The organism is Arthrobacter sp. B055-34, from assembly GCF_059090425.1.
This window is the reverse complement of the sequence record NZ_JBNHFQ010000008.1, coordinates 1-56,389: the sequence shown is the minus strand read 5'-3', so window position 1 is coordinate 56,389 and position 56,389 is coordinate 1. Positions and strand designations below refer to the sequence as shown.

Here is a 56,389-nt window from a genome sequence, read left to right as displayed (position 1 = left end):
CTCCGCTGACGTCGAGCTCCCGGTGGCCCTGCTGGAAGACGGCGCGGATGTCGAATACGGCATCGGGGTCCGCTCCCTCAGGTGTGAAGCGGCGGACCGGCGAGTCCGCCGACTCGGCTAGGAACCGGAACAGCCCGGCGAAGCGGGACTCCGGATCCTGCGGAGCGGCGGAGTCCGCGAAGGCATAGATCCGCCAGCGGCCGTCGGCCTGCGCCACGTGACCCAGCCCCAGCGGTTTGGCATCCGCCAGCCTGATGACGGGGGCCGAGTGGAACCGCTCGCCGATCGGGAAGCCCTTGGCCAGGTACTCGTAGGAGTCCTCGCCGGTGATCATCGACGGCTGGTAGTCGGTGGCGAACCCGGCGGTGAAGCGGCCGCCCTCCGTGAAGATCCGCTGCACCTCGGCCGGGTCCATCCCCTGGTCGTCGGGGTTGTCCGGATCCTTCGGCTTCGCGCCCATGGCCGAGGACCACAGCAGGTCGAAATCGATGAGTTCCTGCGCAACGGCCTGGCGCTCCTCGGTGTAGGTGTCCAGCAGCGACTCCGGGCTGCGCCCTTCAAGGACCGCGGCAAGCTTCCAGCCCAGGTTGAAGCCGTCCTGCATGGAGACATTCATGCCCTGGCCGGCCTTGGCGCTGTGCGTGTGGCAGGCGTCCCCGGCGATGAAGACCCGCGGGCTGCGGGTTCCGCGCTCCTCCGGCAGCACATCGTCGAACCGGTCCGCGATGCGCTGGCCCACCTCATACACGGACCACCACGCGGTGTCCTTCACCTCCAGCGTGTAGGGGTGCAGGACATTCTGCGCGGTCTCGATGATCTTTTCCTGAGTGAAGCGCTTGCGGGCCTCGCGGTCCCCCGGCTCCAGATCGCCCAGGTCCACATACAGCCGGACCAGATAGCCGCCCTCGCGCGGGATCAGCAGGATGTTGCCGCCGCTGGCCGACTGGATGGCAGCCTTGAACCGGACATCGGGAAAGTCTGTGAGCGCGAGGACGTCCATGACGCCCCACGCGTGGTTGCGTGCATCGCCCTTGAGCTCCACGCCGATCGACTTCCGCACGGCACTGCGCGCGCCGTCGCAGCCAACCACGTATTTGGCGCGGACCGTGACCTTCTGGGTCCCGCCGTCGTTGTTAGTCCGAAGCATCGTCGCCTGCACCGGGTACTCACCGTCAGGACTAACGACGACGTCGGTCACCTCCAAGCCGTAGTGCGGTTCCAGCCGGCTGGGCGACTTGGCCATGTGCTCAAGCAGGTAGTCCTGCATGCGGGCCTGGTTGACGATGACGTGCGGGTACTCGGAGAGCCCGTCGGCCACATCCTGCACCCGGCCGCTGCGGACAATCCGGCTCCGGTCCTGCTCGCCGGGCCGCCAGAACACCGTTTCATTGACCCAGTACGCCTCGCGGACCAGTTTCTCGGCCAGGCCGAACGCGTTGAACATTTCCACCGTCCGGCAGGCAACGCCGTCGGCCTGCCCGAGCTCGAGCGGACCGCCGCGGCGCTCGACCACCAGTGTCTTGACACCCGGGAACTCCGACAGTTGGGCGGCCAGCACGGCTCCGGCCGGACCGGTTCCGACCACCAAAACGTCCACTTCCTCCGGCAGTTGGCCGCTGCGGCCTTCATTGCCTGGGGCCGCTGGGCGAAATTCAGGGTCGCCGGGACAGTAGCCGTCTAGGTAAAACTGCATTGTTCTCCTGCTTCGTCGTCAAGGTAATTGCCTCCCCCGAACCTAAGACGCACACCATGGCCGGGCCCAGTAATTTCTGCCCTGCAGAATGCCGCGACCGCCTCCCCAGACGTACTCGCCGGGCCAGGCGAGTCGCGAACATACCCCACGTTCCCCCTTCCGGCGAAACAGTAGTTGTTACCTGCGTCATGTTTGCCTTACAGTATTTACACCGAAAGCTATTCGATTATCGAGCGCTACGTTCTATTATCGAACACGAACCAGGCCGACAACGGCACAACGAAGTGAGGAAAGCCCGTGCAGTTCCACCACCACGGTTACGTTTCAGGTGACCCGAAAGTCCAGCCGGCTGCCGGCGTCGGCATCGATCGCCCCGCCGAACTCCCCGACGAGGTCGACGTCCTCATCGTGGGTTCCGGGCCGGCAGGCATGCTCGCCGCCGCCCAGCTCGCCCAGTTCCCGAACATCAACACGCGCCTGGTCGAACGCCGCGGCGGACGGCTGAAGCTCGGCCAGGCGGACGGTATCCAGGCCCGCAGCGTCGAGACTTTCCAGGCCTTCGGCTTCGCCGAAGAGATCACCGCCGAGGCTTTCTGGCTCACGGAGATGAACTTCTGGCGCCCGGACACCGAGAACCCCAAGCACATCGTCCGCGGCGGCCGCGCCCTCGACGACGAGCATGGCGTCAGCGAATTCCGGCACCTGATCGTCAACCAGGCCCGCGTGCTGGACTACTTCGCCGAGTTTGCCCACAACTCCCCGGCACGCCTGAAGCCCGACTTCGGCTGGGAGTTCAGCACCCTGGAGGTCACCGAGGAGGGCGACTACCCCGTCAAGGTCACCCTGGTACGCAGCGCCGGACCGGATGAAGGCCAGGAGCGCGTTGTGCACGCCAAGTACGTTGTCGGCTGCGACGGCGCCCGCAGCAAAGTCCGCGCCTCCATCGGCTGCACCCTCGCCGGAGACGCGGCCAACCATGCCTGGGGCGTCATGGACGTTCTGGCCAACACGGACTTCCCGGACATCCGCACCAAGTGCGCCATCCAGTCGCACGACGGCGGTTCCATCCTGCTGATCCCGCGCGAAGGCGGCTACCTCTTCCGCATGTACGTCGACCTCGGCGTCGTGCCCGAGAATGACAAGGGTGCGGTCCGCAAGACCTCCATCGAGCAGATCATCGCGAAGGCCAACGAGATCATGACGCCCTACACCGTCGATGTGAAGAACGTCGCCTGGCACAGCGTCTACGAAGTGGGCCACCGCCTCACCGACAGGTTCGACGACGTGCACCTTGAGGACCTCGGCACCCGGACCCCGCGCGTTTTCATCACCGGCGACGCCTGCCACACCCACAGCGCCAAGGCCGGCCAGGGCATGAACGTCTCCATGCAGGACGGCTTCAACCTCGCATGGAAGCTCGGGCATGTACTCGAAGGCCGCGCTCCGGAGAGGCTGCTGTCCACCTACTCGGCCGAGCGCCAGGTTGTGGCGAAGAACCTCATCGACTTCGACAAGGAATGGTCGACGTTGATGGCGAAGAAGCCCGAAGAGTTCAGCTCCCCCTCCGAGCTGGAGGACTTCTATGTCCGCACCGCCGAGTTCCCCGCGGGCTTCATGACCGAGTACGCGCCCTCGATCCTCACGGGCGAGAACGCGTACCAGGACCTCGCCACCGGGTTCCCCCTCGGCAAGCGCTTCAAGTCCGCCAAGGTCTCGCGCGTCTGCGACACCAACCCGCTCCACCTCGGACACCTGGCTACCGCCGACGGACGCTGGCGCATCTACGTCTTCGCCGACCAGGCGCAGGCCGGCGCTGCCTCCCCGGTCGCCGACTTTGCCGAGTGGCTGAAGAACGCCCCGGACTCGCCGCTCGCAGCCACCCCGGAGGGCGCAGACCTCGACGCGTGGTTCGACGTGAAGGTCATCTACCAGCAGAAGCACGAAAACGTCGACATCAATGCGGTGCCCGACGTGTTCAAGCCCGAGGTTGGACCGTTCCAGCTGACCAACCTCGAGAAGGTCTTCGGCGTTGCCAAGGATGAGGACATCTTCGAAGCGCGCGGCCTCGACCGCGGCGGCGTTGTCGTGGTGGTCCGCCCGGATCAGTACGTGGCCAACATCCTGCCGCTGACGGCGACTGCGGAGTTGGCCGAGTTCTTCGCCCCGCTCCTGCGGGCCCGCCAGCTCAAGAAGGCCTAGGCCGGGGCGAGCCTTTCACCTAGCGCAAAAAGACGCCGGCCGTTCGGTTCCGTAAGTACGGAACTGACCGGCCGGCGTCGTGCGTTGGAAAGAGTTCTGGCGGGACTAGCCCACCAGGACCTGCGCGGCCCCGTCCATGTGGGAGTAGATCGTTTGGTCGGCCTTGGCCGCGTCCCCGGTCTCGATAGCATCGACGATGTCGCCGTGCCGCTTGACGTCCATGTTCCTCACGGCGCGCTCCACGCCAGCGAACATGATGGACATCCGGATGTTGCCCTCCAACGATTGCCACGAATGCAGAAGCGTCTCGTTTCCGGTGAGCCGGCACATGGTCCGGTGGAAGTTAAGGTCTGTTTCGGTCCTCTCCTCCAGCCCATCCTCGGCAGCCGCTGCCATGGCATCGACCGCCTTGCGCAACTCCTTGAGGACCGAGGCCCGGTCCTCTAGCGAGCAGAGTTCGCGGGCGGCCAGAGACTCGAGCGCGGCCCGCACAGAGAAGATGTCGCGGATCTCCTTGGCATCGAGGTGGCGGACCGAGAGCCGCCCCCGGGCGCCGGCGGAGATCAGACCTTCCTGCTGAAGTTGGCGCATGGCCTCGCGGAGCGTGCCCCGGCTGATCTGCAGCATCTCGGATAGCTCGGTCTCCACCAGATGAGTACCCGGCGCGAGCTCTCCGGTGGTAATAGCCCGGCGCAGTGCGGCCAGGGCCTGCTGGCGTAGGCTGGTCTTTTCCAGTCCCAGCAGCGACATCGGTTCTGCGGCCATCGTCTTCAACATCCTCGGGGTAGGAGTGGGAAACACTGTTGACAGTTCTCCTGTTAACAGTCGATCTTACCGCCGACCCGGGGCGGCGGCAGTCATCACACTTCTAGTTCGGCGAGGACCTTGGAGATGATGCTGTCCACGGAGAGTCCGTAACGCTCATGGAGCGTGGGCAGGGCGCCAGCGTGAAGGAACTCGTCAGGCAGCGCAACGGGGACAATGCGCTTGCCGAGTCCCGCCCTAACCACCTCGGAGGCGACCGTTTCGAACAGTCCGCCGATGACGGTGTGGTTCTCGAGCGTGACGACCAGCCGGTCGGTGTTGACTTCTGCCAGGACGGTTTCGGCGTCGAACGGCTTGATGGTCGGGGTATGCACCACAGCCACATCCACGTTATGAGCGACCAGGGCTTTGGCAGCCTGCAGCGCGCGCATTGTCATCAGTCCGCTGGAAACGAAGACGACGTCGGCGCCCCCGCGAAGGACCTTGGCCTTGCCCAGTTCGAAGGTGTAGCCGTACTCGTCCAGCACGGTGGGCACGTTGCCGCGCAGCAGCCGCAGGTAGGTGGGGCCCTCGCTGGCCGCCAACTGTGGCACGGCCTGCTCGATGTCCACGGAGTCGCAAGGGTCCACGATGGTCAGGTTGGGCATCCCACGGAAGATCGCCATGTCCTCGGTGGCCTGGTGCGACGGGCCGTAACCGGTGGTCAGGCCGGGCAAGCCGCCCACGATGTTCACGTTCAGGTTCGGTTCGGCCGCATCCAGGCAGAGGAAGTCGTAGGCCCTGCGCGCGGCGAAGACCGAATAGGTGGATGCGAACGGGATCAGCCCGGTCTGGGCCATGCCGGCGGCGGCACCGAAGAGCAGCTGCTCGGCCATGCCCATCTGGAAGAATCGTTCCGGGTAGGCCTGCGCGAAGATGTGCATGTCCGTGTACTTGCCCAGATCGGCGGTCAGGCCAACGATCTTGTCGTTCTCCTGCGCGGCCTTCACCAGCGCGTGGCCAAACGGGGCGGGCGCGGTCTTCTGGCCGGGGTCGGCGAAGGAGGCGATCATCGCCGAGGTCTTCAGGCGCGGCTTGGCGGGGGTTGCGGCGGTGGTGCTCACTTGGTTTCTCCTTCGTACCCGGCGGTCAACTGCTCGCGGCAGAGCTGCCATTCGTGTTCCTCGATGCGCATGAAGTGCGCCTTTTCGCGGTTCTCCAGCAGCGGGACGCCGCGGCCGACCTTGGTGTCGCACAGGATGACCGACGGCCTGCCCTCGGGCGCGGCCTGGGCGGCAGCGGCGTCGAGAGCTGCCAGCAGGGCACCCATGTCGTTGCCGTCCACCCGCTGCACAAACCACCCGGACGCGGCCCACTTGTCTGCCACCGGTTCGGTCCGCATCACGCTGTCGGTCTTGCCGTCCGCCTGCAGCGCGTTGATGTCCACCATTGCCGTCAGGTTGCCCAGCTGGTGGTGGTGGGCGCCCATCGCGGCTTCCCAGGTGGAGCCCTCGTCCAGTTCGCCGTCGGAAAGGAAGTTGAACACGCGAGCTTCGGATCCTTGGTAGCGCAGGCCCAAGGCCGTACCGACGGCGATCGTAAGGCCGTGTCCGAGCGATCCGCCCGAGATCTCCATACCGGGTGTGTAGGTGGACATGCCGGACATCGGCAGCCGCGAATCGTCCGATCCGTAAGTGTCCAGTTCCTCGACCGGAACGACCCCGGCTTCGGCCAGCGCCGCGTAGTGGCCGATTGCGTAGTGCCCGGTGGAGAGCAGGAACCGGTCACGGCCCTCCCACTCCGGGTCCTCGGGGCGGTGGCGCAGCTGGTCCGCGTACACGGCGGCGAACATGTCGGCGGCACCCAGGGCCTGGCCTACGTAGCCCTGGCCCTGCACCTCCCCCATGTTCAGGGCGTAGTGCCGGATCCGGTAGGCGGCGGCCTCGACCCGCTCCTTGCGGGAGGCCGTGGCCTCCGGACTGTGGATATTTGATGTGAGTGTCAACGTGGATTCCTTACGTGAGAGTACGACGACGTGAGATACGAGAGGGAACGCTGGGTGGGGCAACGCGCCCCACCCAGGAGCCGCTTCGAGTGAAATCAGACGGTTACTTTTGCCCGGCCGGCAGGGGCTGCGGCCTCGTCGGCCAACTGGCGCTCCCGCTTGCCCCAGGTCTCCCTGGTGGCCAGGGCGGCCCAGAGCCCGATGGCTCCGTACGCGCTGAATAGCAGTGCCGGTCCCATCCAACCGAGGGCTACGAACAGCAGCGTGGTGATGAACGGAGTGAAGCCTGAGACCATGGCCGAGAACTGGTAGGCCAGCGAAGCGCCGGAGGAGCGGGTCTTGGCCTGGAAGAGCTCGGGGAACCAAGCGCCCTGGGCGCCGGCCAGAGAGTTCTGGCAGACGGCATAGGCGATCACAACGGTGGCGATGACGAACAGGAACATCCCCGTGTTGACCATCAGGAACATCGGGATACCGAACACGACGGCGAAGGCGCAGGAAATAATGTAGACGGGACGGCGTCCCACCCGGTCCGTGAGCCGGCCCCATGCCATGGTTGCGAAGATACCGATGGCGGAGGCGATGCACAGGGCGGTCAGTGTCTCGGTGTTGTTCGCCAGTTCCGCGGTGTGCAGGTAGGAAATCATGTAGGTGACAGAAACGGCGTAGCCGGCGGTTTCGGCAATGCGCAGGCCGAAGCCGCGCACAATGTTGCGCCAGTCAGTGCGGATGACCTCCACGATGGGGGATTTGACGATGTCGCCCTTGTCCTTGACGTCTTCGAAAACCGGTGACTCGGGAACCTTGGAACGGATAATCAGGCCGACAGCCACCAGCACAATGCTCGCCAGGAACGGCACGCGCCAGGCCCACTCGTTGCCCAAATGCACACTGAAGAGGAAGACCAAGTTAGCCAACAGCAGTCCGACGGGGAAACCAGCCTGGACAATGCCCGTGTACTTTCCCTTTTGCTTCCAAGGTGCGTGCTCGTAGCTCATCAGGATGGCCCCGCCCCACTCGGCGCCGAAAGCCAGGCCCTGGATGACGCGTACAGCCACGAGCAGGGCCGGAGCCAGCAGGCCGACCTGTGCGTACGTGGGCAGCAAGCCGATGGCGAAGGTAGCCAGGCCCATGAGGATCAGCGAAGTCACGAGTACGGGTTTGCGGCCCAGCTTATCGCCGAGGTGTCCGCCGATAATCCCGCCCAGGGGCCTTGCCGCAAAGCCAACGCCAAGAGTGGCGAAAGCGGCCAGCGTTCCCGTCAGCGGGTCGGCGCTGGGAAAGAAGGCCGTGCCGAAGTAGAGGGCCGCGGCGGTGCCGAAGCCGATGAAGTCATAGGTCTCGATGACAGCGCCGACACCTGAACCGATAGCGACGCGCTTGGCGTCTTTGGTTCCGTGAACGGGTCCGCGCATTGTCAGAGCTTCGTTGCCCATGGATTTACCTTTCGAAGCGATGCCGGGAGCGGGGGGACCGCCGCCGTTGCTGTTGACAGTCAACAGCACTACGTCAACCAGTGTGACTCCGACCACTCGCCTCTGTCAACAGTCAACAGCAGATATTTATAGTAGTTGACTGTTAACAGTTGACTACTCTACCGTGGTTCACATCACAACTCTTCTGTGTGTCGGCACTATCTCCATCCGTCGGCTTCCCCGAAGAGGTTCCGATTTTCGTAAGGGACCACGAATGACGTTCCATCCCCGTCTGGGCTGCTCCAGCATCAGCTTTCGACATATGGATCTGCCCGCTGCGTTGGATACCATCGCCGGACTCGGATTCACAGAGATTGATCTCGGCGCCCTCCCCGGCGTTTGCGATCATGTCCCATACATTCTCGACGAGCCGGCGGTTGCTGCTGTCGCCAAGAGTGTGGCGGCCTCCGGACTGCGGGTGCGCTCGATCAATGGCGACATCGGCGACCTCAACCGGCCGCTGAATCTGCAGGAGCGGACGGAGCGAACACGACACCTGGACATGTTGCTCTTGCTCGCGGCACAAACCGCCGCGCAGGCCCTGGTACTGCCCTGTGGCGCGTTGGACCATAAGCCCGTCATGGGCCTTGAGCAGGACCTGGACCTGGTGGCCACAGAATTAACCGCAACTGCCGCACGTGCCGCGGACGCCGGCGTCGACATCTGGACCGAATCCCTGCACTTCTTCCGGCTGTGCTTCATTACCGAACGCGCGCAACAGCTGGCGGACCGGCTGGTCGGCACGGACGTGCGGCTGGTAATGGACTTCAGCCACATCGTCGCGTCAGGCGGCCGCCCGACGGACTTTGTCGACCGCTTCCATGCGCGGATCGCCCACGTCCATCTGCGCGATGCCGTGCCCGGGGACATCAACCTCGGCATCGGAAACGGTCAGGCTGACTTCGCCGCGGGCCTGAAGGCACTGGCAGACAAGGGTTACACCGGCCACTTTTCACTGGAACTCGAAACCCGCGACGTCACCAACGAGGAACGCCCCGCCGCCGCAGCCCACGCCGCTAGCTTCATCACCAACCTCATCTAACCCTGCACCAACAATCAAGGAGATACTATGACCACCATCCAGCGCACCGCCGTCATCACCGGAGCCACCTCGGAGCGCGGCATCGGCGTGGCCACAGCCCGCCGCTACGCCCGCGAGGGCTGGGCCGTTGTGATCCTGGACCTCGACGGCGAGAAGTCCTCGAAGGTAGCCAGCGAAGTTCGCAACGAGTTCAACGTGCCGGCCTTCGGCCACGAGATCGACGTGACCAGCGAAGACTCCGTCGCCGCGGCACAAGCTGCCGTCGAGGCCGAGGTCCGCGCGGGCAACCTGCCGGTTGTTGGCGCGCTCGCCAACATCGCTGGCATCACCTCCCCCGCGCCTTTCCTGGAGACCACCCTTGACCTGTGGAACAAGGTCATGGCTGTCAACGCAACCGGCACCTACCTTGTCACCAAGGCCTTCCTACCTGGGATGCTGGAGAACAAGTGGGGCCGGATTGTGAACATGTCCTCGGTCTCCGCCCAGCGCGGCGGCGGCGTCTTCGGCAAGGTTCCCTACTCCTCGGCCAAGGCGGCCATCCTCGGCTTCACCAAGGCCCTGGCCCGCGAGCTCGGCGATAGCGGCGTGACGATCAACGCGGTCACCCCCGGAGCCGTGGACACCAACATCCGTGTCGGCACCACCCCCGAACTGGAAGCCGCGATCGCCCGGGACATCCCGATGGGACGCACCGGCAGCACCGAGGAAGTCGCCGCAGTCATCACCTTCCTCTCCAGCGAGGATGCCTCCTATCTGACCGGCTCCACCTTCGACATCAACGGCGGAAGCCACATGTACTAAGCCGCGCGCCGGCCGCAGCACAGGTACCAGCTCTTATCCGTCCTGCTCTGAGGAAACAAAGAGGAGTAGCTTATGAGTACCAGCGCCACCGCCCCATTCACCGAAGACGTCCGCGTCCGGGACTGGACGGCCCTCCGCCCCGGCGACCGGGTCCTAATCCAGGAGCTATCCGGCCACCGGCAAGCGGGGGTCGTCGACGAGGTATCGGACGCAGGCGACGTTCTCTGGATTCGGTATTCCGGGCTGAATTCGAGAAGGCTGGTCCATGCGGCAGAAATAGCCGGAATCACATGCCGAGCGGCCCAGATCGAACCGCCTAGACTAGCCGCACTGCTCGATGCTCCAATGATTCATCGCGTGCGGAGCCGTCGCCTAATGGCCTCCGCGTAAACGGAGCATTCCCCACCAGAGGGTTTTTGTCCATCTGCGCCCTACCAGTGAGGGGCTGACGATCGAACGAGATCGTCCAGCCCCTCACTCGCGAGCCGGTCCATGTTGTGCACGACGACGGTGTCCCCGTCGCGGGGAAACCGGAGCGGATCGGCCCGCCGTGGCAGGCAAGAGCCATATCGGTGTACACCCGGCCCAAAAGTCAGGTTTTCACGCTGGCTGCTCGTTTAGGTCCAGCGCACTAGCCGCGCGCTTACCCCCACATACCCCTCGGAATCGAGGGATGACTATAAGAGCCGTCAGCGTTAGTGTGAGTCACAACACAGCCGCTGTCGCCGGCGACCGCGCTTCGCCAGGTGGATCAGGACACGAGGTGAACACTCATGGAATCGACCGCTGAACGTGCCGCAGTTGACCGCGAACGACTGCGAGGAATCAAAGAAGCCGCCTACCGCATCCGGACCAACTCGCTGATCCAGGCCGAGGTGCAGGGGCAGGGCTATATCGGCCAGGCGTTGGATCTGGCCGATGTATTGGCGGTCCTGTACACCGATCAACTCAAACTCGACCCTGCGGACCCACACTGGGAGGGCAGGGACCGCTGCCTGCTCTCGATAGGGCACTATGCGATCGCCCTCTATGCCGCCTTGGCTGAGGCAAACTTCTTTCCCCATGAGGAACTGAATACCTACGCGACTGATGATTCACGCCTGCCAATGTCTGCCATGGCCTCCTACACGCCCGGTGTAGAGATTTCCGGCGGATCCCTGGGGGCACGGTCTCACAATTGCAATCGGGGTCGCATTGGGGCTCAAGCGTAAAAATAACGGGGCTTTCGTGTACAACATCCTTTCAGACGGCGAACTCAACGAAGGTTCAACCTGGGAGGCAGCCGCGGTAGCGGCGCACCACAATCTGGATAACCTGATTGCCATCGTCGATTTCAATGATCAGCAGGCCGATGGCAAGAGCCAGGAGACGTTGAGCATGGAGCCTGTCGAGGGGAAGTTTGAAGCATTCGGATGCGTCACCCGCCGAGCGGATGGCAATGACATTGCGGCCGTAGTCACTGCTCTTGAGGACCTGCGGGCCGCCGAGGCAGCCAAACCTCGCTGCCTGATCGTAAATACCAAGCTCGGCAAGGGTGTTGATTTCCTGGAGAACAGGGAGAAACTGCACTTCATGTCCGTGGCTCCAGATGAATGGGAGCTTGCCCACCGACAGCTGAAGGAGTCATTCGAAGCATGAGTACCGTCCAGAAAAAGAAACTGACTTCCGATGCGATGAGCGCTTCGCTCGCCAGAAAGGATCAGCGGACTACCGCAGCGCCATTGGGACACGCTCTCGTGGAGCTTGCACAGCAGGACGAACGCATCGTGGGGCTCTCGGCCGACCTGGCCAAGTACACGGACCTGCACATTCTCCGTGACGCAATGCCGGATCGCTTCTACCAAATCGGCATGGCGGAGCAAGCCTTGCTCGGAGCCGCCGCCGGCCTGGCGATGGAGGGATTCATTCCTTTCGCCTCGACGTACTCTGTCTTTGCGACGCGTCGGGCGTACGACTTCCTGTGCCTGGACATCGCCGAAGCCAACCTGAACGTCAACATGGTCTGTGCCCTGCCCGGACTCACGACCGGCTACGGACCCTCCCATCAGGCAACGGAGGACGTAGCCATCCTGCGCGGGATGCCCAACCTGACCATCGTTGATCCGTGTGATGCGGTGGACATCGAGCAGGCTGTTCCACAGCTCGCGGCCCACGAAGGACCCACCTATATGCGCATGCTGCGGGGCAAGGTTCCCCGGGTGCTGGACGAGTATGACTACACCTTCCAACTGGGCAAGGCGCAACTCCTGCGTGACGGGGCGGAGGTGCTGCTGATCTCAACGGGGCTGATGACTGAACGCGCTCTGGAGGCCGCGAGAATTCTGGAGCTCAACAGGGTGGACGTGGCGGTGCTGCACGTTCCCACACTCAAGCCACTTGATGAGAAGACCATCCTGCGCGAGCTGATACGGGACAGGGTGGTACTCGCCTGTGAGAACCACTCGATCATCGGCGGGCTGTTTGACGCCGTCGCGCATACGGCATTTCGCGAGGGCGTTGGCCGCAAAGTCACTCCGATCGGGCTACCCGACGAGTTCCTCGATGCCGGGGCGCTGCCCACCCTCAATGAACGCTATGGGGTCAGCACCTCAAAAATCGCCGATCGCGTCAAGTCCCTGCTTAGTCCCAGGCACACTGAACGTCCCGACTGAGTCCTGACGACATTCGCCAGTCACCGCCGATATGTCTGAATCACTTGGGAGTCATCGCTCTTCTCCCAGCCAGCTTCCGCCGCTGCCACATACCGTGCTCGCGCCGCACAGAGCAGGGGCGCATCGAAGCCGATTTCATCCGCGATGTCCTGCACCAAGGTGGCGTCCTTCACGAAGATGCTGATCGCGCTCGTCACCTCGGCGTCAGCCCCTTCCAGCATGCGTGGGCCGCGGTCCGACAACATCCAGGATCCCCCGGCCCCACCAGCGACGGCCGATAGCACCTTCTCCGCATCGAGGCCCAGTTCCGTCGCGAGTGCGAGGGCTTCGGCTGCGGCCACAATGTGGACCGAGCACAACAGTTGGTTCACCGTCTTGTATGCCTGTCCTTGCCCATTAGTCGTTCCGCAGTCTATGACCGTCCCGAGTGCTTCAAGGACGGGCCGCGCGTAGTCCATGGCCTCCTTCGGCCCGGACGCAAACAGCCGGAGCTCGCCGGTCACAGCTCGGGCCACACCACCGGTCACGGGCACGTCGAGCACCTGGACGCCGGTGGGAGCCGCGGCGGCCACCTCTCGGACGGCGCGCGGTCCAACAGTACTCATAACCAGCAGGACGCTGCCGTCGCGCATGTTCCGGAGCAGGCCGTCCTCGCCAAGGGCCGCTCCCAGTAACTGCTCCGGCGTCGCCACCATACACACGACGACATCGGCAGTTGCGGCGGATCGTGGCGACGGCTCGGCGGCGAGCCCCAATGCTACGGCCTTTTCCCTTTGTGCATCAGAGGGGTCGACACCGGTCACCTCGAATCCCGCGTCGAGCAGTTGCTCGGCCATAGGTAATCCGATGGCACCGATCCCGATGAAGGTGACGCGGCGTGGCAATGGTGACATTACTCTCCTCATGTTGTGCGGTGGGATGCGGGCGAGCTAGACAAAGATGTCGAGCAGAAGGCACATGGCAAGACCAACGACGGCGAATGTCGCCTGCGCCAAGGTGTAAATCTTGAAGGTTCCCTTGGTTGTGAAACCGAGCATTTGCTTGAAGATCCAGAACGTATTGTCTGTGACGTGTCCTCCGAATGCGGCGCCGGAGCCGGAAGCGAGGAGGATGAGGATCGCGGACGTTTCGATGGAACCCATGATCGGTGCAAGTAGGGTTGCCGCGGTGATTGCCGCAACTGACGCTGATCCTTGGGCAAGGCGCAGGACCGCGGCGACCATCCAGGCGAGCAGGACGGGAAGTGCCGCATTTGCCTGGAACATCGAGCCCAGCATGTCTCCAATACCGACCTCGGTGATTACCTGCCCCAGGGAGCCTGCGACGCCGGTGAACAGGAGGATGGAACCGGAGGTCTGCGCACCCTTGGTGATCAAATCGTCAATACCATGGCGCGTGACGACGGGGATCGCGAAGACGATGCCTATGATCAGGCCGATCAGCAGGGCGACAACGGGGCTGCCGAGGAAGCCTAGGACGGCGATCTCCTGCCCGGCTGCCCGGGCGATGGTGTCGATAATGATGAGCAGGATCGGCACGATCACGGGAAGCATCGCGACGACCAGTGGCAGCCGGTGCGGTGTCGTGGTGGCAACGGTGGGAGTCGCTCCCTTACCGGCCACCTCAGTGGTGCCTTCGGTGGTGGCGTCTACTTTTCGCTGGGCTTCAGCGGCCTTTTCGCCCTCCGGCGACAGACCGAAAATGGAATCGTCGAAGTCGGGCTCCCGGTCCTTCACGGGGTCAAAGATCTTTCGCATCAGAAGGTCGTGCAGGAAGATGCTGGAGATGATGAAGAAGATGCCGAGGGGGATTCCCCATAGCAGCATGGTGCCGATTTCGACTCCGAGCGGTCCTGCGACGGCGAGTGCTGCGACGCCAGGAACCACGATCAACAGGCCCACTTCAAGTCCGATCGCCAGCGCGCCGGCCAGCGTAGCGATGCTCTTTCCGGTTCGCTTGGCGATGGCGCCGGCGATGGGCGCAAGGATCACTAGCGCGACGTCGAAGTAGATTGACGGAAAAATGATTCCTGAGGTAAGACCAAGGACATAGGGCGAGCGTTTCGGGCCGACGATCTTAAGGAGCCCGTCCACAACACGCTGCATGGTTCCAGTGGCCGAGAGTGTGGTGCCGATCATCACGCCGAAGCCGATGATCAGGCCGACCTCCGCCATGAGGTTACCGAACCCGACGTTGACAGCTTCTACCGAGCTGGCGAACCCCAGCCCGCTGGCCACACCGAGGTACAGCGCGCCGACGACAAGTGCAACGACGGGGTTGATCTTGCCCCAGACAATCATCAGGATGATGCCGATAACCGATACGGCGAGGTGTATCAGAACGATAGTATTCACAGGTTCTCCAAGAGGTGCGTCGCCGGAAGAACCGGCCACAGGGGGTGGAATAGCTGGTGCGTTCTCGCGTCAGTGCGCCCTTTTTCCAGCGTTGTCCGTTCGGTGAAGGGCTAGTGCATGTGGCTGCCGCCGTTGATGTCCAGGGCGATTCCGGTGAGGTAGGCGGAGTCTTCGGAGGAAAGGAAGGTTATGGCGGAGGCGACCTCTTCGGTGGTGGCCGTCCGGCCTACCGGCACGTCTGCGGCGATAGCTGCTTCCTGCTCCGGGGTGCTGCCGACGCGGATATTGGTGTCGACTGCTCCGGGGGTGACGGCGTTGACCGTGACTCCTGTAGCTCCTAGCTCCCGGGCCAGTGCTTTGGTGAGGCCGAGGATGGCAGCTTTTGCGGCTGAATAGGGCACTTTGCCAAATACTCCTCCGCCGCGCTGAGCGGAGACGGAGGACATGTTCACGATTCGCCCCCACCGGTTTTCCAACATGTCTGGCAGGAATGCCTTGGTGACCAGATAGGTGCCGGTGGCGTTGACGTCCATCACCCTATGCCACAGTTCCAGGGTGGTGTCGAGAAAGGGCACTGGCGAAGTGATACCGGCAATATTCGCCAACGCTCCGACTGGTGGCAGCTTACCGGCAGCAACTTCCGCGGCTACCGCATCATGAGCAGAGGTCACCGACGCCTCATTCGCCACGTCCACTGCGTGGCCAAAAGCCACCACATCGAAGTCGGCGCTGATGCTGCGGGCGACCTCCTCCGATCTTCCGCCGTCTAGGTCCAGAACTACCACTGCCCAGCCCTCCCGGGCATAGCGTCGTGCGGTCGTTATGCCGATACCGCTTTCGGAGGCGGCTCCGGTTATGACAGCAGTGCGTTGGGTGTGTGACATGTTGCTCCTAGGTTGAGAAGTGGATTCACCGCATCGTGCGGGAGGGCTGCCCGATGCGGTCCGAAAAGGCTGGGCGTACAGCCGCAGGGCCCGGGCTGAACGGCACCTGGTCAGAGATACTCGGCAACGCCCTGAGACCGAAGTATCGAATCGTCATCAGCGCATCCGAAGGCGATGGTCGGCGGAATGTGGACGAACAGCCCAGATGCTGGGAGAACATCGCCAGATCCTCACATGGTCGACTTGTTGTGTGCCAGATCACGTTACCGCCGTTATCTGTTAACAGTCAACATCGTGGCCGAATTTGTAGTCCTTGGAGGTATTCTGGGCGCAGTGCAAACTGTTATCACCCGCTCCGTAGCTGCGGTCGGCCCCTAGGGGCGACAGCAGAACGAAGGACTAGCAGGAAACGAAGAACGGCGCGGCGCACCTTTCGGTGCACCGCGCCGTTCGTCTCTGCTTCAAACCCTCGACATCTATTTCAGGCAGGGACGCAGCTCCACGTCTTCCAGCCGCGGATACGCGGCCTGGGTGCCCTTCTTGGTGGTGGCGAGGGCCGCGGCGACCGAGGCGAAGGCGGCCGCCTCGGCCAGGGCCTCCCCCGCGGCAAGCCGTGCGGCGAGGGAGCCGGTGAAGGCGTCGCCGGCTCCGGTGGTGTCCACGGCGATGACTTTGGTGGGGGCAATCCGGGTGATCCGGTTGCCTTCGGAGGCCTGCGAGTCCAGCACCACGGAGCCACGGGCGCCGAGCGTGACCACGGCCCGCTCCAGCCCATGCTCCGCGAACTTCAGCCGCACGGGCTCCCACTCGGCCGGTTCCGCGCCGGCGCCGGGCATGTCGGCGCCGCCAAGGAAGAGCGAGGCTTCATGCGCGTTGACCAGCAGGACGTCACTGAGTTCGGCCAGGCTCTGCGGCACCGGCGCGTAAGGCGAGAGGTTGAGCAGCACTGTTGCGCCGGCGTCGTGCCCTGCTTTTGCTGCCGCTTCCACCGTCTCCAGACCGGCCTCGAGGCAGAGGCAGACCACGGCGGCGCCGTCGAAAATACCCTGCGCTGCCGCGATGTCAGCCGGCGCAACCGTGCCGTTGGCGCCGGCGGAGTAGATGATGGTGTTCTCGCCCTGCGCATCCACGGTGATGACGGCGACGCCGGTCTCCGCATCGGCCGTACGCCGCACGCGGGAAACATCCACGCCGGCCCCTGCCACGGAGGCCAGCAGCATATCCCCGTTGGAGTCCTCGCCCACGGCGCCGATCAGGGCGACATTGCCGCCCAGCCGACCCGCGGCCACCGCCTGGTTGGCGCTCTTGCCGCCCGGGTTCACCGCGAAGCCCTCGCCGTGCAGGGTCTCGCCCGGGTTGGGCAGCCGCTCTGTGTAGATGGTCAGGTCCGCGTTCAACGAACCGACGACGACGATGCGTCCGGCCTGCGGGTTCACTTTTCCACCTCGGCGTCGACGGGCTTGGGGATCAGCAGCGAGGCCGCGAAGGCCGCGATCGTGATGACCAGGCCGACCACCACCACCGTGAGGTAGGAGCCGCGGTCGCCCAGCGCCGAGGTGCCCACGAGCACCGCTGGCAGGACCAGGAAGCTCAGCCCGGCGCCGAGGTTGAAGGCGCCGGCGTTCATGCCGGGCAGGAAGCCGGGGTTGCCCGGGGGCGAGAGCACCACGCCGAGCCCGTTGAGCATGATGTTCGCGGTGCCGGCGTACATGATGCCGAGCAGCGCGGTGCCGGCGACCATCAGCGGCAGGCTGTCCAGGCCGAACAGCACGATGATGAGCAGCGAGACGATGCTGCCGATCATGCCGATGCGCAGCACGTTGGTGTAGCCGAGGACCGGCGCGAGGCGTCCGCTGATCGGGCCGAAGACCCAGCCCAGCAGCGCGTACGGGGTCAGGATGAGCAGCGCGGTTTCGGTGGGGCCGATGCCGAACCCGGGGGCGGCGGCCTGCACGTAGGCGGGGACAATCCCGTTGATCACGGCGAAGATGCCGGTCATGGTCAGGACCGTGGTCAGCAGCGGGGCCCAGGTGGAGCGCTGGCGCAGGTGGACAATCTCGACCATCGGCTGCTTGGTGCGCTTTTCGGTGGCCCAGAAGGCGGCGAACGCGGCGGCGGCCACAGCGATCAGGACCAGCGAGAGGACCAGCGTGCCCATGGAGAAGGCGCCCACCAGCTTGGCGGCCTCGTTCAGGGCGGTCAGCAGGGCGCCGACGGCGACCACGATGAAGACGACGCCGGTCCAGTCCATCCGGGTTCCGGCCTGCGGCTTGCTCTCGGGCGTCAGCACGGCGACGAGGACCGCGGCGATCACGCCGAGAAGCACCATGAACCAGAAGATACTGCGGAAGCCGTAGTGCTCGGCCATGTAGCCGCCGAGGAAGGAATCGACGCCGGCCACGCCGCCGTTGACCGCGAGGATGACGCCCATCAGGGTGCCGTAGGTCTTCAGGTTGGGCACGGCGGTGCGCAGCATGATCAGGCACAGCGGCACGGTGGGGCCGCTGACGCCCTGGATGATGCGGCCTACGAAGAGCCAGGTGACGTCCGGGGCCAGCGCGGCGATTACGGAGCCGGCGGCGGTCAGCAGCATCATCCCGACGAGGATGCGTTTGCGGCCGACGATGTCGCTCAGCCTGGGCAGGAACAGCGAGAACAGCGCGGCAGTGGTGAAGAACCAGGTCTGGGACAGGCCGATAGCCGCTTGGTCGGTCTGCAGCTCCTCGCCCATGGTGACCAGGGCGGGGCTGAGCATGGAGGCATTGAGCTGGAAGGCCACGCAGGCCGTCAGCAGGGCGACCATCAGGGCGGTGGTGCCGCCGCGCGTGGTCTTGGTTTCGGTGAGAACGGCGCTCATTTCGCTGCCATCCCGGTGGTGACGGGCGCTGCGGAGGCGGGTGCCGCCGTCGTACTCGTGTTGGGTGTGCCGAGGTCCACCTCGCCGATCCGGACCAGCGCATCGGCGACCAGGTTCCAGAACTTGGTGCGGTCGAGGTCAACGGCCACGGACGTGTGGCAGTCCGCCGGGGCGGGGGCGCGGAAGTCGGCGACGGTCATGCCGAGGGTCAGCTTGCCCTGCAGCTCGATGTCCACCGGGACCTTGCGGGTGGTCATCACGGTGGGGTCGATGACGTACGCGACGGCGCACGGGTCGTGGACCGGCGGGAAATCGAAGCCCTGCGCGTCCTTGTAGGTCTGCGCGAAGAAGTCCATCAGTTCCCGGACGAAGCGGGCCGGGCCGGTGCCGACGGCTTCGATCTGCGCGACGACCTCGGGGGTGGCCAGCGCCTGGTGCGTAAGGTCCAGCCCCACCATGACCACGGGCCACTTCTCGTTGAAGACGATGTGCGCGGCCTCGGGGTCGATGATGATGTTGAATTCGGCCACGGCGGACCAGTTGCCCACGTGGTAGCCGCCGCCCATCAGCACAACTTCCTTAACCCGCTCGACGATGCGCGGCTCCCTGCGGGCGGCCATCGCGATGTTAGTGAGGCCTCCGGTCGGGACCAGGGTCACCGTGCCGGGCTCGTGCGCCATGACCGTATCGATGATGAGATCGACGGCGTGGCGCCGGTCCAGTTCAATGGTGGACTCCGGCTGGGCGGGGCCGTCCATGCCGGACTCGCCGTGGATGTCCGGCGCGGTTTCGATGGTGCGCACCAGCGGGCGGTCGCAGCCGGCGGCGAACGGGACACCGGTGATGCCGGCGATGGTGCCCACGGCCAGGGCGTTCTTGGTGACCTTGGCCAGGGTCTGGTTGCCGACCACGGTGGTCACGGCGAGCAGCTCGATGTCCGGGTTGCCGTGCGCCAGGAGCAGCGCCACGGCGTCGTCGTGCCCGGGATCGCAGTCCAGGATGATCTTCTTCGGTCCAGGGTTCACGGAAGTGGCGTCCATGTTTTCTCTCCACGTCATCGGGGCCCGCCGCAGCGGGATTCAGTCACAGGAAGTGTGACACCTCTCCTCCGTTACGTCAAACGCTTGACGTAAACCGCGTCAAGCGTTTGATGCCATACGACAGTTGGACGTGCTTATCATGGGCTCATGGATTCCTCGCGCCCTCCGAAGCAGCCGCTGCCTCCTGGTCGGCGGGTGACCGCGGCGATGGTGGCGGCACGCGCCGGCGTCTCCACGGCGACGGTTTCCCTGGTCGCCAACGGCAAGACGAGCGGCCGGGTCTCCAAGGACAACATCTCCCGGGTCCGGCAGGCCATCGCCGAGCTCGGCTATGTCGTGGACAGTATCGGCAGTTCCCTGGCGAGAGGCGTCAGTTCCATCGTGGTCCTGGTGGCGCCCGACATTTCCAACCCGTTCTTCGCCAAGGTCATCGCGGGAGTCCGCGAGTCCCTTGGCGCGGACTTCCAGCTGCTGCTCTCCGTCACCGAGGCCGGCGAATTCCCGCGCGCCGACGACATCCGGCGGATCCTCGCCCTGCGCCCGGCCGGCCTGCTGGTGGACGCCCCCGATGCCGCGTTCCTCGAAGACCTCTCCACCACCGGCCCCATGGTGCTGCTCGACGCGCCCGGGCTGGAGGCCTACGCCCCCTCGGTCAACCTCGACGTAGCCCACGGCGCCCGCGAACTCGCGGCGCATCTGGCCGCTTCCGGCCACCGGCGCGTGGCCTATTTGGACAGCGTGACCGGCACGGCCACGTTCGCCATCCGCCGGACCGCATTCCTAGAGGAAGCAGCCGCGCTCGGCATGACCGTGGATTTGGCACATCTGATCAGCACAACAATCGACGTGGGAGCGTCGGCCGAGGCGTTCGCCGCGGCCTGGCCGCAGTGGCAGAAGGCCGGCGTCACCGCCGTCGTCTGCGCCACCGACACGCACGCGTACGGCGTGCTGCAGGAAGCCCGCGTTGCCAGCGTGCGGATCCCGGACGAACTCGCCGTCGCCGGCTTCGACGACCTGCCCTACTCCGCCACCAGCAACCCCGGCCTCACGAGCGTCCACCTTCCCGCGGCCCGGCTGGGCCTCGAGGCCGGGGAACAGCTGCGCGGCCTGATCGAAGGCCGCGACCTCGAGCAGCCCCAGCTCACCCTGGAGAGCTCGCTGATCGTGCGCGGCTCAACCGACCGAGCCACCGCCAGCTAACTAACGACGGCGGCGGCGGCGCCAGCCTTGCAGGCGTCCGTCACCTCAGGCGCTGGCCTGCCGACGCACCATCTCGTTGATCCAGCTCGGCGCGAACGGCGAGGTGCAGTTCGGCGGCGTCGGGTAGTCCTTGAGCACTTCCAGGCGTTCGCCGATGTCGAGCGCCCGGGCGCGGTGTTCCGGATGCTCAATCCCGATCTGCGCCAGCGTGTGATTCATCGCCCACTGGAGGCGGTCCGGAGCGTCCTTCATCTCCGCCTCGATCGTGTCGAGCAGCCCCGCGAGGTCGAGTCCCTCGGGCTTCTTCGCCACCCGCTCGGTGGTCAGTGCCCAACCGGCACTGGCGACCACCGGATCCGCATCCTCGGTCCACTTCACCCGTAATTCCTCGGCGTGCGGGCTCTTCTTGACCACATAATTCACCAGCCAGTCGTGCACCTTGGGCGCGCGCGACGCGCGCAGCATGGCGTCCAGCTCGTCCTGCTCGAAGGCCTTTGGCCGGCAAACCAGCAGGGCCAGCAGCCGCGCCGCGGTGTTGTCCGTCGCCCAGAGCTCGCGGGCGAGATCCTGCTGCGTCTTCAGCCGCTTCGCGACCGCCCGAAGCTTGCTGAGGTTCACGCCGTGGTCGTCGCCGCGCTTCGCATTCGCCTCGCGCATCTTCGGATCCTCCAGCGCGGCCAGCTCCGCCATCACCTCGGCCACCGTCGTCCCTGCCATTCCACCCTCCCGGTTACTCACGTCTCGGGTTCCAGCCTACGGCTGTGGCGCCGAGCGCCCGCGCCGGGACGACGCGGAGACCGTGGCTTATTTGAGGAACTTCGACGTTCTCCGGTCCGCCAGCAGCTTCCCTCCGGTCTGGCAGGTCGGACAGTACTGCAGCGAGGAATCCGCGAAGGACACCTCCCGGATGGTGTCCCCGCACACCGGACAGGCTTCGCCGGTGCGGGCGTGCACCTGCATCGCTTTCCGTTTCGAGTCCTTCAGTTCGGCCGCAGGGCGGCCCGAAGCGCTGGCAATCGCGTGCGCCAGCACGGCGTGCATGGCCTCGAACAGCCTTGTCACCTCGTCAGGATCAAGCTTGGCGGCGTTGGCAAACGGGGACAGGTGCGCTGCGTGCAGGATCTCGTCGCTGTACGCGTTACCGATGCCGGCGATCGCCGACTGGTCCCGCAGCAGTCCCTTGATCTGGCCACGATGAGAGGTCACGATCTCCGCGAAAGTTGCATGGTCCACGTCGAGCGCGTCCGTCCCCAGCCGTGCGATACCCGGCACGTCGTGGGGATCCTTCACCACGTAGACAGCCAGGGATTTCTTCGTGCCGGCTTCCGTCAGGTCGAACCCCGGCTTCTCCTCGCCCTCGGCCGCGAACCGCACGCGCAGCGCCATGGGCCCCTTGCCCGGCCGCAGCGGCCCCGGTTTCAGCGCGTCCGACCAACGGAGCCACCCGGCCTTGGCCAGATGCATGACCAGATGCACGCCGCCCGCGGTGAGGACGATGAACTTGCCGCGGCGCTCGACGCCGGACAGCGGCTCCGCGCTGAGCGCGTCCAGCGGGACATCCGCGGTTTTCAGCACAGAGAAGGAAAGCACCTCCACCTGCGCGATCGTGGCCGGCGGGGCGCCAGGCGGGATGAGTTTGAGCCGCAGGAAGTCAACGAGTCCCTGCACTTCGGGCATCTCGGGCATGTTCCTACCTTATTGGTAGCACTCTATTATCCGCTGCTACCGCTGAGGAGTCCTCATGGCCGACAAAGCCCCGCGCCAAACGGCACCAACGAATCCGGCAAGTCCATCAAGGAAAAGCGCAGCGAGAACCGGGCCAAGGCCCTCCGGGCCGAAGCGTCCGAGACAATCTCTTTACCGCGCCGCGGTCCGTGGCGCGGGCCCAAATAACGACGGCGGTGAGCCAGCGGCCATAGTCGCCCGTGGAACCCGCCTGGTACCTGCCGACGGAGTACTCTAGTCGGCTGAAGTCGGAGTCTCCCGGTTCAGACCCGGCCACCGCAGCCTTCGATCGCCATCCGGGCGAAGGTCTTGGCCTGTGCGGTGTAGTTGCGCACGGCGGCTATGGCTGCGTCCCCGTCTGCCACCTGCAGCGCCGAGGCCAGCTGAACAAGATGCGTGTGATCCAGCAGCGTGCGCCAATCCGCCTCATTCCATGCTTCGCCCCAGACCCCCGCGATGCTCAGGCGCCGGTAGGAATCCAGTAACTGGACGGAGCCGGAGGATCTGACCAGCTCCTGGTGGAAGGTCGAGTGCAGCTCCAGGAATTCGCGCAGCGACCCGGTTTCGGAGGCGCGGAGTTGTCCCATCGCCTCGGCGAGGCCCACCAGTCGCCCCACCTGGTTCCGGTCGAAATCCCTGATCTTGCTCGCGATGACGCCCATTTCGATCGTCGCTCTGCCGTCGTAGAGGCTGTCGCTGAACTCAACCGTGATTGGGGCCGCGGTGAACGCGCCATAGTCGGTGCGCACCACCAGGCCTTCGGCTGTGAGCTTGACTAAGGCGTTGAAGACGTCATTGGATTCTGAGCGAAGCGAGTCGACCAGCGCGTCGATGTCGAGGTCCTCGCCCAACGGGGTTTTCCGCGCCAGCACCCACTGACGGATCTTCCTATAGGTGTCCAGTTCCTTCACGCGTTCCAGCCGCCCGAAGGTGCCCCGGTAGTAGGCCAGCGGCTCCCCGGGCGCGGATTCCGCGTCAACGACGCGCCCAAAGAACACCGAGTGCGTCCCGCCGCTAGGCGATTCGGCCACCACGCAGGTGATGGCGGCCAGCACGTCGTCCAGGACAGGGACGCCGACGTGGTCCGACAGCCGATAGGCAACACCTGCGAACTTGTCCACGCCCTTGCGACCGAATTTCATGGCCAGGTCCTTTTGGTCCTCGGCCAGAATGTTGATCACGTAGACCCCCGCCCGGACCACTGCATCGTGCGTGCTGCTGCTTTGGTTGAGACACATGAGCATCATTGGCGGCTCCATGGAGAGCGAACTCACGGCAGAGGCAGTGGTTCCGTAGAGCTGCCCTCCGTGCGCCGTGGTGATGACTGCCACGCCGCTGGCGAAATGCCCCACAACTTGGCGGAAGACATCCTGGTCAAATGCCGGTGAAGGGGCGAACGTATCCTGGTTCAATGTCTTGGTCTCCATCTGGTAACTCAGGCGGCCGGGCGGTCGAGCTTCAGGTTCTCGCGCAGGGTGGTGCCCTCGTATTCGTGCCGGAAGTAGCCGCGTTCCTGCAGCTCGGGCACGAGCTTGTGGCAGATGGCTTCAAAGCCACCGGGGTTGAATGGGGAGTTGAGGTTGAAGCCGTCGCAGGCGCTGGCAGTGAACCAGTCGACCATGGCATCGGCCACTTGGCCGGCGGTCCCGGCCATCCACATGTGGCCGGTGGAACGGGCGCGGTCAACGATCAGCTCGCGCAGCGTCATCTGCCCCTCTATGCTCTTCCTGCGGAAAATATGGTACCGGCTGCCGCGGTCCGGGTCCTCGGAGAAACGCTCGGCCGGGATCTGCTCGTCGAAGCCGATGTCGTCGACGTCGATCTTGAGGTCCCCGCTGATCTGCCGGCGGCCTGCCTCCAGATCTAGGTAACCAGCGAGTTCGGCGGCCAGTTCCTCGGCCTCCTGCGCCGTGTCCGCGATGATTGGCAGGATCCCGGGGATGATCTTGATGGAGTCGGCCTTGCGCCCCTTGGATTCCACCAGCACACGCATCTTGGCGTAGAAATCCTGTGCCTGCTTTTTGCGCGGCTGCGCCGTATAGATGACGTCAGCTACTGAAGAGCCGAGGTCCATGCCCGGCACCGACGAACCGGCCTGTACCAGAACCGGGCGCCCCTGCGGCGGCCTCGGCATGTTGATGGGCCCCTGCACGCTGTAGAACCGCCCCTGGTGGTTCAGCGGTTTGAGTCCCGCCGGTTCGACCCAGACGCCGCTTTCGCGGTCGGCGCGAATCGCGTCGTCGCTCCAGCTGTCCCACAAACGCATCGTGACATCGACGAATTCGGCCGCACGCTCGTAGCGCTGCGCGGGGTCGGGAGCGGCATCGCCGCCGAAATTCGCGAATCCGTCCCTCGACGTCACGATGTTCCAGCCCGCCCGGCCGCCGGACATGTGGTCCAGGCCGGCGAACTGCCGGGCGGTGTTGTACGGCTCCGAGAACGACGTCGACATGGTGCCGATGAGTCCGATGTTCCGGGTCCGCGCGGCCAGCGCGGAAAGGACGCTGATCGGTTCATAGAACCCGTTCATCATGATGTCGCCGCGGAACAGGTTGTTGGCGTGCACGATGTCCCCGAAGAAGACCGCGTCCAATTTCGCGTCTTCGGCCATCTGCGTCAGGTCGGCGACAAAGGACAGGTTACCGAGTTCCTCCGCCCGGCTGCCCGGTCGGCGCCAGCTGTCGCGATGGTAGCCGGCGGGCAGCATGAAGGTGGTCAGCACCATGTGGTTGGGCTGGTTCGTTTCGGCGGTCATGAAGTGTCCTCTCAGGATTCGTTGTGCCGGACGGTTACCGGCTGCCGGGCAGACGGCCTGAACAGCGGAAGGCTCAGGTAGCTCTCCTGGCCGGGGCCGCTATGGATGGTCCAGGTTCCGTTGTTCCTCGAGCTGGTGTGCCGGATGACCGGCGAGTTCAGGTCCGGGTCCCGGTAGACGAAGTCATGCCCCAGGACGGTTACCACCAGCTTCTCTCCGGCATCGAAGAAGACGCCGGCGGGCCAGATCTCAACATCGAGCTCCCGGGGCCGGCCCGGCACGAGCGGCTCCTCTGCCTCATGCAGGTGCACCGGCTGCAGCTCGGACGACTTCTCGACGTCCAAGGCCTGATGGCTCGCCCGTAGCCAACCCAGGGCCACCGGGCCGTCCTCGAAAAGTGCGTTGAAGGCGAACCGCCGCTCGGTCCCGTCGACCGCGAATTTCCGGACGGCAACAAAGATGTCGGCGTCCTGTGCCTGGTCGGCCTGCAGCACGAGTCTCAGTCGCATCGGTCCCACTAGGTCAGTCGGATCCGCGAAAACATGCGCCAGGTCCACCGAATCCGCCATTGGATCGAACGTGATGCTCTCGGCGACGTCGGGGGCTCCGGATCTCAGGGCCCGGTTCCCCAAGTGGGCATGCAGGCGCACGGCCTTGTCCTCGGGAACCGGCCACGGCACGTCCTCACGGACAATGTGGCACTGGGCAGAGTCCAGGACCTCTAACTGGACCTTAGGCCAGGAAAGCGGACCCGGCCCCCTGTCTAAGAGGTAGTAGTCGAAGAAAACCCGCTGGCGCTCCACGTTGGTGGGTTCGTAGAAGTACCGCCACTTCTTCTGCCCATGCACCTGGAGCCATTTCTGGGCGGAAGACATCTGCCTGTACGCCTCCAGAGTGCCGCGCGTGTGCAGCCCGTGGTCGCTCCAGCTGGCTACCACGTAGGCAGGTACTTCGATCTGCGACAGGTCGGGGTAGCGGTTCTGGTAGTACGGGGACATCAGCGGGTTAGCCGCGACGTTGGCGGCGGTGTCCTCCGTGCGGGTCAGCGAGTACCTCATGTTGCGCGAGGCCCTGGGGATGAACCCGGTTTCGGGGATGCCGCCGTGGTAGCAGAACTCCCGGTACCAGTCCGAGAAGCACTCCCACGGACTGATCGCCTTGAGCGCCGGCGGCTGCATGGCTGCGGCAACGTACTGGATTCCGGCCAGGTAGGACACGCCCAGCATGCCGACCCTGCCGTTGGACCACTCCCGCGCCCCGAGCCACTCGATCGCGTCGTAGACGTCCTCGGCTTCCTGCGGCCCGTTGTGCACGCCCTCGCCCTCAGAGTGCCACATGCCTCGTGGATCCGTGTAGACGACGGCGTACCCATGGCGACACCAGTAGTCGGGGTCCGGCGCTTCGAAGCCGGTCAGCGGGGACATCCACCCCGGCTCGATGCCGGCCGACGGCCATAGCATGTCCTTCTGGTTGTGCTTGCCGTAGGGCCCCCAGGCCAGCAGGATCGGCAGGTCGGTCTCAACACCGCCCGGCCGGTAGATGTCGGCGTAGATCCGGACTCCGTCCCGCAGGGGGACGGCAACGGTGCGGTCGATCCGCAACCCGTCGAGGTCCTCGGTCACCTGCTCGAGCGGCGGCAGTGGCGGCTTGCCTTCGGCAGTCCTTGGATCGAGCCCGGGCTCGGTGATGGCCGTGTAGGTGAACTGGTTCATAGTGTTTTCCAATCTCGGCGTGGCGGGCTAGCGGTCAAGCACAACGAGGGACGGCTCCGGGACGTGGAACCGGAGCTGAGTTCCGCCGTGCCGGTAGGTTGTGACGGCGTCCGCGGTGTCCGGTACCGCTACCGTGAGGCCGGTGCCGTCGGCAATGTCCACGATGACAGTGCGGCTCTCGCCCGTATAGGAACTGTCCCGGACAGTGCCCGACCCGCTGATGCCGGTGTCGTGCGGGTCGCCGATGACGACGTTAGAGCTGCGGAACGCGACGAACTTGCCCGGCTGCAGGCCGGCGATGGCTGCCCCCAACGGCAGCCGAAGCCCGCCCTCCAGTGTTGCCACGGGCTGTCCAGACTCCTCGGACACTGCCTGGCACTGCAAGATGTTCTCAAAGCCGACAAAGTCCGCGGCAAAGCTGGAGACCGGACGGGTATGGACTTCCGCCGGGGTACCCATCTGTTCCACCACCCCTGCGTTCATGATGATGACCCGGTCCGACAGGGCCAGCGCCTCATCCTGGTCGTGGGTGACGTAGATGGAAGTGTTGCCGAACTTGTCATGCAGGCGCCGGATCTCGCTGCGCATGGCGATCCGCAGCTTGGCGTCCAGGTTGGACAGCGGCTCGTCGAACAGCATCACGCCCCGGGCGGACACCAGTCCGCGGGCCAAGGCCACGCGTTGCTGCTGCCCGCCGGAGAGCTCGTGTGGAAAGCGGCTGGCGTGCTGGTCCATGCCCACCGCCGCCAGCGTGGAAGCGACCCGCTGCTTCAGTTCCGCCTGAGGGGTTTTCTGCCGCTTGAGTGGGTAGGCCACGTTCGCGGCCACAGACATGTGCGGCCAGAGCGCATAGCTCTGGAACACCATGCCGACCTGGCGTTTGTGCGTGGGCAGGAACGTCTTAGTCTGCGCCTGCACAAAGGTCTTGCCTTCGACCTGGATCGATCCCTGATCCGGGCTTTCGAGTCCGGCCACGCACCGCAGCGTGGTGGTCTTGCCGCACCCGCTCGGTCCGAGCAGGGTGATGAACTCGCCCGATGAGATGGACATGTTAATGTCCTTGAGGATCGGATTACCGTTGAACGCCTTGCTAAGGGAGCTGATCTCGATGTGCATCTTGTTTCCTAAATGGTTTGTTGCGCCTTGTTAGCGCGTATTGGCCAACACGTGCTCGGCCTTCCGGCCAGCGTCCGTCCAGTTGCCGGCGGCGTCCCCGGCAGGCAAGGCAGGCTGCGGCGACGACGCACCGCCGTCGTTGTTGCCGGATCCGCCGAGCTGCTTCCGCGAGGCGAGGGCTGCCAGCTTGCTGGCAGCAAACGCCACCGCAGCCACCAGCAGGAAGCTGGCGATGAGCAGCAGGGCGGCCGCTGCGGCGAGCGGGGCCTGACCTTCGGCATACCGGCTGTAGATCTCGACCGACAGGTACTCGGATCCTGATGACGAGAGGAGCAGCGGAATGGACAAGACACCGCAGATGACTACGAAGCAGAGCAGCCAGCCGCTGATCAGGCTGGGCAACATGAGTCGAACGATGATCTCCCAGATGGTGCGGTACTTGGACGCGCCGGAAACCCAAGCGGCTTCCTCCAGAGACTTGGGAATCTGGGCCATCGCCGCCGTCGTTGTCCGGCTGGCCAGCGGGATGGTCGCCACGAAGAGCGCGAAGACCAGCAGGACCGGGCTGCCGTAGAAGCCTGACAGGAACGGCACCCCGAGGAACAGCCAGAGGACTCCGAGCCCGAGGATCAGGCCGGGCATCGCCAGCCCGAGCCACTGGCTGTATTCGATGAACCGTGCCAGCGGTCCGGACCTGAAGCGGGCGGCCCAGGAGAACGCGGTTGCCGCGAGCATCGCCAGCAGCGCTCCGAGCATGGCCGTCGCGATGGTGTTCCAATAGCCGCTGACCATCTTCCGGCTGTTGAACACTTCCTCATAGTTGGCCAGCGAGAACCCGCTGGACGCCCCAAGGAACGGGGAGAGCGAAACACGGACCAACTGGATCATCGGCAGCAGGATGGTCAGCAACGCAAACACGACAATCAAGGCGGTGAACACCCAGCGCCAGAAGCCGACGTCGCGCCGCAGAACCCTGGACTCCTTGCCGCCCACGGTCACGAAGGAGCGGCGGCCCAGGACCTTAATCTGGATGAAGACCAGGGCCAGCAGCACCACCATCAACAGGACGGAAATCGAGCTGGCTTGGGCAAACAGCGGCCCGGTCGAGTTAGACAGGTAGGCGTATATCTCCGTGGGGATCACAAAGATGCCTGCTGGCACGCCGAGGATCTGCGGTGCGTCGAAGGACTCCAGGAACAGGACGAATCCCAAGATCATCGCACCAGTGATGGCCGGCGCCAGGATTGGCAGTTCGATCTGGAAGTACGCCCGCAGCGGGCTGGCTCCGCTGGTGCGGGCCGCTTCGTCCAGGGATCGGTCCATGGCCATGAACGGCCCGAGCAGCAGGAAAAACTGCAGCGCCACCAGGCGCAGCGAGGAGACGAAGACGATGCCCCACCACGACTCCATGTTCAGGATGCGCGCGCTGTCACCGAAGGCAGCGCCCAGCCACTCGTTCAGCAGCCCCACGTTCTGATTACCGAGGAGCCCCCAGGAGATGGCGAAGAAGAGGCCGGGAGTTGCGATGACGATGAACATCACTACAGGGATCATCTGGCGCAGCGGAGCGTTGGTCTTGGTGTAAACCGTGGCGAAGACCAGTGCCAGCAGCGTGGAGAGAGCAATCGTGGCCAGACCCATCGCCACCGTCTGAACGACGACGGAATGGGTGTCGGGCGAAGCGATGACGTTCAGGAACATCTGGACCGAAAATGAACCAGCGGAGCCAAACATTTCGGTCTTGAACGCGCCCTGCACCACCATCAGGGCCGGTCCCACGAAACAGACCAGACAGATCAGCGCAATGGACCACTGCGGATTGCTGGCGGCAAACCTCAAGCGCTTCAGCATCGCCCTAACCCCTAGACCGTCGCCGTATCGCGGGCCAGCGGGCCTCCGCCAATGACCCCGTCGGCGGGCAGGGCCGCCAGTTCTTCGTCGGAGTCCGGCCGCAGCACGCGGAACCACAGGTCCTTGATTTTCCATTCGCCATTTACGCGGATGTAGTGGCACTTGTACTTGCCTTCGGTCCACGGCCCCCACACCCGCATCATGCCGAATGACGTGCGGAATTCACACTGCATCCGATGCCAGGTCCATTCGCCGTAAGCAGCATCGCCCGAAACGGTGATCGACGGTGAGGACAGCACGTAGCCGTCCCGGCTCTTGACCACGTCTTCAAGGTCCGTCTGGAACATGCTGGCGATGGATTCCTTGCCCTTGTGCACGCCGTGCAGCCGGATGTCGCACACGGCGTCATCGGCGTAGGCGCTGGCGACACCGGCCCAATTACGGTCACCAAGATCGCGGACGTACTGCTGCTGAAGCCGCTCGATCTCCTTGGCGGATTCCAGTTCTTCGACTTTCCGTTGGAGTTCCCGGACAGCGGCAATCAGGTCTTCGTCATTCATTCCGGTGGTGCCTTTCTGGATGTTTCTGCAGGAAGTCGGTGCTACTTAGCGGTGATGGACTTGAACAGGTCGGCGTATTCCGCCATCTTTTCCCGCATCACGGACTGTTGGGGAAGCTCGACGAAGTTGGCGTCGGCCAGCGACGGCCAGCCGTGAGGGGAGGTAAGCGACGCGTCCTGGTTGATCGGGAAGTTTCCCGCCTCCAGCGTCTTCTCCTGGGCCTCCCGTGTACAGGTAGCTCAGCAGTAGCTTGGCTGCGTCACTGGACGGAGCCTCCGCGGCCAGCATCCACTTTTCGGTGGCAATTACGTTGTTCTCATCGAAAAACTGCACCTCGACCGGCGCCCCGTCATTCTGCGCGTTCAGGATGGAGATGCTCGCCGACAGCGGCTGGTAGGCGAATTCCCCCGAGCTGATCGACTGCAGCGCCAACTGGTCCTGCGCCACGATCTTGGCGTTGTCGCCGATCGTCTTCAGCCATTCCTCGTCGACGACGCCTGCCTGCAGCAGCGTGGTGGACACGGTCATGGTGCCGCCCGGCTTGGAGGGATCCATGAACGTGAGCTTGCCGGCCCACTCGTCGTCGGCCAGGTCGGTCCACGACTCGGGCAGGTCCGACTCCTGCAGCAGGTCGGTGTTGTAGGAGGACGCGAACATCAGCGCCCAGGGCGCATGGTAGAAGCCGTTCGGGTCCGCGATCTGATCCGGGCTCACGCGGCCTTCGGCCCACTCGGGCATCTCGAACGTCACCGGCTTGTACTCTTCGGCGAACCCCTGCTCCGCATAGCGGTCAGCGTTGGGATTGGAGAGCACGTCCACCACGTGGTTGCCGCTTTGCCGTTCAGCTTCCAACGTGGTCTGCAGTTCGGCGCCCACGTAGGTCTCCGGAGTGATGGTCAAACCAGGGAAGCGCTCCTCAAAGGAGTCGTAGATACCCTTGAATTCATCGTGATGCCCGGCATAGATAGCCACGTCGGTTTCACCGGATTCGATGGCCGCGTCATATAAGGCCTGGAACTCTTGCTCCTGTTCGCTGCCGACCTGGAGCGGCGCCAGGTTGAGTTCTTCGCCCGAGGCGGCGGTACCTCCTCCGCCGCAGCCGGTTAGCAGCAGCGCTCCGGCTGCGACGCCGGCAACTGCGGCCTTAGGAAGGGCGCCGATCCTGAAGTTCAGCTTCATTGGTGTTTCCTTCGTTTTCACGACGGCGGGAACGGTCGTGGTGATCGCTATATTCGCAGTGCCCGGAGAGTTCCAGTCCTGCAGTGGACAGGAACCATTCAGACAGAAGTGCAAGCACTTAGTCAATAGATATTTGTAATTTTTATGAGCTACGACACACAGATGTCCTCACATGTATGGAAAATCTGCACTTTTCAGCGTGGTCGCAGCGAGAAAAATAATCAAAATTCATTATAGTTTCGTCTCATACATGATCTAATAGCGAGGAGTGAGTGACGGACAACACCCTCCCGACGAAGGACGGACAAGACATGGCGGACTGGAACTACATCATTGTGGGCGGCGGCAGCGCAGGCGCTCTGATCGCCGCTCGATTGACAGAGCAACCTGACTGCCATGTCCTACTCATCGAAGCCGGCCCGGATTACCGGGCCAAGGACACGCCGAAGGAATTCAAGGACCGGACCAAGGGTCTGGGCCTGGCCCTCGAGGCGCCGAAGAACCATTTGAACCCCGAGTTCTACTGGCACGGCATCACTGCCACCCGCGCCAGGGGCCAAGAGCCCTTCCAATACCGGCGGGGTCGCGGCCTCGGCGGCAGCTCCACCATCAACGGCCTGTATGCCATCCGGGGCGTGCCCGACGACTTCGCCGAGTGGGAGAAGCTGGGAGCCGAAGGCTGGGGCCCGGACGCAATGCTGGCTGCGTACTGCCGGATCGAAGATGAGCACGACTTCCCGGACATGCCATTCCATGGCGCCGGGGGACCTACTCCGGTCTACCGGGAGCCGGAAGGGGGCTGGGGCGGGGTGGACCGGGCGCTGAAAGAGGCCGCTCTCGACGCGGGTTATGACTGGAGCCCGGACCACAACGACCCGGCGAGCACCGGGGTATCCCCGATGGCCATGAACGTCCGGGACGGCGACCGCGTCTCAACCAACCATGCCTACATCGAGCCAGCCCGCGACCGCCCCAATTTGACCATTCTCGGGGACACGCTCATCGACCGCGTCCTTTTCGACGGAACCCTCGCCGTCGGCGTCCTGGACTCCGCTGGCGGAAAGTACCGGGTGGCCCACGGCGGCGAGGTCATCTTGTCGGCAGGCTCCAGTGCGTCGCCGGCAATCCTCATGCGTTCGGGGATCGGGCCCACGCAGGACCTGGCGGATCTGGGCATCCGGCAACTCGTTGACCTGCCAGTGGGCCGTAGCGCCCAGGACCATGCCGTGGCCTTCGTCGAATTGCCCGTCGATCCTGCCGCGCAGACATGCGTCGGCAACCGCCCGACCAACATCGTGGTCCGCTACAGTTCAGGCCTCGAGGGCGGCCGGACCAACGACATGATGATACTGGCGACCAACCACAACTACTGGTTCGGCAAGGAGACGGCCGGCTTGGCCGTCTCCTTGGAGCAGCCGCTCTCGCGCGGGCGGATGCGGCTGCGGTCGGCAGATCCCGCCGATGAACCGCACTTTGACCTGGATTTCCTCTCCGACCCCCGCGATCTGGCCCGCGTCAGGGACGGTTTGCAGAGGGCACGCACTTTCATAAAGCACGAGGCCTTCCGGCAGATCGCGACGGGCGATCCGACCTGGCCGCAGGACGACGCGGAGATCATGGCGACCGTCAAGGACACGATGCACCTGTGCTGTACGGCGAGGATGGGCCGCCCCGGCGACCCGGAGACCGTCGTCGACCCGCACTGCAGCGTGGTCGGTGTAAATAATCTCCGAGTGGTTGACGCCTCGATCATGCCGACAGTCGTCAGCGCCAACACCTACTTGACGGTCCTGGCCCTGGCAGAAGTTTTCTTCGACAAGAACCCGGAGCTGCTTGCCGGCTCCCGAGATGCCGCATTGTCGGCAGGAGGCGCCTAATGTCCATCCAAACAGCCACTGCCGCCCGCGACCTCGCTGCAGACCTGACCCTGAAAGCCGGACACCTGGTCAACGGACAACTCGCGGATGGGACGGCCGAGCATGTCGTAACCGCCCCTTGGGACCACAGCCTGACAGTCCGCTACAACCAGGTGGGCGTGGACGAGGTCCACAAGGCCGTCGCAGGTGCCCGCGCTGCCTTCCGGAGGCTGCGCAAGGGTGGCGGAGAAGCCAGCACTTGGCTGCTGACCATCGCCGACCGGCTTGAGGCCGAGCAGGAAAATTTCGCCACGCTAATTTCCTTTGAAAACGGAAAGCTGCAGCCGGCGGCGCGGGGTGAAGCAGCCGGAGCGGTTGCTAGCTTGCGCTACTGGGCCGGGCTCAAGCCCTCGGAGGAGATCATCGATTCCTCGCCCGCTCACGAGACCCGGCTACTGCGCTCGCCCCTGGGGGTGGCCGCAGCCATCACGCCGTTCAACATGCCGTTATTGATGATGGTGAACAAGATCGGCGCCGCACTCGTCGCAGGGAACACGATCGTTTGCAAGCCCTCACCCCACACCCCGCTGACTGCAATGCACTTCGCCCGTCTGGTCGCGGACATCGTGCCGGCCGGCGTGATCAACATTGTCTGCGGAGACGACGATGCCGGCCCCGCGCTAACCTCGTCAGCCCAGGTAGACATGATCACCTTCACGGGCAGCGTCGGGGTAGGCAAGGCAATCATGGCCTCGGCGGCAACCACGCTGAAACGTGTCCAGCTGGAGCTGGGCGGCAACGACCCGGCAATCATCTGCGCGGACGCCGACCTCGACGACGTCGTGCCGAAGATCTACCAAGCAGCCTTCGGCTCGTCCGGGCAGGCGTGTGTGGCAGTCAAGCGGGTGTACGCCCACCGCAGCATCGCCGACGAGATCGCCCGGAGACTCGCAGGGCTGGCTGCCGAATCTAAACCGGGCACGCCGTACACACCCGGAGCGACTATGCCGGCGTTGACGACCCATGGCCAGTTCAAGCTAATGCGGCGGCTGCTGGAGGACTCCCGGACACGCGGCGCGAACATCGCCTTCGAAGGAGACAGCACCGACGACGGGGGCTACTTCGCCCAACCATCGATCGTAACCGGGCTGCTTAACGGAACACCACTCGTCGAGGAAGAGCAGTTCAGCCCGATCCTACCGGTCGTTTCCTTCGACGCCGTTGATGATGTCATCGAGGCAGTCAACTGCGGGCGGTTCGGGCTCGGTGCCACGGTATGGACCCAGGACGCTGTTATGGCACATCATGTGATGGAACAACTGGAGTCAGGCATGGTGTGGGTCAACGGCCTCGGCCGCCCCAACCCCTCCGTTCCATTCGGCGGCGCCAAGGAAAGCGGAATCGGACGTGAAGGCGGGCAACTTGGGTTGGACGCCTTCACCGAACTCAAGAGCGTGACCTTCAACTTCAAGGAATCCGTCACATGATCCACGACGACACGATGAACGGAACAGAATCGATTGGCTCCGGCAACGGATACGTCAACGGGTACCGCCACCAATCAACCGGCGAACGCTTCAAGACCTTCGTTGACTCCGCGGTAGAGCGAGCCGAGCCAATCTTGGAGTTTGACGATCCGATGGTGTTGAAGCTGAGCCTCATGCTGCGCAAGGTGAACCAGCTGATGGCAGATGATGCCAACCGGCAGGTACATCAGGTGGAGGGGTGGACCCAAGCAAGCTTCCGCGTCTGCTTCGGCCTCTGGGTTGCAGGTCCTATGCCTCCGCACCAAATTGCATCGGCCGCGAACATGAGCCGTGCCACCGTCTCCGCGGCGATCAAGAAAATCGAGGAAGACGGGCTGATCAGCCGCGAACCCTCCACCGTGGACCAGCGCTCTACCGTCCTGCGGCTGACGCCAGCCGGTGAAGCAGCCGTCGTCCGCACCTACCAGTCCCACATCCGGCTTGAGCACGACTGGCTCCAGCCCCTCACCGACACCGAGCGCCTGCTCTTGTTCATGCTGCTCGGAAAGCTCTTGGATGGCCCGGCGGCCCAAGAAGGGCGAGCGTGAGAACGGAGTCTGCAGTTGCGTGCACCCAGGCACGATTACGAAAGGCCATTCGACCCGGGCGAGCACAGAGTCCACTGGTCTAATCCTGGCGCAGACGCCTACATTCCGTCCGGCGCCCGCCCCAGCGGCTGGGCCGGCGTCGGAAGCAGCGGATCCGGTGAACAAAGCGGAGCTACCGCGGGCTGCCCGGGGGCGACTTTATAGTCCTTGCCGTCGATCGACACAACAATCTCCGACTCAAGACCCGTGGTCGCGGGGAGTTCGTCGAGCAGCCGGACGACTGTACCCGCGGCGCTGGTTTCCACACCCAAGCGGTGTCCCCGCCACTGGAAGCGGAAGGCTATGCGCCCGAGCCGCGCGGGCAACCGCGGGGACAACTGCAGGTCCCCGCCTTCTGCAGCCCGCCCAGACCGCAGACCAGGGCCAACCATGCTCCGGCCAGCGACGCGAGGTGCAGCCCTTGCTCGCTGTCCTGCTGCAGATCGCGCAGATCCACGAAGGCTGCCTCCCGCAGATAGGCTAGCGCCAAGTCAAGATGTCCGGCGCGCGCGCAGACCACGGCCTGGGCCGCTGCTGACAGCGAGGAGTCGCGGACGGTCCGTGCCTCGTAGTAATCCAGGTTCCGGGCCGTTTCCTCCGGTGTGAAGGCGTCGGAGCACCACCAAAGGGCAAGCTCCAGGTCTGCCTGCTTGATCACCTGGCGCCGGTAGATCTTCGCGTAGTGCGCATGGTTCTGCACCGGGTAGGCGTCCTGCCGGTCCTCGAAGTCCCATTCGCGATAGGTGGTGAACCCCTCGTTCGCCTGATGCACCCCGAGCGCCTCGTCGTACGGGACGTACCTCGAGTCCGCGGCCTCCCGCCAGCGCGCCAGCTCCGCCGTCGTTACATGGAGCCGTCGCGCCGCCGCCGGGTCGCCGTCGCACGCGTCGGCTGCCCAGCGCAGGTTCCGCGCGGCCATGAGGTTGGTGAAGACGTTGTCGTCGACGCCGGTGTACTCGTCCGGACCGGTCATGCCGTACAGGTGGCAGCGCCCCTCGTGGTCGCGATGCAGCATCCGCGCCCAGACGCGTGCGGTTTCCACGAGCACGTCCAGTCCCCCGACGTCCTCAAGACTTCCGCCCGTGGCATCCGCCCAGAATGTAAAGCCCCGGGCGGCGTCGGCGTTGATGTGGGCGGCGGCGGTGCTGGCCGGCCAGTAGGCGGACGCTTCCCCGCCGTCGATAGTCCGCCACGGGAAGGAGGCGCCTTCCAGCCCCAGAACCTGCGCCCGCTCGCGTGCCTGCTCCAGCCCGGATGACCGCCAGCGGAGCATCCGGACTGCGTCCTGGGGCCGCAGCAGGGCCATGGAAGGGATCAGGAATCCGTCGATGTCCCAGAAGGTGTGCCCGCTGTAGCCGTAACCGGTCAGGCCCTTGGCGCCCACCGGCGCCGCGTTCACACACGCGGAGGCCTGCAGCAGCTGGAAAAGGTCGAAGCGCAGGGCCTGCTGCAGTTCCGGATCCCCGTCAAGCTCCACGTCCGCGGCATCCCAGAAGTCATCGAGAACGCGCCGCTGCTCCGCCAAGGAGTCGCCGCCACCCGTCGGATCCACGGCTTCCTCACCTAACAGCGGCAGGACCACGTGTCCGCCCGGCCAGGCGACAACGTCGCCTCCGCCGGAAACGGACAGCGCGACGACGCGCGGACCTTGGCTGAGAAGCTCCTGTGCCGCACGGACCACGTCCTGTTCGCCATCCGGTTCCCAGCCGACAAGCCCCTGGATTTCGGCGGAGTCGCCCCGCACCACATCCGCTCGGGACAGCACCCGTCGGCGGGTATCCTCATCCGCCGGTGCCCCGTCGGCGACCACCAGCGCATCCTCCGCGCACGCGTCGAGCGCGGCAGCCACTGCGGGGCCCGGTTGCTGAAGCTGGACCAGGACGGCGTCGGCGGAGCGCAGCGACTCCCGGCACGCCTCCACGTCATCGGGGCGAAGCAGCACCTGGTCATCGACGTCCTCTACCAGCCTTCGGACGCCCGGGGGCCCGACGAGGTCCAGCAGCAATGCAGTCCGCACGCCCCGCGCCGCACCACACCCGCCATCCCAATCCCGTCATCCACGGCCTGCTCGAGAACCTCCCGCCCTGCGGCGTCATCCCCAACAACTCCGACCAGTTCCACGCGCGCGCCGAGCTGACGGGAGGCAACGCCCTGGTTTGCGCCCTTGCCGCCCAGCATCTCCCGCCGCTCGCGGACCGTCGCGGAGCCGCCTTCTTCCGGCAGGTCGTCGATGGACAACACGAGGTCCCGCGCCACCTGTCCCACCACGACTACCTTGCGTTCGCTACCCTCCACCTGCGCCTCCTGGTCGGGTTCCGGCTACTGGCTTCATTCTGCCCCGAATTACGACGGCGGAGCTTGGCTTTACGGTTAAGGAGGGAATTCCCTGCCACCTCTGCCAAGGAGAACGCGCATGACCGCACCGAAGACCATCGTGATCACCGGCGCGAGCGACGGGATTGGAGCAGCCGCCGCCCAGATCCTCCACGCGCAGGGTGACCGGGTAGTCCTCGTCGGGCGCTCCCCGGAGAAGACCGAACGCGTGGCCAAACCGCTGGGCGCCGACTGGTTCATCGCCGACTTCCAGGACCTCCACCAGGTCCGCACCCTCGCCAAAACCCTCAAGGCCGCCTACCCGCGCATCGACGTCCTGGCCAACAACGCCGGCGGCCTCTTCGCCGGCCCCGAACGTACCGGCGACGGGTTCGAGAAGACGTTCCAGGTCAACCACCTCGCGCCCTTCCTGCTCACGCACGAGCTCCTCGACGTCCTGCTCGACAGCCGGGCCAGCATCGTCAACACCTCAAGCGTCGCGGCCAAGCTCTTCGGCCGGATCAACATCGACGATCCGAACACCTGGAACGGTTTCACGCCGAACAAGGCCTACGGCAACAGCAAGCTCGCCAACATCCTCTTCACCCGCGGCCTGCATCAGCGCTACAGCAACCAGGGCATCGCCGCGGTGGCGTTCCATCCCGGAAACGTCGCCACAAACTTCGCCGCGGAAACCACCAGCTACCTCCGCCACGTCTACCGGACCGCGCTCAGCCGCTTCCTGATCACGCCCGAGCGCGGCGGCGCCAACCTTGCCTACTTCTGCACCGGCACGCCCGGCACGGACTGGGAATCCGGCCGCTACTACAGCGACCGCCGCCGGATCAGCCGCACCAACCCGCAGGCCGCCGATGACAACCTCGTCCGCCGGCATTGGGAAGCAAGCGCCCACATACTCGGCCTCCCCGCCTGACTTAGCGTTTGGAACTGCCAGTCTCCGGCCCGCCCTCGCCGCCGTCGTCGTCGTCGTCGTAAGAAAAGTACGACGGCGGCCGCCCACCTTGTGTGGACAGCCGCCGCTTTCGAAGGGGGAAGGTTACGCGTTCTGCGTGATCCGTACGGTGTTGCCGGACGGGTCCCGGAACGCGCAGTCGCGTGGTCCCCACTGCTGTTCCATCGGCTCCTGCAGGACCTCCGCGCCGGCAGCCACCAGCTTCTCGAAGGCTGCGTCCAGGTCATCGGTCCGGAACACGATGATCGGCAGGACGCCCTTAACCAGCAGTTCCTGGAGGATGTCGCCGTCGGCCTGCGAGCGGCCCGCATGCGGTGCGGACAGCACAATCTCGGCGGCGGGCTCCGTGCCGCTGCCGAGGGTGACCCAGCGGAAACCGTTGCCGGACACATCGTTCCGGACTTCCAGTCCCAGGCCGTCGCGGTAGAACGGGAGGGACTCCTCGGGATCATTGACAGTGATTTGACAGTACTGCAGTGAAATAGTCATGTAGCCAAGCTACGTCCGCGCCGAGGCAGCCGCTTCTTCAATCCTGCTCGATCCGAACCGCGGGGGCCGGGTCAGCAGTTTGGCGATGCACTGCGGCATCGCCTCCATCGCATCATGCTCTCGGGCGCGGTAGGCGCTCGGGGCCTCCCCCACCATTTCGGTGAAGCGCGTACTGAACGAGCCCAGCGATGTACACCCCACCGTCATGCACGCATCGGTGACGCTCATGCCGGAGCGCAGCAACGCCATGGCCCGTTCGATCCGCCGGGTCATCAGGTAGTTGTAGGGCGTCTCCCCGTACGCGGCCTTGAACCGGCGGGAAAAATGGGCGGGTGACATCAGCGCCCTGGCCGCCATTGTCGGCACATCGAGCGGACGCGCGTAGTCCCGGTCGATCAGGTCGCGCGCACGGCGCAGATGGGCCAGGTTGGCCAGTTCATCAGGGGTCACAACTCGAGGCTAGCGCCACCTGCAGCGGCAGGGAAGACATTCCCTGCCGCTGCAGGTGGCATATGGTTTTGATGGACCCGGACAGCCCCGCCCGCGGCGCCGACGCCCACGCCCCACCAACGCCGAGGAGGCTCCTACGCACCGCCCATCAGCCGCTCGCCCCGCCCTGCCCTGGGTGATCACCGGGATTGTGGTCCTGGCCCTGAGCCTGCGCGCCCCGATCATTGCCCCGACGGCGGTGATTGGCGACATCCAGGCCGGCACCGGCCTCAACGCCATCGGCGCCGGCCTGCTCACCGGGCTGCCGGTGCTGCTCTTCGCCCTGGCCACCCCGCTGGCAACCCGCACCATCCGCCGCTTCGGCCCGGAGGCAACGGTCGTCCTGTGCCTGGCCGGCGTTCTTGCCGGCACGATCATCCGCTCGGCCGGCCCCGCCGTCGTCGTACTCGTAGGGACAGCGCTCATCGGCATAGCCATGACGCTGGGCAATATCGTGGTGCCCGTCATCATCCGGCGCGACGTGTCATGGCGGCAGGTCTCCACGGTCACCGGCGCGTACTCGGCCGCGATGAACGTCGGCTCGATGGCCACCCTTCTCGGCACCGCGCCGCTCGCGGCACTCTTCGGCTGGCGGTGGGCGATCGCTTCGTGGGGCGTGGTGATCGCGGCCGGCCTGGCCTACTGGCTGGTGTGGGGACGGCGGCAGTTCGGTGCCCGGGCGGATGCCGCGAAGTCCGTGCCCGAGGGAACGCAAACCAAGCGAACGACGGCGGAGCCCGCTTCGGACGGCCCCGGGGCTGCGATTGCTGGCAACCGCAACCGGCGGATTGTCGGCTTGCTGATCCTGGCGTTCTGCGGTCAGTCCGCCGCCTACTATGCCACCACCGCCTGGCTGCCGCTGTTGCTGTCCGAGACACGGGGACTGAACCTGGCCGCCTCAGGTGCCACGGCCTCGCTGTTCCAAGTTGCCGCCATCGCGGGCGCGTTCGGCGTGCCGCTGCTGGCGGCCCGGACCCGCACCTGGATTCCGGTCGCGGTGATCGGACTCTGCTGGATCACGCTGCCGATCGGACTGCTCATCGCGCCGGAAGCCTACGTACTCTGGTCGATCATCGGCGGCATTGCCCAGGGCGGCGGCTTCACCGCGATCTTTTCGCTCATACCGCGCATCGCCCGCAGCGACAAAGAGGCGGCCTCGGCCTCTGCCCGCATCCAATCCGGCGGGTATCTGGCCGCCACGTGCGCGCCGCCCCTGGCCGGCTGGCTCAACTCGGTCACCGGCGGCTGGTCCGCACCGCTGCTCCTTGTCCTCGCTGCGACCCTGGCCTTCGCCGTCGGCGGCCTGCTGGCCGTGCGCCTGTCCGAACGGCGGTGAGTGGAACCGCGAAGGGCGGGTTCCGTCGACCCCGCCCACCCTCAAAGGTCTGCTCCGCCTACTGTTAGGTGTAGAGGGAGAGCGGCTGGAGTTCGCCGTGCAGGTAGTAAGCGGCGACCTCGATCTTCTTGTAGTCCACGGGATCGTGCAGTGAGTGTGTGCGCACGTTGCGCCAGAACAGGTCCAGGCCAACGGAGCTCTTGGTCGAGCTGGCCCCGGTCACCTCGTAGATCCGGTTCGAAACCTCGATGCCGATCTCCGTGGCCACGACCTTGAGCTCCGCAATGGCGACGGCGAATTCGCCACGTTGCTGCACGCTCAGGCTGGCGGAGCGGGCGACCTCGCGGTCATAGCGCCGGTTGAGCTTCTCGGCGAGGGCTTCGACGGCAGCCGTCCGGGCCTTGAGTTCACCGAGGACACGCTTGAATACCGGATCGTGGGCGTACGTTTCGGCGCCGGAGAGGAACCAGGAGTTCTTGCGGGCAAGCAGGATTTCGCGGCCCTGCTGCAATGCGCCCTGGGCTACCCCGAGGTAGAAGTTGGCGAAGCCGAGCTGGACGCCGGGCGTGAGAAGCGTGGAGATGGGCTCGTCGGTGACCTCGCCGAGGATGTCCGACGGGTGCACCGGCACGTTGGTGTACTTCACGGAGCCGGAACCTGTCAGCCGCTGGCCGAGGTTGTCCCAGTCATCCACGAGCTCGAGACCTTCCCTGGACGTTTCCAGCACGAAGGCGAGGACCTTGCCGTGATCGGCACCGCCCTCGATCGCGGCGTTAATGATGATCACGTCACCCACGCCGGAGCCGGTGGAGAACCGTTTGAGGCCGTTGAGCCGGTAGCCGTCGCCCTCCGGCGTCAGCACCAAAGTCGGGTCCACGGGGTTGACCGAGTCGCCCCAGAGCCAGCCGTCCTCCACGGTACGGCGCCACCAAGCGGCCTGCCCGCCGGGGTCGGCGTAGAACCCGATGCAGGCCTGGTTGAAGTAGTGGTAGGCCAGCAGCTGCGAGATGGAGCCGTCCACCGTGGCGAGGACGCGTACGGTTTCGAACGCAGCCTCGAAGTGTCCGCCTCCCCCGCCGAATTCGGCCGGGACCAGCAGGTTAAGCAGTCCCGAGGAGCGCAGCAGTTCTGCTTCGGCGACCGGCTGCTGGTTGGCCCGGTCCCGCTCCAGGACGTCGACGGCCAGCTGGTCGGCCACGGATTGTGCAACGCTCCGCCAGTGCTCGAGCTCGGCGTCGTCGGCCGTTCCGGCCCAGGGAGTGCGGGTCAAGGTATCAGTCGTGCTCATGGGATCTTCCTTCGTGTCCTGGTCAGCGGGCGCCGAGAATGGCTTCGGGTGTATTGGTGGCAGCGGAATCGGCCGCGCTCGGCGACCCGGTGTAGGCTCCGCGGTATTCCGCTGCCGGATGGTTGTCGGCGACCCGGGCGTTGCCCGGCCCGTCAAGGTATTCGCGCAGGGTTGAGCCTTCGTAGTCTTCCCAGACGCGGCCGCGCTTGCGTAGCTCCGGAACCACCAGGTCCACGAACTGCTCGAACGAGCCGGGGGTGATGGCGTAGGCCAGGTTGATCCCGTCCAATCCCGCCACGTCCACCCAGCGCTCGATCTCGTCGGCAACCGTTTGCGGCGAGCCGACCAGCACGGGGCCGATCCCGCCGACGCCCAGGTAGTCGGCAACCGAATTCGGCGTCCAGGAACGCTCGGGATCCGCCGTCGTGAAGATGGAGAGGGCGGAGCGTGCGGCGTTGGTGTCCAGGTACTTCAACTCCTCCTCGCCGGCGTAGCGCGACAGGTCCAGGCCGGACCAGCCGCCGTAGAAGGTCATGGCGCCCTCGCGGGAGGAGTAGGACTGGTACTCGCGGTGCAGCTTCTCCGCCTCGGCGTCCGAATCGGCGACGACGGCCGTCACCAGTGCGTAGAACTTCCCGGCATTCCGTGGCCGGCCGGCGGCCTCGAAGGCGTCCCGGGTGGCGTCCGTGGCCTTGCGGGTGATCTCCGGCCGGATCGAGTTCAGGAAAATGCCCTCGGCATGCTTCGCCCCGAAGGCCCTGCCGCGCGGCGAAGCTCCGGCCTGGAAGATCGCGGGTGTCCGCTGCCGGGACGGCTCGGAGAGGTGGATGCCGGGCACGTCGAAGTATTCGCCGTGGTGGTTGATCGGGTGGACCTTGGACGGGTCGGTGTAGACACCGCGCTCCCGGTCCAGGACCACGGCGCCTTCTTCCCAGGAGCCCTCCCACAGCTTGTACACCACGTCCATGAACTCTTCGGCCAGGTCGTAGCGGTCGTCGTGTCCGAGTTGCCTGGTCATGCCGAGGTTGCGCGCCGCGGACTCGAGGTAGCTAGTCACCACGTTCCACCCGATGCGACCGCGGGTGAGGTGGTCCAGCGACGAGAACTTACGGGCCAGCGCGTAGGGCTGCTCGTAGGTCAGTGCGCTGGTAACGGCGAAGCCGAGGTTCTTCGTGACCGTGGCCATCGCCGAGATCTGCATGAACGGATCGTTGAGCGGAACCTGGTCGGCGTCGAGCAGCGCGGGCGCCGACGAGTTCTTGTAGACATCGTAGATCCCCAGCACGTCGGCCAGGAACAGGGCGTCGAACGTGCCGCGTTCCAGGGTCTGGGCCAGGTCCGTCCAGTACTCCAGGCTGTTGTACGTATGGGCGCGGTTCTCCGGATGCCGCCACAGCCCGGGGCTCTGGTGCGTGGGAGTGGTCATGTCGAAGGCGTTGAGGCTGATGCGTTGTGCCATGGCTAGTCGGCTTTCTGTCGAGGCGCGGCGGTGAGGGTGAAAAGGCGCCCGAACGGGCCCGGCCGGCCGGAATACCGGGCCAACAGAACGCCGAGGAGCAGGATGGCCAGCAGGACGATCCCACGTCCCAGTCCCTGCCAGAAGAAGGACAGGCCAATGAGGTTCATTCCGTTGCTGAGCAGGCCGAAGATCAGCACGCCCACCAGTGTGCCGGGCACCGACACGCGGCCGAACCTGCTCAACGTCGCGCCGATGAAGACGGCGCCGATGGCGTCCATCAGGTAGGCCTGCCCGCTGCCGGGCACGAACCCATTGGTCCGCGCGGCGAGGATGACACCGGCGAAGGCTGCCACCAGGGAGCACAGCAGATAGGCGCTGACGCTCAGCCGGTTGACCCTCAGGCCGGAAACCAGCGCCGCGGTGGGCTGCTCGCCCGCCAGTGTGACCGCGCGGCCCCACCGTGTCAGGCCCAGGAGAACGGCGACGACGACGGCCACGATGGCCGCTGTCAGCACGACGCCGTCCAGATCCAGCACGTAGCCGCGGCCCAGCAGCGCGAACTCGATCGGCACGCGGGGCGTAGACAGGTAGATCGGGGCGCCGCCGCCCGTCAGCAACTGCTGGACGCTGGTGCCGATGAACCAGACGCTGAGCGTAGCCAGGAACGGCGGGATCTTCAGGCCTACGATGAGGGCGGCGTTGACGGCGCCGACGAGCAACCCGAAGAGAAGTCCGACGGCGATGGCCACCCAGGCACGGTAGCCATCGGCGATGAGTGCCGCGGCCCCCAGCGCTGCCAGGTCCAAGGCGACGCCGATCGACAGGTCGATGCCGCCGGCCCGCACAACGACGGTCAGGCCGACCGCCACAAGTGCCAGGATGGCCATCTGGCTGAGGACGCTCAGGAGGTTTCCGGGAACCAGGAAGTTGGGCGAGAGGAGGCTGAAGGTCAGCAGGATGCCGGCCAGGGCCACAGGGGCGATAAGGCGCGGCAGGACCTGCGATGCCCGGCTGGCGGCGCCATCGTTATTGTGAGGTTGTGCGCCGGGCGTCTTGCGCGGATTCCGAACAGGTTTTTGCTGGGTCAGCGTCATTTGGCGGCGCTCCTTCCTCGGACGACTACGACTGCGAGTACAAGCAGGATCAGCACGCCCTTCGCGGCGCCGATCCATTGGCTGGCGACCCCCAGGAGGGTCAGACCGTTGGCGAGGCCCGCCACGAAGACCGCCGCAACCACGGTTCCCGGGACGTTGACCACCAGCCGGCGGGAGAACACGGTGGACATGTAGGCGACCAAGATGATGTCCAGCAGGATCTGCGCGCCGATACCCGGCACGGCCGCCGAAAGCCTCGAGGCGAGCAGCACGCCCGCGACGCCGCCGAGCAGGCTGCTGATGACGTAGCTGAAGAAGCGATATCTTGCCGGATCGAGCCCGGCGACCGACGCGGCGGTGGCGTTCTGCCCGACCGCGTAGCTGCTCACGCCCCACGCCGTCCTGCCAAGAGCCCACCACGCCGCGGCGGCAACGAGCACCAGCAGCACAACCGCCGCGGGCAGGCCGAGCACGGTGCCCTGCCGCAGCCACAGGAAGAGGCTCCCCTCCAACGCGACCTTGAGGTTCTCGCTCACGACGAGTTCCAGCGACGTGGCGATTCCCATCGTCGCCAAGGTGGCCAGCAGGGGCCGGAGACCGAGGACGACGGCGGCTCCGTTCGCCGCTCCGATGGCTACCGCGACCACCAGCCCGACCAGGACCGCAACCGGAACGCCAGCTCCGGCTCCGACGGCGACCGCGGTCACCGTTCCGGCAAGACCCGCGACCGCGCCAAGGGACAGGTCGATGCCGCCCTCGAGGATGTCGTCCCCGCCGGTGATGATGACGATGGCCAGGCCGATTCCGGCGACGGCGAAAACCGCGGCCTGGTTGAGGACCGAGGCCAGGTTGGACCACTGCAGGAAATGCGGTGAGCCGAGGGCGAAGAGGGCCAGGACCAGCAGCACCATGCCGTAGCCCGCCCAGGTGATCAGTGCGGGACGCGTCCGTTGAGGGGTGTCGAGTCCTGCCTGTGCGGATTCTTCCAGCGTGGCGGCGCTCATGCGGCCTCCCTCGTATTCTCGGTGGCGGCCGCGCCGGAGGCGATCTCCAGGATGCGGTCGGTGGTGACGTCGGAACCCGCGAGCTCGGCGACGACCTTGCCCCGGTAAAGGACCAGGGTCCGGTCGGCGATCCCGACCAGTTCTTCCAGGTCCACGGTCACGACGAGCACGGCGGCGCCGGCGTCAACCAGTTCGTTGATCTGCGCGTAGATCTGCGAGCGGCTGCCGACGTCGACGCCCGACGTCGGCTGGTCGAGGACCAGGACCGAGGGGCCGGTGGCGAGCCATTTGGCCAGCACGACCTTCTGCTGGTTGCCGCCGGAGAGGCTTCCTGCCACGGCCGCTCCGTCGGCCGGTCGGACGTCAAGCTGCTCGATGAGCCCGCCGGACAGTTTCCGTTCCAGGCCCGGGGAGACGAACCCCAGCCACCGCGAGACGCGCTTCAGGCTGGCCGCCGAGATATTCTCCTGGACCGTGTTGCGCACGAAGACGCCGTCCCGCCGCCGGTTGGACGGGACATAGGCACCGCCGCGGGCAACGAAGTCCGCGATGGCCCGGACAGGTTTGCCCTTCAGCCTCACGTCGCCCCGGCGCTTGGAAATGCCCGTGACGGCGTCGGCCAGCACGTCCACTCCCGAACCGACGAGGCCGGTCACCGCGACCACCTCGCCGGGCCTGACCTCCAGGTCCACACCTTCCAGCGCGCGCGGCACGCTAAGTCCCTGGACGCTCAGGGCGGGTTCATCGCCCTGCGGGTTGCGCGGGGTCCGCGCGTGGTCGAATTCGACCACCTTGCGGCCGACCATCAGTTCCACGACGCCGTCCAGGGTTCCGCCGTCGCGGAGGTCGACGTCGCCGGCATTGCGCCCGTTGCGCAGCACGGTGATCCGGGTGGTGATGTCCCCGAGCTCCTGCAGGTAATGGGAAATGTAGATGATTCCCACGCCGTGGGACTGCAGCTTTCGGAGCGTGCCGAAGAGCTGCTCCACCTCGCGGGCGGCCAGCGGTGCCGTGGGTTCGTCCAGAATGAGCACCCGGGGTTCGGACAGCACTGCCCGGGTAATCTGGATCAGCTGCTGCTGGGCCACGGTGAGCTGGTCAACCAGCCTGGAGGTATCGATCTTCTGGCCGGTGGTCCTGAAGATGTCCGCGGCAGCCTGGGCCTCAAGCTTCCGGGAGTGGATCCAGCCCCGCCCCAGCGAAGGTTGGCCCAGATACAGCTGCTCGGCTACCGTCAGCCGCCCGGCGAGGTGCCGGTCCTGGTGGATGACGTGGATTCCAACGGCTTCGGCAGCGGCCGGCTTGTCGATGGAAACGGGCCGGCCGTCGATGAGGATGGTACCGCCGTCGGCCGTGTAGAGCCCCGTGAGGATTTTGATCAGGGTGGACTTGCCGGCGCCGTTCTCCCCTACGAGGCCCAGGATTTCGCCGGCGTCGAGGGACAGGTCCACATCGGCAAGGACTTGGGCGGCGCCGAAGGACTTGTTGATGGCCCGCATTGCGAGCAGCGGAGTCTTAGATACCGAGTTCACTGCGCACCTGGTTCACGTTGGATTTATCGACGAACACCGGGGTCAGGTAGCTGGTGTTGGGTACATCGGCTTCGCGGCCGCCGAGGAACAGCGCCACGTTTTCGGCCGACTTCGCGGCCATGGCCTTGGTCTGCTGGGCCACAGTGAACTGGTAGGAGCTGGACGGATCTGCAATCAGGTCGAGTGCTCCGGGTTCGGCGTCGACGCCGTACAGCTTGATGTCGTCCCGGCCGGCTGAATCGATCGCCTGTGCGGCGCCGATCAGCGGGATGTCCCAGCAGCTCCAGACCGCGTCGACTTCGCCCTCAGGCAGCCGGCGCAACTGGTCCTGGAGCTGCTTCTTGGCGTCCTCGATCGTTCCCTCGTACTTGTCCTGCAGTTCCGGCTGCAGGATCTCGATCTCGGGATAGTCCTCGAGCACAACCTTCAGTTCGCTGTAACGGATGCGGCACGGGGCGACGCCGGGGAAGCCGTTGAACGCCAGGATCTTGCCTTCGCCGCCGATATCCTCGGCAAGCGTGCGCGCCAGCGTAGAGCCGATCACCCAGTTGTCGCTGGTGACGTTGTTGGCGCTGTATTCCGATTGGAAGTCCACAGTGAAGAGCGGGATGCCGGCGTCGTCGACCTTCTTGAGGGCCGGCGTGAGGGTCTGCGCGTCGCCAAGGATCACCACGATGGCGTCGGGGCGCTGCGTGACAAGATTTTCGACGTCGGTGACGTGCTTGTCATCCTTGGCCTCGGCCTGGGTGGCAATCACCTTGCCGCCGCGCTCCTCGACGCTCGCCTGCAGCTCCTCGTAAACCACGCGGCTGAAGTCGTGCACGATGTCCTTGGCGGCAATGCCGATCGTCTTGCCCTCGAGGGATGGAGCGTTGGCAAGATCAACCTCTTCGGCCTGGGCAACGGCGGCCGCTGCTGGGTCCCCGCCCGTACCGGCGGCGGCACCCCCGGACTGCGGGACCGGTTCCTTCAGCGAGCAGCCGGTCACGAGCAAGGCTGCGGCTACTGCAAAGCCGGCACCTTTAAGGAGCAGGTTAGGCAACGGCCGTTTGGTACGCCCGCTGGTGGATTCGATGTCTGTATGGACCATGTTTCGCGTTCCTTCATTTTCTAGACTGAAGAAATCGACGAACCTGGCCGCTTGGACACGGCGCCATGGTGCGGCCCGAATCGTGAGATCTCCATCGGTCCTGGCCGAAGCACTATTCGAGGAGGGAATCCACGAAACTTGCTGCGGCGTCGACGAGCCAGGTCTCTCGGCCGCTCTGGATGGCTGATCCGATTGAACCAATGTGAAGCGGCCGGAGGAGATTTATGTGTCGCAATGGTTGCTGGCTGCTCAACGAACAGACATGTTCCGTCATAGCGGGTCATGTGCCGACACATATCGGCCAGGAAAGCGCGGGATGCACTATGGCCTCCTGCGAGTCCTGTCATCACAGTTCAGCGCCGACTGCCGCTATCCTTTGATTGTTCTTTACATCAAAACTTTCCGTTGGGGGAAAAATGAATAAGTTCAGGCGCCTCTGTGTGCTCTTTGTAGCAATGGCAGTGACCTTCGGCGGCGTCAGCCTTGTTGCCGTGCCAGCCGAAGCTGCGACCAAGTCCGCAACACGGGTCGTCAGCTTCACTGCCCCTACATCCGTTTACAAGAGCCAGAACTTCACGCTCAAGGGAAGCGTGCAGCGCAAGGCAGGAACCAAGTGGATCCGCTCTGCGAAACCGAGGGTGGAAATCTATTTCGATCCCGCGGGCGCGGCCAAGGCGTACAAGGTCAAAACGGTGACAGGCAATGACAAGGGGCAATTCTCGACGAAGGTCCGGACCTCGCGCTCAGGTCTCTGGTGGGCCAAAGTCACTCCGACCAGCAAGTACAAGGCTGTAAATTCCTATAAAAAATCAGTCCGTGTTAAGCAACGGACCTCCATGATTCCCTCGGGTACCACCTGCCCATCCTGGGCCCCCATCAAGGGCAACGAGTCCAGCGGCATCTATCACGTCCCAGGCGGGGCGTTCTACAGCAGAACGAACCCCGAGATCTGCTTCTCCACAGCGACAGCGGCACAGAAGGCGGGCTACCGGGCTTCCAAGAGGTAGTCCAGAGCTGCCTTCCCCAAGCAGAAAACGCCCGGCCAGATTACCCCGGCCGGGCGTTTTCAGGTATTCAAGCCAAGTTAGGCCTCGACGATCACCACGGTGACCACGGGCTTGCGGCGCAGCTGGCGGTCGGACCAGCGCAGCAGTGCCTCGGCGATCGCCTTCTCGGCACCCGGGCCGGTCCTGTCGCCCTTGAGCCCGGCGAGGGTCTTCTCGATGATGCCGGTGGCCTTCTCGAGCTCGCCGTCTGCCGGGGCAAACCCAACCGGGAAGAACTCGGGGTCCTCCTCCAGCTTCCCGGTGTCCGGGTTGACGATCGCCAGCACTGTGACCGCGCCGTCCTCGGCCAGCCGGATGCGGTCCTGCAGAGACTCCTCGGTCGCGGCGCCGGCAATCATGTTCTCCACGTACACGTAGTCCGCCTTGACCTGGCCGGACACGCGGGCCACGCCGTCCTTCAGGTCAATGGTCGTGCCGTCCTCGACCACCAGGGCATTCTTCGGGTCCACACCCGTGCGGACCGCCAGCTCGGCGTTGGCCTTGAGGTGGCGGTGCTCGCCGTGCACCGGCATTACGTTGCGCGGGCGCACCAGGTTGTAGCAGTAGACCAGCTCGCCGGCACTGGCATGGCCGGAGACGTGGACCTTGGCGTTGCCCTTGTGCACCACGTTGGCGCCAAGCTTGGTCAGGTCGTTGATCAGCCGGTAGATGGAGGTCTCGTTGCCCGGGATCAACGAGCTGGCCAGCAGGACGGTGTCGCCCTCGGTCAGGTCAATCATGTGGTCCTGGCTCGCCATGCGTGCCAGCGCCGCCATCGGCTCACCCTGCGAGCCGGTGCAGATCAGCACAGCCTTGGTGGGCGCCATCTTGTCCAGTTCTTTGAAGTCCACCAGCATGCCGCGCGGCACGTTCAGGTAGCCCAATTCCCGGGCGGTCTTCATGTTGCGGACCATCGAGCGGCCCACAAAGGCCACCTTCCGCCCGTACAGGTGGGCGGCGTCGATAACCTGCTGGATGCGGTGGATGTGGCTGGCGAAGCTGGAGACGATGATCCGGCGCGGGGCGGTGCGGAATACCTCGTCGATCGCCGGAGCCAGGTCCTGCTCGGAGATCTGGAAACCGGGCACGTCGGCGTTGGTGGAGTCGGGCAGGAACAGGTCCACGCCCTCCTCGCCCAGCCGTGCGAAGCCGGCGAGGTCGGTGATCCGGCCGTCCAGCGGGAACTGGTCCATCTTGAAGTCACCCGTCGCCAGCACCAGGCCGGCGCCGGTGCGGATGGCCACGGCCATACCGTCCGGGATCGAGTGGTTCACGGCCAGGAATTCCAGGTCGAACGGCCCGAACTTCTTCCGGTCGCCCTCCTTGACCTGCACGGTCTTGGCGGTGATGCGGTGTTCCTGCAGCTTGGTCTTGATGAAGGCCAGCGTGAGCTTCGCGGAGATCAGGGGGATGTCCGAGCGTTCCTTCAGCAGGTACGGAACGCCGCCGATGTGGTCCTCGTGCCCGTGCGTGAGCACAACGCCGACAATGTCGTTCAGCCGGTCGCGTAGGTAGGAGAAGTCGGGCAGGATCAGGTCCACGCCCGGGTGGTGCTCCTCCGGGAACAGCACGCCGCAGTCGACAATCAGCAGCTTGCCGCCGTATTCGAACACGGTCATGTTGCGGCCGATCTCCTCCAGCCCGCCCAGCGACACGATGCGCATGGCGCCCTTATCGAGCTTCGGCGGGGTCTGCTTTCCAGCGGGCGCGGAGTGGCGTGAAGTCCTAGTCATGGGATCCGATCTCTGTGTGATTCTGCAATGGCGGGACGGCAACGCCCCAAGCCGGCTTACCGGCAGTGAAATTCTGGGGCCGAGACGCCCTGCGACGGATCGGCGGCCAGCCCCGCAGCAGCAACGGCGGAACGGCATACTTGTCTCTGACTTTATCACCGCACGCCAGAGCCCAACACCGCCATCCGCCGCGAAACGTACGTGCTTTCTCACGCCGGCCCCACTGCAGTCTCCAAACACCCAAACCAAAACACAAACAACGACGCCGGCCGCTCACCTTCGGGGCGCACCTCGCCGCATGTCACCCATGCCGCGCCGAAACAAAACGCAGAGCCAGTTTCGCTGGGAATTTGCCCGATTCCCTCCACCTTCCAGTGCTGAAGTGGTTAGCTGGAACCGGGCGTACCCTGCCCTGGACGAAGGAGAACCATGAGTCAGGAACGGAAAGAGAACTCGGACGACGCAGGCCGCGTGTCACGGGACGAAGAAGTGCTTTCGCCCGGCGAGGTCACGCCGGACGCCAAGGGTCTGGCACAGGTCTATGGCGACGCAGACCGCACCAACATCGATGACCCCGTCGCGCCTCCGGGTCCGGTTGATGCCGCAGCCATGGAGTACATGGAAGAGAAATTCACCGTGCGCGATGCCGGCCACGGCGAGCGCTACCTGGAAGAGACCCCGGAGTCCGAAGCGACCGAGTAGCGGGCTGCAACGAAGGAAACATGATGTCCAAGCTGCGCGTAGCTCCTTTCTGCATATCCCTCGACGGCTACGGTGCCGGCCCGGACCAGAGCATGGATAACCCGCTCGGTGTGGGTGGCGAACGTCTGCATGAATGGGTGTTGCCCACCCGGGCGTTCCGGAGCAAACACGGCATGGGCGACGACGGCGAAACGGGCGTGGACAACGACATTGCCGAGCGTTCGGATGCCGGCATCGGGGCCACGATCATGGGCCGGAACATGTTCGGACCGGTGCGGGGTTCGTGGGAGGACAGGGACGCGTGGACTGGCTGGTGGGGCGACAATCCGCCCTTCCATCACCCCGTGTTCGTCCTCACCCATCACGAACGCGCGCCGATCGAGATGGACGGCGGAACCACCTTCCACTTCGTCACGGGCGGCATCCAGGCCGCGCGCGAGCAGGCGATCGACGCCGCCGGTGGCCTCGACGTGAAGCTCGGCGGCGGAGTCTCGACCATCCGTCAGTACCTACAGGCCGGACTCGTCGACGAACTGCAGCTCAGCATCGTGCCAATCCTGCTCGGTTCGGGCGAGCGGCTGCTCACCGACCTTGGGGATCAGATACAGCACTACCGGCGGGCGGACATCACCAGCTCGGTGTCCGCCGCCCACTTCACGCTGGTCCGCGACGAAGCGTAACCCCCGATCCGCCGTAGGCTCCTTGATTGGGAGAAGAGCCATGATCGTCACCATAGCCAACGTCGCCGACTTCGATCATTTCCTAAAGACTTTCTCGACCAGGGGCGTGGAGAAGGGAGTACGGGTGTAAGGGCTCCTATGTGTTCCGGGATCCCAATGACCTCAACCGGGTGTGGGTTTTCTTCGACTGGAAAATCGAGGACTACGAGAGGTTCTGTCCGATCCCGAAATCCCTGAGATCGCACAGGAGCTTGCCCTCCGAGAGCCTCCGGTGAAGGCTGACGCCGTCGCTCAGTACGACTCCTGACGGTTCATCTGACAGCGCGCTCCAGGGGATCTTGCTGCTGTCAGACGCGGGCTACGGGCTGGCGAAGGATGGTCTTGAGCTTGTCGGGGGCTGTGCGGCGAGGATCGCTCAGGTAGATCTCGTGATGCTTGCCGGTCATCCGGAAGCCGCTGCCCGGGATGAACCGATTGTGCATCTCGTCGAGCACAGGTGCTTCGTCGTCGTAAGAGCCGACATGGAGAATCTGCACGCTCGAGCCTTCGACGAACTGCTCGAGGCGAACGGCGTCGAGTGACGGGGCGCCGCTACTGGAAGCCACCGTCTCCCGCGCTGCTTCGAAGTGTTCGGGCGTAATCCAGTCGGGGACCATGATCATCAGCGTCCAGTCCCACTGCGACTTGTCCCGGGCACTTGTGAAGGCCTCCATGTCCTCCGCCCACCAGAGCCCTTCGAGCGGCATGACCGCGTAGTCCCGGCCCAGATCGGCCTTGCTGAAGAACTTTAACTTGTAGGCGACTGGGTAGATGGTCTTCAGTGCGTCGTGGTACGCCTGTGATGTGTTCGGGTCGCCGTGACCGTCGATCATGAGGAACTGCATCACCGGGACTGTCACGACCGCGAACCTGCCGCGTGGTGCGGTGTAGCTTTCGATCTGCTTCTTGAAGTCGATCTTCATTGTGAGTAGCCCCTGTCTCGGCGGCTGTCAGTTGGTCGCGTTCTCCAACCCGGATTCCCTAGGTTACCGGCGCGAGGACGCCAGCCGAGACGCCGTCGCCCTTCGGCATCACTCATCTCCTACCTCTTGCCAGATACGTTAGTGACGACTAACGTATTCGGTGATGGATCCGTTGGAAGTAGCCGCAGAGCCGAGCCGGCGCCGCCTCCTGCACCTGTTGGCAGGCGGCGAACAATCGGTGGGTGAACTGACTGCCCATTTCGCCGTGAGCCGTTCGGCCATTTCGCAACATCTATTGGCTTTGGAACGGGCCGGCTTGGTGACTGCACGCAAGGAAGGACGCAGCAGGTTCTATCGGCTCGACGCAGCAGGCATGGGTCGGCTTCGGGAGCTGGTGGAGCAATTCTGGACCCGCGAATTGGATCTGCTCGCTTCGGACGCCGAAGCCTTGGCCGATAAAGCATCCCTGGATAGGAAAGAGAAGTTGCCATGAAATTCGATAAGACCATCCACCTGCCGGGTAGCGCCGATGAGGCCTTCGCCCTAGTGACTGATCCGGAGCGGCTGCGCCGTTGGCAAACCGTCGCGGCCAGAGTGGACCTGCGGGTCGGCGGCGAGTACCGCTGGACCGTCACCCCGGGCCACCACGCCTCCGGAACCTTTCAGGAGATCGAGCCCGGCAAGCGCGTGGTCTTCACGTGGGGCTGGGAATCCGGAATGGATCTTGCCCCCGGCGCATCAACCGTGACCATCACTCTCAAGCCCGATGAGAACGGCACCTCGCTCCGGCTTGAGCACGAGGGACTCACCGATGAACAAGCCGCGGCCCACGCCGAAGGCTGGAACCACTACTTGGACCGGCTGACCGCCGAGACATCATCCACTGCCGGAGCCGGCCCGGACGACTGGGCTTCGGCACCGGATCCCATCGATCACTTCAGCGCTGCAGACGCCTCCCTGGCAGTGCTGCTCCACGTGCTGCGGAACATCACCAGTGAGGACTATGGCAAGCCCACCCCGTGCCAGGACTTCAACATCGGACAACTGCTGGACCATCTGGCCGGATCCCTGAAAAGCGTGGGCACCGCGCTTGGCGCCGACCCGACCGACCGCACCGACGCCTCAACAGAGGTGCGCATCGCCGGTCTCGCCCAGCCAACGCTGGAGGCCTTCACCCGCAGGGGCGCCGAGGGCACCATCGACATGGGCTTCGCCAAACTGCCCGCAACGGTCGTGGCCGGCATCGTAAATCTGGAGCTGCTCGTGCACGCCTGGGACTTTGCAAAGGCCATCGGGCAGGAACTCCACGTTTCCGACGTCGTTAGTGACCACGTGACGCGCCTTGCCGAAGAAACCATCTCCGATCAGGTCCGGGCCAGCGGCAGCTTCGCTGCAGCCCAGCCAGTGGCAGAGACGGCCGGAAGCCTGGAACGGCTCCTGGCGTTCACCGGTCGGAGCGTTTCGGCCTGATCAACGGACAGGAGCATCACTTGAGTAAGCGTCCGGAGGTCGACGCCTGGTTTGCAGAGCGCGCCCATCCCTTGGAAGAGACCATGCAGCTGGCCCGGGAGCTCATCCTGAGTGCCGATGACCGCGTTACCGAGTCGGTTAAGTGGAAGACTCCGACCTTTTCTTTCAAGGGTGACATCGTCAGCTTCAACCCGGCCAAAAAATTTGTCAGCCTGATGTTCCACCGCGGCGCGGAAATCAGCGGACATCATCCACGGCTGACCGGTGACGCACGGCTGGTGCGCGTGATGCGGTTCAAAGACAGTGCGGAAGTCAGGGAAGCTGCAAATGAATTGCAGTCCGTCATCAGGGCCTGGTGTGCAGACCACGATGACAACAGCCCGGCGAGCTGAAAGAGGTAGCCTTGTCCAACTCGTCCGAGAAGGAAGCCATGGACATAGATCTTTTCGCCGGCATCCCCGTCCGGGATTACGTCGAAGCGACGGCCTGGTATGAGCGGCTCCTGGGAACCCAGCCATCGTTCCTGCCGAACGATACCGAAGCCGTTTGGGAGCTCGCCGAGCACCGGTATCTGTTCATCGAAGTGCGGCCTGAGCATGCTGGGCACGCCATGCACACAGTCTTCCTCAGTGACTTTGACGCCCGTATCGCGCAGATCATCGAGCGGGGACTCGAGCCGGCCGTGAGTGAAACGTACGACAACGGCGTCCGCAAGGCGACCTTCCGCGACCCGGACGGCAATGAGATCGGCTTCGGCGGCGGACCAGTCTCATAGAACCGGCGCCGGTTTGCGCCTCTCCCGGGTGGCTCCAGAGCATTGAGGCTTATAGGCAAAAAAGTGTGTATCGAATCGGCTTGCTTCCCTGTGTTGGTGCAGTAAAACGGGGTTCGTTATGCCTTAGCACCAGTACTTGTGA

Annotated in this window: 50 protein-coding genes and 2 pseudogenes (1 of these 52 cut by a window edge); 18 read left to right on the top strand and 34 right to left on the bottom strand. The window is 65.0% G+C overall.

Annotated features, from left to right (window positions below; all coding sequences use genetic code 11):
- Nucleotides 1-1,693: the 5' portion of an FAD-binding monooxygenase gene (locus AC5RWO_RS15600; protein WP_498732410.1), read on the bottom strand. 227 nt of this gene lie to the left of the window's left edge; only the first 1,693 of its 1,920 coding nucleotides appear in the window; it begins with the start codon at nucleotides 1,691-1,693; its stop codon lies beyond the left edge, outside the window.
- Between the two features lie 297 nt (nucleotides 1,694-1,990).
- On the opposite strand from AC5RWO_RS15600, the gene AC5RWO_RS15595 reads away from it, so the two are divergent.
- The gene (locus AC5RWO_RS15595) at nucleotides 1,991-3,892 is read left to right on the top strand and encodes an FAD-binding monooxygenase (protein WP_498732408.1); all 1,902 of its coding nucleotides are present in this window, start codon (nucleotides 1,991-1,993) and stop codon (nucleotides 3,890-3,892) included.
- A 105-nt stretch (nucleotides 3,893-3,997) separates the two neighbouring features.
- Here the strand turns inward: AC5RWO_RS15595 and AC5RWO_RS15590 are convergent, their stop codons facing one another.
- From AC5RWO_RS15590 to AC5RWO_RS15575, 4 genes are all read right to left on the bottom strand, one after another.
- The gene (locus AC5RWO_RS15590; protein WP_498732406.1) at nucleotides 3,998-4,657 is read right to left on the bottom strand and encodes a GntR family transcriptional regulator; all 660 of its coding nucleotides are present in this window, start codon (nucleotides 4,655-4,657) and stop codon (nucleotides 3,998-4,000) included.
- Between the two features lie 95 nt (nucleotides 4,658-4,752).
- Nucleotides 4,753-5,709 carry a transketolase family protein gene (locus tag AC5RWO_RS15585; RefSeq protein ID WP_498732593.1) on the bottom strand — a complete coding sequence of 319 codons (957 nt, stop codon included), beginning with the start codon at nucleotides 5,707-5,709 and terminating at the stop codon, nucleotides 4,753-4,755.
- A gap of 47 nt (nucleotides 5,710-5,756) precedes the next feature.
- Nucleotides 5,757-6,641, bottom strand: a complete 885-nt coding sequence (locus AC5RWO_RS15580) for a transketolase (RefSeq protein WP_498732405.1) — start codon at nucleotides 6,639-6,641, stop codon at nucleotides 5,757-5,759.
- Nucleotides 6,642-6,736: 95 nt separating this feature from the next.
- The gene (locus AC5RWO_RS15575; RefSeq protein WP_498732404.1) at nucleotides 6,737-8,077 is read right to left on the bottom strand and encodes an MFS transporter; all 1,341 of its coding nucleotides are present in this window, start codon (nucleotides 8,075-8,077) and stop codon (nucleotides 6,737-6,739) included.
- 253 nt (nucleotides 8,078-8,330) lie between these two features.
- Between AC5RWO_RS15575 and AC5RWO_RS15570 the strand changes: the two genes are divergently transcribed.
- Both AC5RWO_RS15570 and AC5RWO_RS15565 read left to right on the top strand, forming a co-directional pair.
- On the top strand, nucleotides 8,331-9,158 hold the full coding sequence (locus AC5RWO_RS15570) for a sugar phosphate isomerase/epimerase family protein (RefSeq protein ID WP_498732403.1): 828 nt from the start codon (nucleotides 8,331-8,333) through the stop codon (nucleotides 9,156-9,158).
- A gap of 27 nt (nucleotides 9,159-9,185) precedes the next feature.
- The gene (locus AC5RWO_RS15565) at nucleotides 9,186-9,959 is read left to right on the top strand and encodes an SDR family NAD(P)-dependent oxidoreductase (RefSeq protein WP_498732402.1); all 774 of its coding nucleotides are present in this window, start codon (nucleotides 9,186-9,188) and stop codon (nucleotides 9,957-9,959) included.
- 458 nt (nucleotides 9,960-10,417) lie between these two features.
- Here AC5RWO_RS15565 and AC5RWO_RS15560 read toward each other — a convergent pair.
- Nucleotides 10,418-10,498 (bottom strand): annotated as a pseudogene (locus AC5RWO_RS15560) (recombinase family protein); the annotation flags it as partial.
- A 234-nt stretch (nucleotides 10,499-10,732) separates the two neighbouring features.
- Here AC5RWO_RS15560 and AC5RWO_RS15555 point away from each other — a divergent pair.
- Nucleotides 10,733-11,597, top strand: a pseudogene (locus AC5RWO_RS15555) (transketolase).
- Nucleotides 11,594-12,610, top strand: coding sequence for a transketolase family protein (locus AC5RWO_RS15550; RefSeq protein WP_498732401.1), 1,017 nt, complete (start codon nucleotides 11,594-11,596; stop codon nucleotides 12,608-12,610). Before AC5RWO_RS15555 ends, AC5RWO_RS15550 begins: the two are co-directional and overlap by 4 nt.
- Before the next feature lie 20 nt (nucleotides 12,611-12,630).
- Here AC5RWO_RS15550 and AC5RWO_RS15545 read toward each other — a convergent pair whose 3' ends face one another.
- The 6 genes from AC5RWO_RS15545 to uriH all read right to left on the bottom strand — a co-directional run bounded on the left by AC5RWO_RS15545 (nucleotide 12,631) and on the right by uriH (nucleotide 19,745).
- The gene (locus tag AC5RWO_RS15545; protein ID WP_498732399.1) at nucleotides 12,631-13,503 is read right to left on the bottom strand and encodes an NAD(P)-dependent oxidoreductase; all 873 of its coding nucleotides are present in this window, start codon (nucleotides 13,501-13,503) and stop codon (nucleotides 12,631-12,633) included.
- Nucleotides 13,504-13,539: 36 nt separating this feature from the next.
- Entirely contained in the window at nucleotides 13,540-14,964 is a 1,425-nt protein-coding gene (locus tag AC5RWO_RS15540; protein ID WP_498732397.1) for a GntP family permease, read from the bottom strand.
- Between the two features lie 110 nt (nucleotides 14,965-15,074).
- Entirely contained in the window at nucleotides 15,075-15,848 is a 774-nt protein-coding gene (locus AC5RWO_RS15535; protein WP_498732395.1) for an SDR family NAD(P)-dependent oxidoreductase, read from the bottom strand.
- Nucleotides 15,849-16,324: 476 nt separating this feature from the next.
- Entirely contained in the window at nucleotides 16,325-17,284 is a 960-nt protein-coding gene (locus AC5RWO_RS15530) for a ribokinase (RefSeq protein ID WP_498732394.1), read from the bottom strand.
- Nucleotides 17,281-18,705, bottom strand: a complete 1,425-nt coding sequence (gene uriT, locus AC5RWO_RS15525) for a uridine transporter UriT (RefSeq protein WP_498732393.1) — start codon at nucleotides 18,703-18,705, stop codon at nucleotides 17,281-17,283. The genes AC5RWO_RS15530 and uriT overlap by 4 nt, the downstream gene beginning before the upstream one ends.
- Nucleotides 18,702-19,745 (bottom strand): uridine-preferring nucleoside hydrolase UriH, encoded by a 1,044-nt coding sequence (uriH, locus tag AC5RWO_RS15520; protein WP_498732392.1) that lies wholly within the window; start codon nucleotides 19,743-19,745, stop codon nucleotides 18,702-18,704. Before uriH ends, uriT begins: the two co-directional genes overlap by 4 nt.
- Nucleotides 19,746-19,952: 207 nt before the next feature.
- Here uriH and AC5RWO_RS15515 point away from each other — a divergent pair, with 207 nt between their 5' ends.
- Nucleotides 19,953-20,945, top strand: coding sequence for a LacI family DNA-binding transcriptional regulator (locus AC5RWO_RS15515; protein ID WP_498732592.1), 993 nt, complete (start codon nucleotides 19,953-19,955; stop codon nucleotides 20,943-20,945).
- Nucleotides 20,946-20,990: 45 nt separating this feature from the next.
- On the opposite strand, the gene AC5RWO_RS15510 is transcribed toward AC5RWO_RS15515, so the two are convergent.
- From AC5RWO_RS15510 to AC5RWO_RS15470, 9 genes are all read right to left on the bottom strand, one after another.
- The gene (locus AC5RWO_RS15510) at nucleotides 20,991-21,662 is read right to left on the bottom strand and encodes a DNA alkylation repair protein (RefSeq protein WP_498732391.1); all 672 of its coding nucleotides are present in this window, start codon (nucleotides 21,660-21,662) and stop codon (nucleotides 20,991-20,993) included.
- Nucleotides 21,663-21,749: 87 nt separating this feature from the next.
- The gene (locus tag AC5RWO_RS15505) at nucleotides 21,750-22,631 is read right to left on the bottom strand and encodes a DNA-formamidopyrimidine glycosylase family protein (protein WP_498732389.1); all 882 of its coding nucleotides are present in this window, start codon (nucleotides 22,629-22,631) and stop codon (nucleotides 21,750-21,752) included.
- Nucleotides 22,632-22,933: 302 nt separating this feature from the next.
- Nucleotides 22,934-24,082: a flavin reductase gene (locus AC5RWO_RS15500; protein ID WP_498732388.1), complete on the bottom strand. Its 1,149-nt coding sequence runs from the start codon at nucleotides 24,080-24,082 to the stop codon at nucleotides 22,934-22,936.
- Nucleotides 24,083-24,105: 23 nt separating this feature from the next.
- Nucleotides 24,106-25,425, bottom strand: coding sequence for an NtaA/DmoA family FMN-dependent monooxygenase (locus AC5RWO_RS15495; RefSeq protein WP_498732386.1), 1,320 nt, complete (start codon nucleotides 25,423-25,425; stop codon nucleotides 24,106-24,108).
- A gap of 11 nt (nucleotides 25,426-25,436) precedes the next feature.
- The gene (locus AC5RWO_RS15490; protein ID WP_498732384.1) at nucleotides 25,437-27,137 is read right to left on the bottom strand and encodes a CocE/NonD family hydrolase; all 1,701 of its coding nucleotides are present in this window, start codon (nucleotides 27,135-27,137) and stop codon (nucleotides 25,437-25,439) included.
- A gap of 27 nt (nucleotides 27,138-27,164) precedes the next feature.
- Complete coding sequence (locus AC5RWO_RS15485; RefSeq protein WP_498732382.1) at nucleotides 27,165-28,253, bottom strand: ABC transporter ATP-binding protein; 1,089 nt, start codon at nucleotides 28,251-28,253, stop codon at nucleotides 27,165-27,167.
- A gap of 30 nt (nucleotides 28,254-28,283) precedes the next feature.
- Nucleotides 28,284-30,104, bottom strand: coding sequence for an ABC transporter permease (locus AC5RWO_RS15480; RefSeq protein WP_498732380.1), 1,821 nt, complete (start codon nucleotides 30,102-30,104; stop codon nucleotides 28,284-28,286).
- Nucleotides 30,105-30,115: 11 nt separating this feature from the next.
- Entirely contained in the window at nucleotides 30,116-30,664 is a 549-nt protein-coding gene (locus AC5RWO_RS15475; protein ID WP_498732379.1) for a nuclear transport factor 2 family protein, read from the bottom strand.
- Between the two features lie 45 nt (nucleotides 30,665-30,709).
- Nucleotides 30,710-31,843, bottom strand: coding sequence for an ABC transporter substrate-binding protein (locus AC5RWO_RS15470; protein ID WP_498732378.1), 1,134 nt, complete (start codon nucleotides 31,841-31,843; stop codon nucleotides 30,710-30,712).
- 272 nt (nucleotides 31,844-32,115) lie between these two features.
- On the opposite strand from AC5RWO_RS15470, the gene AC5RWO_RS15465 reads away from it, so the two are divergent.
- Genes AC5RWO_RS15465 through AC5RWO_RS15455 form a run of 3 tightly spaced genes read left to right on the top strand, consistent with a single transcriptional unit; the run spans nucleotide 32,116 to nucleotide 35,773 of the window.
- A complete protein-coding gene (locus AC5RWO_RS15465) occupies nucleotides 32,116-33,720 on the top strand; it encodes a GMC family oxidoreductase (RefSeq protein WP_498732377.1) in 1,605 nt (534 codons plus the stop codon).
- Nucleotides 33,720-35,186: an aldehyde dehydrogenase family protein gene (locus tag AC5RWO_RS15460; RefSeq protein ID WP_498732376.1), complete on the top strand. Its 1,467-nt coding sequence runs from the start codon at nucleotides 33,720-33,722 to the stop codon at nucleotides 35,184-35,186. The genes AC5RWO_RS15465 and AC5RWO_RS15460 overlap by 1 nt, the downstream gene beginning before the upstream one ends.
- On the top strand, nucleotides 35,183-35,773 hold the full coding sequence (locus AC5RWO_RS15455) for a MarR family winged helix-turn-helix transcriptional regulator (RefSeq protein ID WP_498732375.1): 591 nt from the start codon (nucleotides 35,183-35,185) through the stop codon (nucleotides 35,771-35,773). Before AC5RWO_RS15460 ends, AC5RWO_RS15455 begins: the two co-directional genes overlap by 4 nt.
- 98 nt (nucleotides 35,774-35,871) lie before the next feature.
- On the opposite strand, the gene AC5RWO_RS15450 is transcribed toward AC5RWO_RS15455, so the two are convergent.
- Genes AC5RWO_RS15450 through AC5RWO_RS15440 form a run of 3 tightly spaced genes read right to left on the bottom strand, consistent with a single transcriptional unit; the run spans nucleotide 35,872 to nucleotide 38,107 of the window.
- The gene (locus AC5RWO_RS15450) at nucleotides 35,872-36,084 is read right to left on the bottom strand and encodes a hypothetical protein (RefSeq protein WP_498732598.1); all 213 of its coding nucleotides are present in this window, start codon (nucleotides 36,082-36,084) and stop codon (nucleotides 35,872-35,874) included.
- Between the two features lie 29 nt (nucleotides 36,085-36,113).
- On the bottom strand, nucleotides 36,114-37,829 hold the full coding sequence (locus tag AC5RWO_RS15445) for a PfkB family carbohydrate kinase (protein WP_498732374.1): 1,716 nt from the start codon (nucleotides 37,827-37,829) through the stop codon (nucleotides 36,114-36,116).
- The gene (locus tag AC5RWO_RS15440) at nucleotides 37,772-38,107 is read right to left on the bottom strand and encodes a PfkB family carbohydrate kinase (protein WP_498732373.1); all 336 of its coding nucleotides are present in this window, start codon (nucleotides 38,105-38,107) and stop codon (nucleotides 37,772-37,774) included. Before AC5RWO_RS15440 ends, AC5RWO_RS15445 begins: the two co-directional genes overlap by 58 nt.
- Before the next feature lie 118 nt (nucleotides 38,108-38,225).
- Here AC5RWO_RS15440 and AC5RWO_RS15435 point away from each other — a divergent pair, with 118 nt between their 5' ends.
- Complete coding sequence (locus tag AC5RWO_RS15435; protein WP_498732372.1) at nucleotides 38,226-39,059, top strand: SDR family NAD(P)-dependent oxidoreductase; 834 nt, start codon at nucleotides 38,226-38,228, stop codon at nucleotides 39,057-39,059.
- Nucleotides 39,060-39,182: 123 nt separating this feature from the next.
- Here AC5RWO_RS15435 and AC5RWO_RS15430 read toward each other — a convergent pair whose 3' ends face one another.
- Together AC5RWO_RS15430 and AC5RWO_RS15425 are read right to left on the bottom strand one after the other, a co-directional pair.
- On the bottom strand, nucleotides 39,183-39,587 hold the full coding sequence (locus AC5RWO_RS15430; protein ID WP_498732371.1) for a VOC family protein: 405 nt from the start codon (nucleotides 39,585-39,587) through the stop codon (nucleotides 39,183-39,185).
- 9 nt (nucleotides 39,588-39,596) lie between these two features.
- On the bottom strand, nucleotides 39,597-40,037 hold the full coding sequence (locus AC5RWO_RS15425; protein WP_498732370.1) for a helix-turn-helix transcriptional regulator: 441 nt from the start codon (nucleotides 40,035-40,037) through the stop codon (nucleotides 39,597-39,599).
- Between the two features lie 166 nt (nucleotides 40,038-40,203).
- Here AC5RWO_RS15425 and AC5RWO_RS15420 point away from each other — a divergent pair, with 166 nt between their 5' ends.
- Nucleotides 40,204-41,412 (top strand): MFS transporter, encoded by a 1,209-nt coding sequence (locus AC5RWO_RS15420; RefSeq protein ID WP_498732591.1) that lies wholly within the window; start codon nucleotides 40,204-40,206, stop codon nucleotides 41,410-41,412.
- Between the two features lie 64 nt (nucleotides 41,413-41,476).
- Here the strand turns inward: AC5RWO_RS15420 and AC5RWO_RS15415 are convergent, their stop codons facing one another.
- The 6 genes from AC5RWO_RS15415 to AC5RWO_RS15390 are packed head-to-tail and all read right to left on the bottom strand — an operon-like array spanning nucleotide 41,477 to nucleotide 48,879.
- Nucleotides 41,477-42,700 carry an acyl-CoA dehydrogenase family protein gene (locus tag AC5RWO_RS15415; RefSeq protein WP_498732369.1) on the bottom strand — a complete coding sequence of 408 codons (1,224 nt, stop codon included), beginning with the start codon at nucleotides 42,698-42,700 and terminating at the stop codon, nucleotides 41,477-41,479.
- Between the two features lie 22 nt (nucleotides 42,701-42,722).
- Nucleotides 42,723-44,159 (bottom strand): LLM class flavin-dependent oxidoreductase, encoded by a 1,437-nt coding sequence (locus tag AC5RWO_RS15410; RefSeq protein ID WP_498732368.1) that lies wholly within the window; start codon nucleotides 44,157-44,159, stop codon nucleotides 42,723-42,725.
- 2 nt (nucleotides 44,160-44,161) lie between these two features.
- Nucleotides 44,162-45,253 (bottom strand): ABC transporter permease, encoded by a 1,092-nt coding sequence (locus AC5RWO_RS15405; protein WP_498732367.1) that lies wholly within the window; start codon nucleotides 45,251-45,253, stop codon nucleotides 44,162-44,164.
- On the bottom strand, nucleotides 45,250-46,257 hold the full coding sequence (locus AC5RWO_RS15400; RefSeq protein ID WP_498732366.1) for an ABC transporter permease: 1,008 nt from the start codon (nucleotides 46,255-46,257) through the stop codon (nucleotides 45,250-45,252). Before AC5RWO_RS15400 ends, AC5RWO_RS15405 begins: the two co-directional genes overlap by 4 nt.
- Nucleotides 46,254-47,789, bottom strand: coding sequence for a sugar ABC transporter ATP-binding protein (locus tag AC5RWO_RS15395; protein ID WP_498732364.1), 1,536 nt, complete (start codon nucleotides 47,787-47,789; stop codon nucleotides 46,254-46,256). Before AC5RWO_RS15395 ends, AC5RWO_RS15400 begins: the two co-directional genes overlap by 4 nt.
- Complete coding sequence (locus AC5RWO_RS15390; protein ID WP_498732362.1) at nucleotides 47,773-48,879, bottom strand: substrate-binding domain-containing protein; 1,107 nt, start codon at nucleotides 48,877-48,879, stop codon at nucleotides 47,773-47,775. The genes AC5RWO_RS15395 and AC5RWO_RS15390 overlap by 17 nt, the downstream gene beginning before the upstream one ends.
- A gap of 416 nt (nucleotides 48,880-49,295) precedes the next feature.
- Between AC5RWO_RS15390 and AC5RWO_RS15385 the strand changes: the two genes are divergently transcribed.
- Nucleotides 49,296-49,886: a sunset domain-containing protein gene (locus tag AC5RWO_RS15385; protein WP_498732360.1), complete on the top strand. Its 591-nt coding sequence runs from the start codon at nucleotides 49,296-49,298 to the stop codon at nucleotides 49,884-49,886.
- 77 nt (nucleotides 49,887-49,963) lie between these two features.
- On the opposite strand, the gene AC5RWO_RS15380 is transcribed toward AC5RWO_RS15385, so the two are convergent.
- Nucleotides 49,964-51,658 carry a ribonuclease J gene (locus AC5RWO_RS15380; protein ID WP_498732358.1) on the bottom strand — a complete coding sequence of 565 codons (1,695 nt, stop codon included), beginning with the start codon at nucleotides 51,656-51,658 and terminating at the stop codon, nucleotides 49,964-49,966.
- 429 nt (nucleotides 51,659-52,087) lie between these two features.
- Here AC5RWO_RS15380 and AC5RWO_RS15375 point away from each other — a divergent pair, with 429 nt between their 5' ends.
- Together AC5RWO_RS15375 and AC5RWO_RS15370 are read left to right on the top strand one after the other, a co-directional pair.
- Nucleotides 52,088-52,360 carry a hypothetical protein gene (locus tag AC5RWO_RS15375; protein ID WP_498732357.1) on the top strand — a complete coding sequence of 91 codons (273 nt, stop codon included), beginning with the start codon at nucleotides 52,088-52,090 and terminating at the stop codon, nucleotides 52,358-52,360.
- Between the two features lie 20 nt (nucleotides 52,361-52,380).
- Nucleotides 52,381-53,040 (top strand): dihydrofolate reductase family protein, encoded by a 660-nt coding sequence (locus tag AC5RWO_RS15370; protein ID WP_498732356.1) that lies wholly within the window; start codon nucleotides 52,381-52,383, stop codon nucleotides 53,038-53,040.
- Between the two features lie 347 nt (nucleotides 53,041-53,387).
- Here AC5RWO_RS15370 and AC5RWO_RS15365 read toward each other — a convergent pair whose 3' ends face one another.
- Nucleotides 53,388-54,002, bottom strand: a complete 615-nt coding sequence (locus AC5RWO_RS15365) for a GyrI-like domain-containing protein (protein WP_498732354.1) — start codon at nucleotides 54,000-54,002, stop codon at nucleotides 53,388-53,390.
- 163 nt (nucleotides 54,003-54,165) lie between these two features.
- Between AC5RWO_RS15365 and AC5RWO_RS15360 the strand changes: the two genes are divergently transcribed.
- Genes AC5RWO_RS15360 through AC5RWO_RS15345 form a run of 4 tightly spaced genes read left to right on the top strand, consistent with a single transcriptional unit; the run spans nucleotide 54,166 to nucleotide 56,247 of the window.
- Nucleotides 54,166-54,495, top strand: coding sequence for an ArsR/SmtB family transcription factor (locus AC5RWO_RS15360; RefSeq protein WP_498732353.1), 330 nt, complete (start codon nucleotides 54,166-54,168; stop codon nucleotides 54,493-54,495).
- Complete coding sequence (locus AC5RWO_RS15355) at nucleotides 54,492-55,472, top strand: TIGR03086 family metal-binding protein (RefSeq protein WP_498732351.1); 981 nt, start codon at nucleotides 54,492-54,494, stop codon at nucleotides 55,470-55,472. Before AC5RWO_RS15360 ends, AC5RWO_RS15355 begins: the two co-directional genes overlap by 4 nt.
- Nucleotides 55,473-55,492: 20 nt before the next feature.
- Nucleotides 55,493-55,864, top strand: coding sequence for a DUF1801 domain-containing protein (locus AC5RWO_RS15350; protein ID WP_498732350.1), 372 nt, complete (start codon nucleotides 55,493-55,495; stop codon nucleotides 55,862-55,864).
- 11 nt (nucleotides 55,865-55,875) lie between these two features.
- Nucleotides 55,876-56,247 carry a VOC family protein gene (locus AC5RWO_RS15345; protein WP_498732348.1) on the top strand — a complete coding sequence of 124 codons (372 nt, stop codon included), beginning with the start codon at nucleotides 55,876-55,878 and terminating at the stop codon, nucleotides 56,245-56,247.
- The last annotated feature ends 142 nt before the right edge of the window (nucleotides 56,248-56,389 follow it).

What these genes read in the sequence shown, in the direction of transcription:
- AC5RWO_RS15590 (WP_498732406.1), bottom strand. Translation starts at nt 4,657, where the DNA reads ATGGCCGCAGAACCGATGTCGCTGCTGGGACTGGAAAAGACCAGCCTA.
- AC5RWO_RS15585 (WP_498732593.1), bottom strand. Translation starts at nt 5,709, where the DNA reads ATGATCGCCTCCTTCGCCGACCCCGGCCAGAAGACCGCGCCCGCCCCG.
- AC5RWO_RS15575 (WP_498732404.1), bottom strand. Translation starts at nt 8,077, where the DNA reads ATGGGCAACGAAGCTCTGACAATGCGCGGACCCGTTCACGGAACCAAA.
- AC5RWO_RS15570 (WP_498732403.1), top strand. Translation starts at nt 8,331, where the DNA reads ATGACGTTCCATCCCCGTCTGGGCTGCTCCAGCATCAGCTTTCGACAT.
- AC5RWO_RS15565 (WP_498732402.1), top strand. Translation starts at nt 9,186, where the DNA reads ATGACCACCATCCAGCGCACCGCCGTCATCACCGGAGCCACCTCGGAG.
- AC5RWO_RS15550 (WP_498732401.1), top strand. Translation starts at nt 11,594, where the DNA reads ATGAGTACCGTCCAGAAAAAGAAACTGACTTCCGATGCGATGAGCGCT.
- AC5RWO_RS15545 (WP_498732399.1), bottom strand. Translation starts at nt 13,503, where the DNA reads ATGTCACCATTGCCACGCCGCGTCACCTTCATCGGGATCGGTGCCATC.
- AC5RWO_RS15535 (WP_498732395.1), bottom strand. Translation starts at nt 15,848, where the DNA reads ATGTCACACACCCAACGCACTGCTGTCATAACCGGAGCCGCCTCCGAA.
- uriT (WP_498732393.1), bottom strand. Translation starts at nt 18,705, where the DNA reads ATGAGCGCCGTTCTCACCGAAACCAAGACCACGCGCGGCGGCACCACC.
- uriH (WP_498732392.1), bottom strand. Translation starts at nt 19,745, where the DNA reads ATGGACGCCACTTCCGTGAACCCTGGACCGAAGAAGATCATCCTGGAC.
- AC5RWO_RS15515 (WP_498732592.1), top strand. Translation starts at nt 19,953, where the DNA reads ATGGTGGCGGCACGCGCCGGCGTCTCCACGGCGACGGTTTCCCTGGTC.
- AC5RWO_RS15510 (WP_498732391.1), bottom strand. Translation starts at nt 21,662, where the DNA reads ATGGCAGGGACGACGGTGGCCGAGGTGATGGCGGAGCTGGCCGCGCTG.
- AC5RWO_RS15505 (WP_498732389.1), bottom strand. Translation starts at nt 22,631, where the DNA reads ATGCCCGAGATGCCCGAAGTGCAGGGACTCGTTGACTTCCTGCGGCTC.
- AC5RWO_RS15495 (WP_498732386.1), bottom strand. Translation starts at nt 25,425, where the DNA reads ATGACCGCCGAAACGAACCAGCCCAACCACATGGTGCTGACCACCTTC.
- AC5RWO_RS15490 (WP_498732384.1), bottom strand. Translation starts at nt 27,137, where the DNA reads ATGAACCAGTTCACCTACACGGCCATCACCGAGCCCGGGCTCGATCCA.
- AC5RWO_RS15485 (WP_498732382.1), bottom strand. Translation starts at nt 28,253, where the DNA reads ATGCACATCGAGATCAGCTCCCTTAGCAAGGCGTTCAACGGTAATCCG.
- AC5RWO_RS15480 (WP_498732380.1), bottom strand. Translation starts at nt 30,104, where the DNA reads ATGCTGAAGCGCTTGAGGTTTGCCGCCAGCAATCCGCAGTGGTCCATT.
- AC5RWO_RS15475 (WP_498732379.1), bottom strand. Translation starts at nt 30,664, where the DNA reads ATGAATGACGAAGACCTGATTGCCGCTGTCCGGGAACTCCAACGGAAA.
- AC5RWO_RS15470 (WP_498732378.1), bottom strand. Translation starts at nt 31,843, where the DNA reads ATGAAGCTGAACTTCAGGATCGGCGCCCTTCCTAAGGCCGCAGTTGCC.
- AC5RWO_RS15460 (WP_498732376.1), top strand. Translation starts at nt 33,720, where the DNA reads ATGTCCATCCAAACAGCCACTGCCGCCCGCGACCTCGCTGCAGACCTG.
- AC5RWO_RS15455 (WP_498732375.1), top strand. Translation starts at nt 35,183, where the DNA reads ATGATCCACGACGACACGATGAACGGAACAGAATCGATTGGCTCCGGC.
- AC5RWO_RS15435 (WP_498732372.1), top strand. Translation starts at nt 38,226, where the DNA reads ATGACCGCACCGAAGACCATCGTGATCACCGGCGCGAGCGACGGGATT.
- AC5RWO_RS15430 (WP_498732371.1), bottom strand. Translation starts at nt 39,587, where the DNA reads ATGACTATTTCACTGCAGTACTGTCAAATCACTGTCAATGATCCCGAG.
- AC5RWO_RS15415 (WP_498732369.1), bottom strand. Translation starts at nt 42,700, where the DNA reads ATGAGCACGACTGATACCTTGACCCGCACTCCCTGGGCCGGAACGGCC.
- AC5RWO_RS15410 (WP_498732368.1), bottom strand. Translation starts at nt 44,159, where the DNA reads ATGGCACAACGCATCAGCCTCAACGCCTTCGACATGACCACTCCCACG.
- AC5RWO_RS15405 (WP_498732367.1), bottom strand. Translation starts at nt 45,253, where the DNA reads ATGACGCTGACCCAGCAAAAACCTGTTCGGAATCCGCGCAAGACGCCC.
- AC5RWO_RS15400 (WP_498732366.1), bottom strand. Translation starts at nt 46,257, where the DNA reads ATGAGCGCCGCCACGCTGGAAGAATCCGCACAGGCAGGACTCGACACC.
- AC5RWO_RS15390 (WP_498732362.1), bottom strand. Translation starts at nt 48,879, where the DNA reads ATGGTCCATACAGACATCGAATCCACCAGCGGGCGTACCAAACGGCCG.
- AC5RWO_RS15385 (WP_498732360.1), top strand. Translation starts at nt 49,296, where the DNA reads ATGAATAAGTTCAGGCGCCTCTGTGTGCTCTTTGTAGCAATGGCAGTG.
- AC5RWO_RS15380 (WP_498732358.1), bottom strand. Translation starts at nt 51,658, where the DNA reads ATGACTAGGACTTCACGCCACTCCGCGCCCGCTGGAAAGCAGACCCCG.
- AC5RWO_RS15375 (WP_498732357.1), top strand. Translation starts at nt 52,088, where the DNA reads ATGAGTCAGGAACGGAAAGAGAACTCGGACGACGCAGGCCGCGTGTCA.
- AC5RWO_RS15370 (WP_498732356.1), top strand. Translation starts at nt 52,381, where the DNA reads ATGATGTCCAAGCTGCGCGTAGCTCCTTTCTGCATATCCCTCGACGGC.
- AC5RWO_RS15365 (WP_498732354.1), bottom strand. Translation starts at nt 54,002, where the DNA reads ATGAAGATCGACTTCAAGAAGCAGATCGAAAGCTACACCGCACCACGC.
- AC5RWO_RS15360 (WP_498732353.1), top strand. Translation starts at nt 54,166, where the DNA reads ATGGATCCGTTGGAAGTAGCCGCAGAGCCGAGCCGGCGCCGCCTCCTG.
- AC5RWO_RS15355 (WP_498732351.1), top strand. Translation starts at nt 54,492, where the DNA reads ATGAAATTCGATAAGACCATCCACCTGCCGGGTAGCGCCGATGAGGCC.